Below are 55,658 nucleotides of genomic sequence, written 5' to 3' on the forward strand. Positions count from 1 at the left end.
CTCGTCGATCTGCTGCAGCGTCACGTTGCCGTACACACCCGGCTCTCGCGTGCCGAGCAGGTTCAAGTTGGGGCCGTGCAGTACCAGCAGTCGTGTCATGGTGGCTTGTCTTTCCGCGGAATTGCGCGAACTTTAGCGCTGATTAGCGAAACTTGTCCAGCAACAACGGTTGTGGTGGCGGAAACGGCAGGGCTGCCGAGTGGGCCGGGCGCCGCCGGTTTTCGCTAAATTCCGGCAACGCGCACGCCGATGGCCCGAACTTCCGTTAAGTTGCCCGCAAAGTAAGGGGCCGTATTATAGTGCATCGAGCGCGCGGCGCAGCTCGGCGGGTGTGACTTCCCCTAATTTTGTCGAACGTACGGCGCCGTTCGCGTCAATTACGACCGTAAAGGGGAGGCCGCCGGCAGTATTGCCGAAGCGGCGCGCGATGTCGGCGCCGCCGAATCCGCTGACGTAGACCGGGTAGTCCACCGGGATCTTCTGCAAGAACGTCTGGATGTTCTTCTGCGAATCCACGCCGATGCCGACGAACGTCACGCCCTTACCGGCATATTGGCGCGCGAGGCCTGACAGCGCCGGCATTTCTCGGACGCAAGGCGCGCACCATGACGCCCAGAAGTTGACCACGAGCACCTTCCCCTTGAACGGCGCCAGCTTCTCTGGTGTGCCGTCGGGCGCCGTCAGCGCGCTGGCGAAGAGTTGCGATACGGCATCGGATTGCACCTCGCCCGGCGCGGCCCCGTCTTGCGCGGCGAGCGCCTGAGGTGCCGATGCCTCGGGCTTGGTGGGCGTACCGCCGCGTAATGCGTGGGACGCCATGAGGCCGATGGCGGCAAGCGCGATCAGTGCGAGCGCTGCGCCGGCAAGTCGATTCTTCATCGTCTTCAATCTCAAATTCGGTCAATCGCCGGAGCGCCCCGGCGGTGCGGCCCGGTCCCGGTCTGCGCCATCGAGTAGGGCCCGGACGGCCTCCGCGTTGGCGCGCGGCGCCCGCCCGCGCGCGTCGGCACGGACGGCGCCGCGCAGATCGTCGGTGTCGTAAAGCGCAATGTGCATTCCGACCGGCGGTTCGTGGGCCGTAGCGCGTGCGAGAAAGCTCAGCGTCTCCACGCTGCCGCGACCTCCGAAATGGCGCGTCTCCGAAACGTCATACTGGACGTTCGCATTGAGCAGGTGAATGGCGACTTCTTTTGGATTGTCGCAAAACACCTGCAAATGGATATCCGAGTGTTCGCCCGCCGTGCCGTTCAACACCGCGCCGGTCAGATAAGGATTGAATGCCGCGAGCCGCTCCATCCAATCGAGCGCGACTTCGCGCAGATGGCGCAGCACTGCAGGCTGACTCTCGGACTGGAAGATGGACTGGTACTCGCGGATTTCCTCTTCGATCTGATCGTTGTCGGGCAACCATTCGCCCGCCACACGCGTTTGTCCGAGCACCTGCCGCGCCGCTTTGCGCTTCGCGCTGGCGTAGTCGAGCCCTTCCTCCGCGATCAGCCGCGCCGCGGCGATCGCAATCTCTTCCCGCACCCGCTGCGGGTCTGCATGAAATCGGCGAACCATCAGGCAATCATACCCGATCGGCGCGCGACGGCCGTCCGGCGCGCTGCCGCACGAGAGGCGTCGGGTACAATAACGGCCTTTTCCGAGATGCGCTCGAGCGAGCCGCGGCGCCCGAGCAGGGTCGCCGCGCCGATGCCCGGCGGCTGCTCCTCCTTTTTTTGCGACATCACCCGCGCTCGGCGGCACCTTATCGTTATGCACATCCATATTCTCGGCATCTGCGGCACGTTCATGGGCGGTCTCGCGGTACTCGCGCGCGCCGCGGGCCATACGGTCACGGGATGCGACGCCGGCGTCTATCCGCCGATGAGCACCCAGCTCCAGGCGCAGGGCATCGAACTCGTCGAAGGGTATGGCGCCGAGCAGCTCGATCTCGCCCCCGATCTTTTCGTCATCGGCAATGTCGTGACGCGCGGCAACCCGCTCATGGAAGCGATTCTCGATCGCGGCTTGCCCTATGTGTCCGGGCCGCAGTGGCTCGGCGAGCATGTATTGGCCGGCAAGTGGGTGTTGGCCGTGGCCGGCACGCACGGCAAGACCACGACGAGCTCCATGCTCGCCTGGCTGCTCGAGGATGCGGGGCTGAATCCGGGCTTTCTCATTGGCGGCGTGCCGCTCAATTTCGGCGTTTCCGCGCGACTGACCGATTCGAGTTTCTTCGTGATCGAGGCGGACGAGTACGACACGGCTTTCTTCGACAAGCGCTCGAAGTTCGTCCACTACCGCCCGCGCACGGCCGTGCTCAACAACCTCGAATACGATCACGCGGATATCTTTCCCGATCTCGCCGCTATCGAGACGCAATTCCACCACCTGGTGCGTACTGTGCCTAGCGTCGGACGTCTCATCGTCAATGGCCGGGACGCCGCGCTCGAGCGCGTGCTGGCCCGCGGCGTATGGAGCGAGGTCGAGCGCTTCGGCGTCGAGGGCGGATGGGTCGCGCGGCCGGCGGCCGAGGGCGTCGAGGTCGACGAGAGTTTCGCCGTTTATCGGCAGGGCGAGCGCGAAGGCGTCGTGCAGTGGCAGGTGCAAGGCGAACATAATCGCTTGAATGCGCTGGCGGCCATCGCGGCGGCGCGGCACGTCGGCGTGCCGGCCGCTCAGGCTGCGCGCTCGCTGTCGGCGTTTCGCAACGTCAAAAGGCGAATGGAGGTGCGCGGCAGTGTCGATGGCGTGACGGTCTACGACGACTTTGCGCACCACCCCACCGCGATCGAGACGACGATCGCGGGCTTGCGCACCCGCATCGGCGAGCAGCATGCGCGCATCCTGGCGGTGCTCGAGCCGCGCTCGAACACGATGAAGCTTGGCGTCATGAAGGCGCAGTTGCCGATCAGTCTCGCCGATGCGGATCAGGTGTTCGGCTACGGCGCACCAAGCGGGCGCGATGCGTTGGGCTGGGATCTCGCCGCCGCGCTCGCGCCGCTCGGCGCCAAGGCCCAGGCCTTCGACGATCTCGATGCGCTCGTCGCCGCGGTCAGCGCAGCGGCGCGGCCGGGCGATCATATCCTCGTCATGAGCAACGGCGGATTCGGCGGCGTGCACCAAAAGCTGCTCGACGCGCTCGGACGTCGCGCGAATGGGCGCGAGCGGAGCGCCACGTGATTCTTTATCTGCACGGCTTTCGTTCTTCGCCGAATTCGTTCAAGGCGCGTCTTTTGGCGGCCCGCCTGGCGGAGCTGGGCCGTGCCGACGAGTGGCGCTGTCCGATGTTGCCCGTATCGCCGCTCGACGCGGTCGCGCTCGTCGAAAAGACGCTCGCGGGCGCCCAGGACGTCACGCTGATCGGCAGTTCGCTGGGCGGCTACTATGCGACCTATCTTGCCGAACAGCACGGCTGGCGCGCGGTATTGCTGAACCCGGCCGTGTTGCCGCAGCGCGATCTCTCGTCGTACCTCGGCGAGCAGCCGCTTTGGCATGGCGGCGGCAGTATCGTCGTCACGCCGCGCCATCTCGAGGAGCTCGGAATGATCGGGGTGGCGTCCGTGACGCGGCCGGAACGCTATTATCTGATCGCCGCCACAGGCGACGAGGTGCTCGACTATCGAGACATGCTCGCGCACTATCCGGGCGCCCGAACGAAGCTGATCGAAGGCGGCGATCATGCGATCAGCGGTTTTGCGGATCATGCGGACGACGTGCTCGCCTTTTGCGGGGTCGAGCCGGCTCGCAGCGCTTGAGGCGAGTTCGAGAAGAGCGCCAGGCGCGCCGCGCTATCCGATGAATTGACACCGCAGCGGGCGCGCGATTTGCGTAACGCCTGCACGCTGCCGAAAACAAGTCCCAGCGAGAATATCGAGTGAACGTTTTTTTTGAGGAATCGGGCGGATTGAAGGCGGGCAGCGTGCTGTCGCGACAAGGCGATGCGCTGCAAGTCGAACTGCCGGGCGGCCGGCGCACGAAAGTGCGCGCCAAGGATGTGCTGATCGAGTTCGGCGAGCCCGCGGCCGGCGAGTTGTTGCAAAAGGCGGATACAGCGGCCCAGCAGATCGATCTCGATTTCCTGTGGGAATGCGCTCCGCCGGACGAATTTCCTTTCGCGGCGCTCGCCGACGAATATTTCGGCGCGTCGGCCGGGCCTGTCGAGCGCGCCGCGCTCGTCTTGCGCCTGCAGGGCGCGCCCGTGTATTTCCGCCGCAAGGGGCGCGGGCTTTATCAGCGCGCGCCCGAGGAACAGCTCAAGATGGCGCTCGCCGCGCTCGAGCGAAAACGTCAGCAGGCGCTCGTCCAAGCCGGCTACGAGGAAGAGCTCAAGGCGGGACGCCTGCCCGCGGCATTCAATGGCAAGGCGCTCGCGCTGCTGACGAAACCCGACAAGAATTCGATCGAATACAAGGCGCTCGAAGCGGCCGCCGCGGCGCGCGGAGTGTCCCAGGCGCGGCTCATGCTCGAGTGCGGCGGCGTCGCATCGGCGCGCGCGCTGCACGAAGCGCGGTTTCTGTCCGAATATTTTCCGCATGGAACGGGCTTTCCGAGCGTCGTGCCCGGGCCGGTGCCCGACGATCTGCCGACGGCTCAGGTCGAGGCGTTCTCGATCGACGACATCACGACGACGGAGATCGACGACGCGTTTTCCGTCGAGATGCTTGCCGATGGGCGCGTGCGCGTGGGCATCCATATCGCGGCGCCCGCACTTGGCATCGCGCGCGGCGACGCTGTCGACGCCATCGCGCGCGCGCGGCTGTCGACCGTCTACATGCCCGGCGACAAGATCACGATGCTGCCCGATGAGGTCGTCGACGTTTTCACGCTCAAGGAGGGCGGCCTGCGTCCGGCCTTGTCCCTTTACGTCATCGTCGATCGCGCGACGCAGGATGTCGTCGCGACGGAAACGCGCGCCGAACGCGTCTTCGTGAAAAGCAATCTCCGGCACAACACGCTCGATGCGCAGGTGACGGAAGATGCGCTCGCCAAAGGCGAAGGCGACTATCCGCACAAAGAGGAGATCGCGATTCTCTGGCCGCTCGCGCAGGCGCTCTTCGAAAAACGCCAGGCTGCGCGCGCGGGCTATGGGCTCCGACGCGAAGTGTTCGGCAACACCGACTACAACTTCTATGTCGACGGCGAACATGTGACGATCACGCCCCGCCGGCGCGGCTCGCCGCTCGATCTCATCGTCGCCGAGCTGGCGATCCTCGCGAACTCGAGCTGGGGCGCGTTTTTGCACGATCACGGCGTGCCCGGCATCTATCGTACGCAGCGCACGTTCGCCGCCGCGGGGCCGAAACGCACGCGCATGCAGACGAGCGCCGCGCCCCACGAGGGGCTCGGCGTCGCGCAATACGCATGGAGCACGTCGCCGTTGCGCCGCTATGTGGATCTCGTCAACCAATGGCAATTGCTGGCCTGCGTGCAGCACGGCGTGACGGCCAAACTCGTCGCACCGTTCAAGCCGAAGGACGCCGATCTTTTTGCAATCGTGCAGGGCTTCGACGATACCTATTCCGCCTATGCCGACCACCAGCGGCGCATGGAGTACTTCTGGTGTCTGCGCTGGATCACGCAGGAGGGCAAGCGTGAAGTCGTCGCCGTGGTCGTGAAGGGCGATCTGGTGCGTCTGGAGGAAGTGCCGCTGCTGTTACACGTGCCTGGTCTCGGTGTACATGCGCGCGGTACGCGGGTGGTGCTCGAAGTGATGTCGGTCGACGAGTTGACGGTCGAAGCATCGGTGCGTCCGACTCGTGTGCTCGACGCGCCTGGGTTGGCAGCGGGCGCAGGCGACGAGCTCGAGGCGGGCGAGGACGAGCAGCTCGACGACGTCGTCGATCCGGCGGATGCATCGGACGCCTCCGCCGAGAGCGAAGAAGAGGCGCGAGCCGAAGGCGGTGAGGGCGACGCAGGCGAAGCGGGCGCACAGAGCGAGCAGCGAGGCGAGCCGGACGCTGACGGTGACGGTGAGCCCGGAGCGGATGGCGCGCGCGTTTCGGGCGCGGGGCAGTCGATGGGCCCGTCGAGCCGTGCGACCCACCTGACCGAGTGAGCACGATGGAACCGATCGAACTCCCAGCGATCGCTCCGGCTACGGAGGGTCGCGAACTCTATGCCGTCGTGGGCAATCCCGTTGCGCACAGCAAGTCGCCGTTCATTCACGCGCGTTTTGCCGGGCAGACGGGGGAGCCCGTCGAATATCGCCATCTGCTAGCGCCGATTGGGGGATTTGCCGACACGGTACGTGCATTCATCGCCGCACGGGGACGGGGCCTCAATGTCACCGTGCCGTTCAAGCTCGAAGCGCATGGGCTGGCCGACCGGCTATCCGCGCGCGCCGAGGCGGCAGGCGCGGTCAATACGCTGCGCGTCGACAGCGACGGCCTGTACGGGGACAACACCGACGGCGTGGGTCTCGTGCGCGATATCGAGTCGAATCTCGGAGTCCGTCTTGCGGGTGCGCGCATTCTGCTGCTCGGCGCGGGCGGCGCGGCGCGCGGCGTCATTCTGCCGATACTGGCGCGCTCGCCGGCTGAATTGACGATCGTCAATCGCACGGCCGAGAAGGCCGACGCGCTCGTCGACCGATTCCGTACTGCCGCGAACGATGCGGGTTGCGCGCTCGGCGGCGGCGGCCCGCAGGCGGCCGCCCCGCGCGCGTACGATATCGTCGTCAATGCTACGGCGGGCAGCCTCGACGCGGCGCTGCCCGAATGCGACGAGCGCGTTTTCGGCGCCGGCACACTCGCCTACGACATGATGTACGGCATGCAACCGACTGTCTTCATGCACCATGCCGAATCGCTCGGCGCGCGCGCGGCGGACGGTCTCGGCATGCTGGTCGAGCAGGCGGCCGAGTCCTTCTTCGTCTGGCGCGCGGTGCGGCCGGCGAGCGCACCCGTGCTCGCCGAGTTGCGCGCAACGCTCGCCGCCGCGCGCGCATGAAGCGGGGTGGCGGCTCGCCGGGCCCGGCCCGCTGGGCCGTGTATGCGGTTTCGGTTGCCGTTGCCGCGTGGCTTGGAACGCAGGCCTATTACTTCGCGCAGATTGCCGTGTGGACGTTCGTCAATCCGAGATCGACTGCGTTCATGCGCGCCGATGCGTGGCGTCTTGCCGCGGACCGCCCCGACTTGTCGATCGCGCATGAATGGGTTCCCTACGACAAGATTTCGCGCAATCTGAAGCGAGCCATCATTGCGTCCGAAGACGCCAACTTCGTCAATAACAGCGGCTACGAGACGGATGCAATCCTGCAGGCTTGGGAGCGCAACAAGTCGCGCGGCAAGATCGTCGCGGGCGGCTCGACGATCACCCAGCAGCTCGCGCGCAACCTCTTTCTCTCGCGCGAAAAGAGCTACGTGCGTAAAGGGCAGGAATTCATCATTACCTGGATGCTCGAAACGCTGATGGACAAGCAGCGCATCTTCGAGATTTATCTGAACTCGGTGGAATGGGGCAATGGCGTCTACGGCGCGCAGGCCGCCGCACGCTACTACTACCGCGTTTCCGCGGATCGGCTCACCGCCTGGCAGGCGGCGCGGCTCGCCGTCATGCTTCCGCGGCCGAAATATTTCGACGAACATCGGTCGTCGGGCTATCTGGCGCAGCGCGCGGCGGTCATCGCTCGGCGCATGGGGGCCGCGGAAGTGCCGCGCTGAGGCGTTCCCGGGTCGACCGACGCCGCGCGCGCGTGCTCACTCGTTCCGCTGCTCCGCTGCGCCGCTGCTCAATTGCCTTCCCAGTAGCCGACGCCGGCTTCCTTGCGCGAGACGAAACGGAAGACGGTGGAGGGCGCGCCAGCGCGGCCCGGTAGTTCGGCGAGCAGGCCGAACTTCCCCGAGTCGGGATATTCCACCACTTCGGGCAGACTCATCGTGCTCACCGCCAGATACCGCAATTCCGACTCGCCCGTATTCACGATCTGATGGGCAGCATCTTCGCCGCCAGGCGGGCACGCGATGACATCGCCGGCGCGGATCGGATAGCGCGCCTCGCCGATCCGTATTTCTCCCGTACCTTCGAGCACGAAAAACATTTCCTCGTTGACCGAGTGGCTGTGACACGGAAACGCCCGCTTGCCGGGCGGCACAGCCGTCACGTTGTAGCCGAGCTTGCGCGCACCGATTGCGCGCCCGATCTGGCCGATCTGAACCTCCCCGTAACGGTCGTTCATCGATTCTGGCGGGGCGAAGGCGGCGGGCCGCGGTGAGAGTTCGACGTCGGCAAGATTGATGATCGGTTTCATTTCGTGGTCCTCGAAAGGGGCGGGCCGGGGAAGAGAGAAGCTGCTCAATATAGAACACGTACGCGCGGCCGGCGCTCATCTCCCCCTATCGAGCCTTCGCGGTACGCAATCGCCGGCATGACCGGATGCGCGAAGAATCCCAATATATGGACGTTGAACTCATATGTTGAACAGTCGAAGGCGCCCGCCTACAATCTCGACGAAATGACATGGGAGACAGCGATGAACCCCCCCGAACAAGCGGCGCATACGCCCGACGGGCCGGATACGCCGGATATACCGGAAACGCCGGGCGGCGCAGCCTTGGCCGCCGCGCTTTCCTCGCGCGCCGGTGCGGACGAAATCAGCCTTTCGGGTACCCCGCTCGACATCGCGAGCCAGCAGGCCGGCACGCAGACACTGCTGCGCGGTCTGGCGATTCTCGAAGCCGCGGCCGCGGGCGCGCACGACATGCGTGCATTCGCCGCGGTGCTCGGCACCTCGCGCAGCACCACGCATCGTCTGTTGAACAGCCTCGTGCAGGCGCGGTATCTGCGTCAGACACCCGCGGGCTATTTGTTGGGACCGAAGCTGATCGAGCTCGGTACCATCGCGCTCGAACAAATGCCGCTGACGGCGGTGGCGCGCCCCCACCTCGAGCGGCTCGCGCAAGCCACGCTCGATACGATCCACCTGGGTGTGCGCGATGGCGACGACGTTCTCTATATCGACAAGATTTCCGGCCAACGCGGGCTCGAAATGCGTTCGCGCGTCGGACACCGGATGCCGCTGGCGTCGACCGGGATCGGCAAGGCACTGATGCTCGATTTGAAGCCGGACGATTGGGAGCGGCTTTTCGACGTCTCGCGTCGGGCGCTCGCGGGCGTGACGTTCAAACCCGAGAATCGGCCCGACAAACCGCTCTTCCTGCACCGCATGGTGCGCTATGCAGCGGGCGGATTCACGTTCGATCTGGAAGAAAACGAGACGTCGATCCGCTGCGTGGCCGGACCGGTGCGCGATGCGTCGGGTGCGATCGTCGCGGCCGTCTCGGTTGCCAGCACGGTTCCGTACATGTCGCTCGAACGCATGGACGAGCTCGTGCCGCTCGTGCAGCGCGAGGCACGCGGAATCTCCGAAGAACTCGGCTGGCGCGCGCCCCAGGGAACACGGCGGATCAAACGATGATCGGATCGCATTCGACATTTGCCGAGCCGGCACTGATCGGGCTCGATTGGGGCACGACGTCGCTGCGCGCCTATCTTTTCGATGCGCACGGCAACGTACTGGCCACCCGCGCATCGACTGCGGGAATCATGAACTTGCCGCGGCCCGGCGGCTTCGACGTCGCGTTCGAAGCCGTCGCAGCAGAGTGGTTCGAGGCGTTCCCCGATCTGCCGGCGATCGCCGCGGGCATGGTCGGCAGCGCTCAAGGTTGGCGCGAGGCGCCCTACGTCGATACGCCCGCCACGGCGCGGGAGCTCGTTGCGGGCATCGTCGATGTCGCGACGGCACGCGGAGTCGTGCTTCACATCGTGCCGGGCGTGATCGAGCGCGGCGAGCTGCCGAACGTCATGCGCGGAGAAGAAACGCAGATCGTCGGGGCGCTCGCAAGCGATGCCGCGCTCGGTGCAAACGGCGCGGCGGCGCTCGTCGGATTGCCGGGCACGCACGCGAAGTGGGCCGTGGTGCGCGGCGAACGCATCGAAGCCTTTCATACCTTCATGACGGGCGAGCTCTTTGCCGCGTTGCGCGATCACACGATCCTCGGCCGCACCATGACGCAGCCGGCCAAGCCCGACACGGAAGCATTCCTGCGCGGCGTCACGGTGGCGAAGAACGCCGATCATGCGGGGCTGCTGGCGACGATCTTCAGCACGCGAACGCTGGGCCTCACCGCGCAGTTGAAAGCGGACCAGCAGCCCGACTATCTATCCGGGCTCCTGATCGGGCACGAACTGGCCGGCCTTCGGGCGGTGCTGGCCGCGCGAGGCGAGGGGCTCGAGAACGAGGCCCTGCGGCTGATCGGGGAGCCCGCACTGTGCGAGCGGTACCGGCTCGCGCTGGCGGAATTCGGCAGCGCGAATGCCGCGATCGTCGAGCATGCGGCCGAGCGCGGATTGTGGCGCATCGCCGTGCAAGCCGGGCTCGTCGGCGGCGCGGCAGCGCCGGCCGCGAACGCGGTCGGCACCACGGACCTGGGCCGCTGAGCGGCGCATCACGACATCGACGGAACACGACATGGTTACGACCGACCCTAACACCACCGATCTCGACCTGCCTGCGCCGTACCGGCCGCACCCACGCTTTGCCGCCGCGTTCGCCGCTTGCCCGCTGATCGCGATCTTGCGCGGCATCGAACCGGGAGAGGCTGGCGAGCACGGGCTTGCGCTCTACGACGCGGGGTTCCGGGTCATCGAAGTGCCGCTGAATTCGCCGGCGCCGTTCGAGAGCATTGCGGCGATACGCGCGGCGCTGCCGCACGATGCGATCGTCGGGGCCGGGACAGTATTGCGCCCCGAGCTCGTCGGTACGCTGGCCGGCGCAGGCGGCGAGCTCGTCGTCATGCCGCATGCGGATGCGGCGGTCATTCGTGCGGCGAAGGCCGCGGGACTGGCATGCACGCCCGGCGTGGCCACGCCGACCGAGGCATTTGCGGCGCTCGCCGCCGGTGCCGATGCACTGAAGATGTTCCCCGCCGAGCAGCTCGGCGCGCATGTGGTCAAAGCATGGCGGGCGGTCGTGCCCAAGCGCGTTCCGATCGTACCGGTGGGGGGCGTCTCGCCCGAGAACATGCAGCCGTTTCTCGCGGCGGGTGCGGACGGATTCGGGCTTGGCTCGGCGCTTTATCGCCCGGGTCAGGGTCCTGACGAAACCGCCGTGCGTGCGCGTGCATTCGCCGACGGACTGCGCGCGGCACGCGAAGGAGTCGCGCGATGAATCGGCTGGCCGGCAAAGTCGCGCTCGTGACCGGTGCCGGCCGGGGCATCGGCGCGGCCATCGCACGGGCATTCGCGGGCGAAGGCGCGGCGGTGCTGCTGGCCGAACTCGATACCGATGCCGGTGAAGCGAGCCGCGACGCGATCCAGCGCGAGCACGCCGGGGCGCGCATGAAGGCGCATCGAACCGATGTGACCGACGCGGCCTCCGTGCGCGACGCGGTCGCGGCGGCAGAAGACGCGTTCGGCCCCATCGACGTGCTCGTCAATAACGCTGGCATCAATGTGTTTTGCGATCCGCTGACGATGACCGACGACGATTGGCGCCGGTGCTTCGCGGTCGATCTCGACGGAGTCTGGAACGGTTGCCGGGCGGTGTTGCCGGGCATGGTCGAACGCGGACGCGGCAGCATCGTCAATATCGCTTCGACGCATGCGTTCAAGATCATTCCCGGTTGTTTCCCGTATCCGGTCGCCAAGCACGGCGTGATCGGGCTCACGCGTGCGCTCGGTATCGAATACGCGGCGCGACAGGTGCGGGTCAATGCGATCGCGCCGGGCTACATCGAGACGCAGTTGACACTCGATTGGTGGAATGCGCAGCCCGACCCCGAGTCCGCGCGTCGCGCGACGCTCGCGTTGCAGCCGATGAAGCGAATCGGCCAGCCGGAGGAGGTGGCGATGACGGCGGTGTTTCTCGCATCGGACGAGGCGCCTTTCATCAATGCGAGTTGCATCACGGTGGACGGGGGACGCTCGGCGCTCTACCACGATTGAGCGACGGGGCCGGCGGTGCCGAGGCAACTCGCACGCGGTATCCGCGCAGCAAGGAAAGCAGCAAGAAGGCAGCAAGAAGGCAGCACGACAACAAATCATCGACATCGGATGACGCACCGGCCGCGTGAGTTATCCGACCAAGACAACGCGGCCCACACCTTCAATAGACAGGAGACACGCACATGAAGCGCAGAATATTCCTTTCGCTCGCAGCGGTTGCGGCAGGCGCGATGTTCGCCGCAGCGCCGGCTGCCCAGGCGGCCGACCCGGTGAAAATCGGCTTTCTCGTGAAGCAGCCCGAAGAGCCGTGGTTCCAGGATGAATGGAAATTCGCCGAGAGCGCTGCGAAGGAAAAGGGCTTCACGCTCGTGAAGATCGGCGCGCCCTCCGGTGAAAAGGTCATGAGCGCGATCGACAACCTGGCGGCGCAAAAGGCGCAGGGCTTCATCATCTGCACGCCGGACGTCAAGCTCGGGCCCGGTATCGTCGCGAAGGCGAAGGCGCACAACCTCAAGATGATGACGGTGGACGACCGTCTCGTCGATGGCAGCGGCAAGCCGATCGAAGCCGTGCCGCACATGGGCATCTCCGCTTACAACATCGGCAAGCAAGTGGGTGACGGCATCGCGGCCGAAATCAAGAAGCGCGGCTGGGACATGAAGGACGTCGGCGCCATCGACGTGACCTACGAGCAGCTGCCGACGGCTCACGATCGCACGACGGGCGCGACCGACGCGCTCGTTGCCGCGGGCTTCCCGAAAGCCAACGTGATCGCCGCGCCGCAAGCGAAGACGGACACGGAAAACGCCTTCAACGCCGCGAACATCGCGCTCACGAAGAATCCCCAGTTCAAGCACTGGGTCGCCTACGGCCTGAACGACGAAGCCGTGCTCGGCGCCGTGCGCGCAGCCGAGGGGCGCGGCTTCAAGGCCGACAACATGATCGGCGTCGGCATCGGCGGTTCGGACTCGGCCTTGAATGAATTCAAGAAGCCGAACCCGACGGGCTTCTTCGGCACGGTCATCATCAGCCCGAAGCGTCATGGCGAAGAAACGTCCGATTTGATGTACACGTGGATCACGACGGGCAAGGAGCCGCCCAAGCTCACGCTGACGACGGGCATGCTCGCGACGCGCGATAACGTCGCGCAGGTGCGCGAGAAGATGGGCCTGGCCTCGAAGTAACCGTGGCGGCAGTCTCTGCGGACATGGGGCGGCGAAGCCCCATGTCGGCGGGGATCTTCAATCAGTACGAGGTGAAGCGACATGGCAGCAACGCTGCGTTTTGACAACATCGGCAAGGTCTTTCCGGGTGTGCGCGCGCTCGATGGCGTCTCGTTCGAGGTCGAGGCCGGGCAAGTGCATGGCCTCATGGGCGAAAACGGCGCGGGCAAGTCGACGCTGCTGAAAGTGCTCGGCGGCGAGTATCAGCCGGACTCGGGCCGCATCATGATCGATGGGCAGGAGGTGCACTTCTCGAGCGCGGCCGCTTCGATCGCCGCCGGCATTGCCATCATCCATCAGGAGCTCCAGTACGTGCCCGATCTGACGGTCACGGAAAACCTGCTGCTGGGCCGCCTGCCGAATGCGCTCGGGTTCGTCGACAAACGCGGCGCGCAGCGCTTCGTGCGCGAGCGGCTCGCCGCGATGGGCGTCGATCTCGATCCGAATGCGAAGCTCGGACGGCTGTCGATCGCGCAACGCCAGATGGTCGAAATCTGCAAGGCGCTCATGCGCAATGCGCGCGTCATCGCGCTCGACGAGCCGACGAGCTCGCTCTCGCACCGCGAGACCGAAGTGCTGTTCAAGCTCGTGCGCGATCTGAAGGCCGATGGCCGTGCGCTCATCTATATCTCGCATCGCATGGATGAGATCTATTCGCTTTGCGATGCCTGCACTATTTTTCGCGATGGCCGCAAGGTCGGCTCGCATCGCGATCTCCACGAAGTCAAGCGCGAGACGCTCGTCGCCGAAATGGTCGGGCGGGAAATCACGGACATCTACGATTACCGGCCGCGCGAGCTCAAGGACGTGCGTCTTGCCGTCGACGGCATCGAGGGGCACGGGCTCGCCGCACCGGCGAGCTTCGAGGTCCGCGCGGGGGAAATCCTCGGATTTTTCGGCCTCGTGGGCGCCGGGCGCAGCGAGCTCATGCGGCTCGTCTACGGTGCCGAGAAAAAACGCGGCGGGCGCATTGCCCTCGACGGTGCCGAGATCGACATCAGGAGCCCGGGACAGGCGATTCGCCACGGCATCGTGCTGTGTCCCGAGGATCGCAAGGAAGAGGGCATCCTTGCCATCGCGTCCGTGGCCGAAAACATCAACATCAGCTGCCGCCGACACGGTCTGCGCGCGGGCCTCTTTCTCAATCACGCGAAAGAGGCGGAAACGGCCGAGCGTTTCATCAAGCTGCTCAAGATCAAGACGCCGCACCGCCGGCAGCGGATCCGGCTGCTTTCGGGCGGCAATCAGCAAAAGGCGATTCTCTCGCGCTGGCTCGCCGAGCCCGGGCTGAAGGTCGTGATTCTCGACGAGCCGACGCGCGGCATCGACGTCGGCGCGAAGCACGAAATCTACAACGTGATCTACGAGCTGGCCGAGCGCGGTTGCGCGGTCGTGATGGTGTCGTCCGAGTTGCCCGAGGTGCTCGGCGTATCGGATCGCATCGTCGTCATGCGCGAGGGGCGCATCTCAGGCACGCTCGAGCGCGGCCAGGCCGACGAGTCGGCCCTCTTGAGCCTCGCGTTGCCGCAAGGCGGCGACTCGCAGGCAGCCGGCCCGGCGCAAGAGGCCGCGTAGCCGATCCGCGTCGCGCGGGCGGCGCATGGACGGCCGAAGCGGCATGTTTTGACAGGACAACACGGTAGCCCGTGGACGACGGACGAACAAACGGACCGGGAAGCGGGCGAAGAAACGGGTGAAGGAGCGACGAAATGCAAGCTAGAGAAAACCTCGCGAGTTCGGCGGCCAAGCAGGCCGCCGAGGCGCTGATTCCGAAGACGAACGATCGGCAGAAATGGTGGCAGCAGGTCACCGAATACAGCCTCATCCTGATCTTCGCCCTGATGTTCATCACGACGTCGCTGACGGTCGATCACTTTTTCTCGATCGACAACATGCTGGGCCTCGCGTTGTCGATTTCGCAGATCGGCATGGTCGCCTGCACGATGATGTTCTGTCTTGCCTCGCGCGACTTCGATCTCTCGGTCGGTTCGACCGTCGCATTCGCGGGCGTGCTGTGCGCGATGGTGCTCAACGCAACCGACAACACGTTCGTTGCGATCGTCGCGGCCGTCGCGGCCGGTGCCGTCATCGGATTCGTGAACGGTGCCGTCATTGCCTATCTGCGCATCAACGCATTGATCACGACGCTGGCGACGATGGAGATCGTGCGGGGCCTCGGTTTCATCGTGTCGCACGGACAAGCAGTCGGCGTGTCGTCCGACACGTTCATCGCGCTGGGCGGCCTGACGTTGGGTGGCGTCTCGCTGCCGATCTGGGTGACGCTGATCTGCTTCATCGTCTTCGGCGTGATGCTCAACCATACGATCTACGGCCGCAATACGCTCGCCATCGGCGGCAATCCCGAAGCGTCGCGTCTGGCCGGTATCAACGTCGAGCGCACACGCGTCCTCATTTTCCTCGTCCAGGGCGCGGTGACGGCGTTGGCGGGCGTGATCCTTGCATCGCGGATCACATCGGGCCAGCCGAATGCGGCACAGGGCTTCGAACTCAACGTGATCTCGGCTTGCGTGCTGGGCGGCGTCTCGCTGCTCGGCGGCCGCGCGACGATCTCGGGCGTCGTGATCGGCGTGCTGATCATGGGCACGGTCGAGAACGTCATGAACCTGCTCAATATCGACGCGTTCTACCAATACCTCGTGCGCGGCGCGATTCTGCTCGCCGCCGTGCTGCTCGACCAACTGAAGAACCGCGGCTCGCGCGATTGACGCGCTAGCCGACGTAATCGACGGAGATTCCTCACGATGGCGTTACCCGATCATCCGCAACCCGGTCCCTACGCGCGGTATCCCAGCCTCGTCGACCGCACCGTCTTCATCACCGGCGGCGCAACCGGCATCGGCGCCTCGTTCGTCGCGCATTTCGCGGGACAGGGCGCTCGCGTGGCCTTTTGCGATATCGACACGAGCGCGGGCGAGGCCCTGGCCGACGCACTGGGCGATTCGCGGACGAAGCCGCTGTTTCTTGCTTGCGATATCACCGACATCGAGGCGCTGCGCGGCGCGCTTGCCGATGCGCGCGGCGCATTCGGACCGATTGCGGCGCTGATCAACAATGCGGCGAACGACAAACGTCACACGATCGCCGAAGTCACGCCGGAATCGTTCGACGCGGGCATCGCGGTCAATCTGCGGCACCAGTTTTTTGCGGCCCAGGCCGTCGCCGACGATATGAAAGCATCCGGCGGCGGCTCGATCGTCAATCTCGGCTCGATCAGCTGGATGCTGAAGCAGGGCGGCATGCCGGTCTATCTGACGTCGAAGGCGGCGATCACGGGGCTCACGCATGCGCTGGCTCGCGATCTCGGTCCGTTCGGGATCCGCGTCAATACGCTCGTGCCTGGCTGGGTCATGACTGACAAGCAGCGGAGCCTGTGGCTCGACGAGGCCGGCTTGCGCGCACTGAAGGCCGGCCAATGCCTCGATGGCGAATTGCTGCCCGAGGATCTCGCGCGCATGGCCCTTTTTCTCGCTGCGGACGACAGCCGGATGATCACGGCGCAGGAGTTCATCGTTGACGGAGGTTGGGCATGACGGGGCACGACACGAACGGCAATACGCCGCGCAGCTATCGCGCAGCGCTTGTCGTCGATACGGAATGTACGCTCGGTGAAGGTGTGCTCTGGTGCGCCCGCACGGGGCAACTGTATTGGACCGACATCGAAGGCCAGCGGCTCTTTCGGTACAACCCCGGCACCGGCGAGCGCGCCGAGTGGCGCATGCCGGAACGGCTGGCCACGTTCGCGTTCACCGCGCGCGCGCACGTGCTGCTCCTTGGCCTGGCCTCGCATCTGGCGTTTTTCGATCTCGCGACGAATGAATTCACGCGCATCGTGGAGGTCGAGCCGGGCATGAGTACGCGTCTGAACGACGGCAAGTGCGATCGGCAGGGGCGCTTTGTCTTCGGCACCATGCATGAAGCGGACAAGCAGCAGCCCGTCGGCGGTTTTTATCGTCTGGATCTGGACTTGTCCATTGAAAGGCTGCCCCTACCCGCGCCGGCCATCGCGAATAGCATCGCATTCAGCCCCGACGGCGCGACGATGTATTTCTGCGATTCGTTGACGCGCGAGATTCGTGCCTGCGCCTATGGCGCCGATGGCAGCGTCGGACCGTCGCATCGGTTCGCAGCCGTCACCGATCCCGACGGCGACCCGGACGGATCGACCGTCGACGCCGAGGGCGGTTTATGGAACGCGCATTGGGGCGCCGGGCGGGTCGTGCGCTACGACGCCGCCGGCCACGAAACCGAGCGCGTCGTGGTCCCGGCCCGGCAGCCGAGCTGTGTTGCGCTGGGTGGAGCGGACCTTGGCACGCTCTACGTCACGACGGCGCGAGTCGGGCTCGATTCCGATCAGCTTGCCGCCGAGCCCGACACAGGCGGCGTGTTCGCCGCGACAGTCGTGCGCCGCGGGCTGCCCGAGGTGGTGTTCGCGGGTTTGCCCGCCTGACGTTCTGGCCAACTGCCAGGAACCGAACGATAAATAAAGAGACAAAGGCGGCAGGTATCGCCGCCTTTCAAGTAAGACCCGTCCGATCCGGACCGCATCTCGCCTCTCGAGGAGCAGACTATGGCCGCAGCGAATTCCGATGCCCGACTGGCGCGGGGCGAGACACCGTCCGCGGCGCGCCGTGCCAAGCTCGCCGCGGTGAGTCAGCCGGTGCGGCCGGGGCCCAGCACCGCGGTGCTCGCGCGTGGGCTCGGCGCGGGCGGCGAAAGCGCCACCGTGTCGCTCTCGACTTCACAATTGCGTCTCGACGTGGCGCCGGCGCTGGGCGGCGCGATTACGCGTTTCGACTGGCGCGGCAGCGGCAACGGAACGGTCCCGGTGTTTCGCCGCACGCCGTCCGTCACAGCGGGCGCGGACCCCAACGCGCTGGCCTGCTATCCGCTCGTACCGTATTCGAATCGCATTGGGGGTGCCTCATTCAGGTTCGCGGGGCGCCAGGTCGACGTGCCGCGCAACCGCCCGGCCGAGCCGCTGCCGATCCATGGCGATGGCTGGCTGCAGGCGTGGGAGCTCGTCGCGCACGATGCCACGAGTGCGACGCTCGCGCTCGATCGCAGCCGCGGCAAGCCATACGGCTACCGTGCGGCGCTGACCTATGCGCTCGACGGCGCCAGCCTTGTCGTCTCGCTGGCCGTCGAAAATGCCGGGCGCGAGCCGTTGCCGTTCGGGCTCGGCCTCCATCCGTTTTTGCCGCGAAACGGCGAGACGCATCTTGCCGCGGCGGCGAGCGGCCTGTGGTTGGCCGGCGACGATTGGCTTCCCGTGCGGCATGTGCCGGTGCCGCCGGCCTGGCAATTCGGTGTCGCCTATCCGCTGCCCGGCGCGCTCGTGAACCACTCGTTCACAGGCTGGAGCGGACATGCCACGGTGGTCTGGCCGGAAAAGCGCCTGTCATTGACGATCGCGGCGGACGCCGACTACTACGTGCTTTACACGCCGCCGGGTGAAGCGTTCTTTTGCTTCGAGCCCGTCGATCATCCGATCAACGCCGTCAATCTGCCCGGCGGCCCCGATTCACACGGCATGACCGTGCTTGCGCCCGGAGAGACGCTCTCGCGCGAGTTCCGGTTCACGGTCGAGCGTGTCGGCAGATAACGCCACGAGCCGTGCCGCGCCGCGATGGTGGTCGCGCGCGGGTCCGGCTTGCGCATGACGGCGGTTAGAATACGCACCTCACATTCGATAACCGGCCCTCGCGGGCGCTCGATCCATGTCTTCCAGCCCGTCTTTCGTCCGCACGCTCGACCGTGCGTGGCAACGCACCGATTCCCTGCTTTGCGTCGGGCTCGACCCCGAACCGTCGCGTTTTCCCGGCGCGCTGGCGAACCGCGGCGATGCCATCTTCGACTTCTGCCGTGCGATCGTTGATGCGACGGCGCCGTTTGCAAGCGCCTTCAAGCCGCAGATCGCCTACTTCGCGGCACATCGTGCCGAGGATCAGCTCGAGGCACTGATTGCCCATATTCATGAGGCGCACCCGGGCCTGCCGGTCGTTCTGGATGCGAAGCGAGGGGATATCGGCAGCACGGCCGAGCAGTACGCACGCGAAGCATTCGAGCGGTATCGCGCGGACGCGGTGACAGTCAACCCGTACATGGGTTTCGATTCGATCGAGCCTTACCTCGCGCACCCGGGCAAGGGCGTCATCGTGCTTTGCCGGACCTCGAACGCGGGCGGCTCGGATCTTCAGTTCCTCGATTGCGGTGGCCGGCCGCTCTATCAGACGGTGGCGACGCTTGCCGCGCAGAAGTGGAATGCGAGCGGCGAGCTCGCACTCGTCGTCGGCGCGACGTTTCCGAAGGAAATCGAAACGGTGCGCGCAATCGTGGGCGATATGCCGCTGCTGATTCCGGGCATCGGCGCGCAAGGTGGCGATGTGGAAGCAACCGTGCGCGCCGGGCGCACGCAGGCGGGCACGGGGATGATGATCAATTCCTCGCGCGCGATCCTTTATGCGGGCAAGGGCGACGATTTTGCGCAGGCGGCCGCGACGGCGGCACGCGAGACGCGGGATACGATCAACCGTTACCGATAGCCGTCAATGGGTGCGGCGCATGACTGGCCGCCGTGCCCATCGAGCACTCCATGTCGAACCCGCGAGGCGGGCTGCTTCGTCTGCCTGACAGGCGGAGATTCTTGAAATGATTGAAATCATTTTCAGCCATTAAAAGATTGGGGAATTCACCCAATTCGAATAGATCGGCTAATCGATCGGAAGTCCTATTCAAAAGGACATTCTAATTTTCCCATTCCTCTCCGTAGTATTCTCCGGCGCTCGGCTGGAGCGATCGGCTTGCTCCGTATCAAAATATTCAAACGGCATGTATCTCAAATGCGTTTTGAACCGAGCTTATTCGACAAGCTGTTTGAGTGTCATTCGCCCCAGGGGAGTGCGTCGACTGTACGCGCCTTGTCGCTCGATGAAATCAAGCATTCGATGGCGGGCGATCTGGAGTCGCTGCTGAACACACGCATGACGTTTTCCGAAGCGCAGATGGAGCCGTTTCCGGAATGCGCCAGTTCGATGCTGACCTACGGGTTGAACGATTTTTCGGCCTGCAGCCTTGCAAGCTCCGACGATCGCGAATTCATCTGCGAGTCCATCCGGCGCGCGATCGCGCGTCACGAGCCGCGACTGAAAGACGTCGAGGTGATGCTTGCGCTTCATGAGCGATCGGTTAGCGCGCTGAATTTCACGATCAGGGCCTTGCTGGTTCTACATCCGGCACAAGAGCTGGTTAATTTCGATGCGCAGTTGCAACCGTCGACACACCGGTACTCTGTGGCCCGCACGAGAGGTAAGGCTTAAGGGGATTCTGGATGGACGATTTGCTACCCTACTATGAGCGGGAACTTGCGTATCTGCGAAGGTACTCGCGGGAATTTGCCGAGCGCTATCCAAAAACTGCCGGCCGCCTTGGCATACGCGGCGAGCTTGCCGAAGATCCTCACGTCGAACGTCTGATCGAGTCGGTGGCGTTTCTGAATGCCCGGATCAGCAAGAAGATCGAAGACGATTACCCCGAATTGACGGACGCTCTGCTCGAGGTCCAATGTCCCCATTATTTGCGACCGTTTCCGGCCTGTTCCATCGCACAGTTCAGCGGTGGGGACGAAATCGACCAGCTCACGAAGCCGCTCATCATTGCGCGAGGTACAGAGGCGAAGTCCCTCCCTGTGCGCGGCGTTCGATGCACGTTCCGCACGGCCTACGATGTAGCCCTCGCTCCGATTCGCGTGCTGGACGTCCGCTATGTGTCGGGCGGCCCCGGCCCGAGCGTGGCTGTCGTGCCGTCCAATACGGCGGGAGTGATTTCAATCGCGTTCGAATCGAGCGCGCCTCAGTTCGACCTTGGCGGCCTGCAGCTTGACCGGGTACGCGTGCATCTGTCGGGCGATCAACCGCTCGTTGCATCGCTGAACGACGCGCTGTTTCTCCACACCGCGGAAGCTTACGTCGAACAGGGGGCCGGCGGGCGTTGGATACGTCTATCGAGCGTTCCGGTTGCCGAAGTCGGCTTCGATGAGGCCGATGCGCTGATCGACTTCCCGGGTCATGCACATCCGGCCTATCGCTTGCTGACCGAGTATTTCGCTTTCCCTGACAAATTCAACTTCATCGACTTCGACCTCGCGGCTATGGCGAGAGCAGCCGGCCCATGCGAGCGCATCACGCTGCACCTCGCCGTCAGGGAAACGGGCGATTCGCGCGCTGCGGGATTGCTGGGCTCGCTCGCAGCGCATCACCTGCGGCTTTTCTGTACGCCGGTCATCAACCTGTTCAGAAAACCTGCAACGCCCGTGCTGCTGACGCAACAGGCCGCGGCTTATCCGGTCGTGGGTGACAGTCATAAAGCCTTTGCGTACGAGGTGTACTCGATCGACTCTGTTCGCCTTGTGCGCAAGAAGGAAGACCGAGGTGAAGAGGTCGCCGAACTCCGGCCTTTCTTTTCTCTGCGTCATGCCGAGGCATCGCAGGCCGGACTTTACTGGTATGCGCGCCGCAGCGACTGGATGGCGGAGCACAGCCCCGGATATGAAACCGAGCTATCGATCGTCGATCTGGGCTTCAACCCGGCCGAGGTACAGATCGACACGCTCAGCCTCGACATCACCGCCACCAACCGGAATCTGCCGGAGCAACTTTCGATCGGGCAGCCGAGCGGCGATCTGTTCATCAGCGGGGCGCCGCTGGGGCAGCGGATCGCGCTGCTGATGCGGCCGACGCAGACCGCGCGCTTCGACCGACGAAACGCGGCTCACTGGCAGATCGTCTCGCACCTGTCGTTGAACCATCTTTCGCTCGCGAGGAACGGCGAGAAGACGCTCAGGGAAATGCTGCGGCTCTACGATCAGCGCCGCACATCCGTATCCGCCCTACATATCGACGGTATCGTCTCGCTCGAGGCAGCTTCGGCCCTCGAGCGGATGGCTCCGACTCCGGAGACAGGCAATTACCCGTTTCCGATCTATGTGCCAGGTATCGGCATCCGTCTCGAGCTGGATGAAGAGCATTTCGTCGGGGCGAGTCTCGCCACCTTCATCAGTGTTCTGGACCGGTTCTTTGGTTTATACGTCCACATCAACAATTTCACGCAACTGACAGCGGTGTCGGCGAAGACAGGGCGGGAAATCATTCGCTGCAAGGCTCGCAGTGGCGAATCGATTCTCGTGTAATCGCGTGCGGACCGCGACAGGAACACGTGCATGAACCTCTACGACCTGATTCAAAGTGTCAGCCGGGGCGTGACGCAGAACCGGCGCCTATTGAAACTTGACACGCCCCTGGGCCAGGACGTGTTGCTTCCGCTGCGCCTGGCGGGGCATTCACGCGTCGGTCGCAATTTCAGCTTCCGGGTGGATACGGTCTCGCTGGCGAGTCAGATCGAACTGAAGCATCTGATTGCGCAGCCTGTCACGCTCTGGATGCAGCAGGCCGATCGGTCTTACCTGCCGCACCATGGTTATGTGCATACGGCGAGCAGATTGGGCGCGGATGGAAGTGCGGTGTACACGCAGCTCGAATTCGCGTCCTGGCTGCACTTTCTCAAGTTCCGCAAGGACGCGCGGATCTGGCAAGACAAGACGGTCGAAGACGTTCTTTGCGATGTATTCGAGGCGCACCCGCAGGCGCGAGGACGATATCGTTTTGCGTTGTACAACGCGCTGCCGAATCGCTCGTTTTGCATGCAGTACGAGGACGACTGGAATTTCGTGCACCGGCTCATGGAATCCGAGGGGCTATGGAGTTACTTCGAGCAGGCGCCGGATGGCCAGTCCCACACGCTGGTCATCACTGACCTGACGCATTTCTGTGAACCGCTCGAGCCATCGACGATTGCCTTCTGGCGATCGGACGTCGACGCCGAGATCGACGCGCTTACGCAATGGGCTGGCACGCGGACCTTGCAGAGCGTGAAATACACGCCCCTCACCGGCGACTACAAGTCCCCAGCGGATCACCGGATCACATACGGTGAGACGATGCCTAACCAGGGAAGCCTGCCGGAGCAGTTGGAAGTCTACGAATATACGGGCGCATACAGCCACCTTGATTTCGATCGGGGCGACCATTTGAATCGGATACGGCTCGAGGAATGGGAATCGCGCGCGAAGCGGTTTTTCGGGAGCGGCGGTGTTCGTCGCGTGAACGCGGGCCGCTGGTTCGAACTAACGGATCACCCGGACCATCAGAAAGACAAGCAGCAGGATCGCAGCTTCCTGATCATCGAGACGCGCTGGTTCATCGAGAACAACCTGCCGCTGGGCAATACGCGGCGATTCCCGGGCAGTTTGGAAGCGGAGCTTGAACAAGCTCGGGCCATCCACCATGGCGAGCCGACAGCAGCGGCCGGCAGCGCAGGGTTCTTTCTGACGTGGATCGAAGCGCAACGTCGGGCCATACCGTTTAGGAGCCCATGCGAGCACCGCAAGCCGCAGATGCGTATGCAGTCGGCGACGGTCGTGGGGCCACCCGGCGAAGAGGTCTATACCGACGCGCTAAATCGCATCAAAGTGAAGTTCCGGTGGGACCGGCATGCTAGCGGCGACGAGACGTCGTCATGCTGGATACGCGTGATGCAGTCCGACACGGGAAGAGGATACGGCGGTACGCACGTGCCTCGCGTCGGCGAAGAAGTGTACATCGATTGGGATGGGGGAGATTGCGACCGACCCATTGTCATCGGACGAGCATACAACGGAGCCGTGCAGCCGGCCTGGCACACGAGCGGCATTGTCTCGGGCTTTCGCTCGAAGGAGTATTCGGGCCGCGGTTATAACCAACTGGTTCTGGATGACTCGACGGGCCAGACTCGCGCTCAACTCATGAGCAGCAGCGCCAACAGCATGCTGCATCTGGGCTACCTGATTCACCACAGCGGCAATGTACGAGGCTCCTACCTCGGTAGTGGTTTCGATCTAAAAACCGATGCGTGCGGTGCGGTGCGTGCGAACCGCGGCTTGTATGTGACGACGTACCCGACATCGGCTAATAGTCCGCCGATGGACGCTCGGCAAACGCGTGCGCAACTGAACGATGCCGGCGCTCTCGTGCAATCGCTGTCCGACGCCAGTACGAAACATAACGCTGAAACGTTGGCAGCCGGCCGCGATGCGCTGAGACAGTTGGTGGATGCGACCGATCACAGCGTGACGGGAGAGGCAAAAGGCGGTTTGACGGCTGGCGGTGGATTGGGTACCGCCGATGCGTTCAAGGCCCCGGTTCTGGTGCTTGGGAGCCCCGCTGACATTGGCGTGTCGAGCCAGCGGAATGCGCACGTTCAGGCGGGTCAGCACATGAATCTTGTGAGCGGGCAGAGCACGCACCTTGCTGCCGGGAAGTCGCTGATTGCGAGCGTCGCAGAGAAGATCAGCCTGTTCGCGCAGAAGGCCGGAATCAAGCTGTTTGCCGCGCAAGGGCCAGTCGCAATCCAGGCGCAAGGCGATCAGATGGCGTTGGCATCGTTGAAAGACCTCACGATCACCAGCTCGGACGGGAAGATCGTTCTCAATGCGGCGAAGGAGGTGTGGATTGGAGCAGGTGGGTCCTATATCCAGATCAGTGCGAACGGGATCGTCAATGGGTCGTCGGGGCCGATTGTCGAGAAAACGCCGCAGTGGAGTAAGTCGGCGACCGATGCGCAACGTCAGCCACTGCCCGCGATGCCTCAGGGCAGCTCGAAAACGACCAGCGTTTATCCTCAATCGCGCTAATCATGATCATCAGCCCTCCTTTTCTCCCACAATCCGGTCTTGTATCGAGTGACGCCGCCGACCCTGACCCGATGATGACGACGGTCGATACCTACGCATCCGGTTATTCCGGCATCTATCCCATCGCGTTCGATCGTCGCTGGCACGGGGGCGTTCATCTGGATAACGCCCCCGCGAATGAACCGGTGCGAGCTATTGCCGATGGCGAGGTGGTCGCATACCGCGTTAGCCAATCTCCCATTTCGGATGGCCATATCGATGAAGCGACAGGAAAGGAAGTACTAAATACCAACACCGGCTTTGTGTTGCTTCGGCATGTTACCGAGACGGGGGCTGGGCGGACGCTGACCTACTATTCGCTTTATATGCATTTGCTGGATCTCACGGCTCAAGCCGCATTCGTAGGCTCACGCCCATCGAATCCCCGGATGGACACATCACCCACGTCGCTCTCGGCATGGTTACTCGAACCCGGAGAAGGGGTAACGTCCGGCAATGGCAAAAGGGTCTATCGCAAGGACATCCTTGGTTACATGGGGCAATCTCAGGGTCTTAGGCATTTGCACTTCGAGATCTTCATGACTCAGGAGGACTTCACGTCGTGGTTTGACCGGGCGGGGCATATCGTCCAAGTTGGGCACAAGCGTCCGGTTCAACCGACCTGCCAAGATTGGTGGGGGCACGCCTACTACATCATTCCCGGCTCGATTGAATTTGTCGATCGCCCGGGGACACAACACGATACGACTTGGTTTCCGAAACTGAGGGCGGGGAAGCTCCCCAATGCGAGCAGCAATTTGTACGTGGAGACGTATTTCCACATCGGTCAACGATATATGCGCGCGTGGATAGATGAAAACGGTGACGGGGCTTGCCGACTGCTGACACCGCGACCAGTAAAGGATCCCTATCACGACTACGAATACAAGCTATATGAGCGTTCGATGGCGCTGTATCCCGGGTGTCCGAGCGACGGCTATGAGCTGCTGAGGTTTGGCCGCATCCTGTCGACTCCCTCAACATTGACATCTGAACGGGACAAGGCCACCTGGGTCGCTGTTCCATTCGATGAAAACGGGTCGCTGGGGTACGTCGATATCAATCGAGCATCCATCGTGAAACTGTCCGATGCGGATTTCCCGTTTTTTGCGGGTTGGCGAAAGATCGATGGTAGCGACGCGCCATTGGACGGTGACGGTCTGTTCAGCTACCAGAAGCTGAGCAAGCTATTTGGTAACGCAGCGACGAACACACGCGGCGCCTTGCAGGCCGATCAGCAATTCAGCCTTGACAGCCGGCTTGTCGACTATATTCGAAACACTGACGGTATGCGGGAAAGCTTGAGAGGCTTTATATGTGAGTCAAAGAGCGAATGGGATCCAGTTAATAACGACGCCCGGTATCGAGGGCTCAATAGCTGCGATGGTTATTTTGGGCGCTGCAAAGAAACGAATCCCGATGGTTACGATAAATTCTTGGGATTGGTAACGAAGCTCCAGTTTCTGGATCACGTTCCGACGTTGTCGGGTGGGAGGAGTTTCTGGTATTTTCATCCGTTAGCGTTTGTTCGGCATTTCAGGAAATGCGAGTGGTTATCCGCAAACGAGATTGCACAATGCATTCCCCGTTCCATGCTTTCGCTCCGAGGAACGCAATTTATACACGAGAGTAATCCTTGGCAACATGCGATACAACAAGGAGGCGCGTGGGAAATCGACCTCAATGTAGCAATGCGCAAGTATCGCATCGGCGCGGCGAAAGAAAGGGCGACTCATTTTCTCTCTCAGTTGATGGAAGAGTCTGGGTCGCTTAAGGCTGTTCGTGAATATCATGGAGAAGCCAGAATCTATAGCCCGTACTATGGACGCGGCCTAATTCAGCTTACAAAATTTCCAAATTACGATAAGTACGGGAAATTCAGGAAATTTAAGTTCGATCCAGCTGCACCTGCAAAATACTCGGATCTTGGGTGGAATCCAGATGTTCTGCTTGCAAATACAAATACTGACTTCAATCGGCATAACTGCGCTGATAGTGCGGGTTTATACTGGACGTGCAAGGCTATGACGGCGACAGGAACCAATACGCTCAAAACAACAGACGACGGTAGGTTGCAAGTCGAGGCGGCAATTCAAGCGTCTAGGTCCACCAATGGCAACGTTGCGAATCAAAACATAAACGGCCTTGAACATCGCCTGCAATCGTTCATATATATTAAGTACATTCTTCTTGATTTAATTGAGGGTGATTCGTCGGAGTCGCTTTCCTTTTTGTGGAGGCGGAGTTCGTCACTAGAGCCTGTTCTCGATGCAAGTGGTCATCCGACGCTGGATCCGCATACTCACGATCCCAAGAAAAGATATTTTCCGACCATTCACAATATTCAAGTATCGCTGAAGAAGCAACGACCATGAAAAAGGTCTTTATTTTTTCCGCACTACTTTTCGTCTCCGAGCTGGCGTGCGCTTGCGGCTCGAACCTTCAGCGCGAAAGTATGGCTAGGAGGTTATATGCGGATGCTGATATGCAGAAATTTGTCTGCGCAAGTGACTCCTGCTCAATCGGTAAATTCAAGGGGGGGCTGCAATTTCACCAGTACAACGAGCAATACCATAAGAAAACTCTGTTCGTATGCATTATCGAGCCTACATTGAGTTCGACCAACTCCTATACCGGAGTGTTTGCGAGCACGGGAGGGGATTTCGAGTTTCAATTTATTTCATATGGAACTGGTGTTAATGTTGGCGTTAATGGCGGCGGAATTCCAATAATTTCCGAGTACAGCTATATAGACCCTGATAATCCTGATAATTCGGTAAACCAATATTTGTGGAACGGCAGAGCATTTATCTTTGCTCGCAATGTTAAATTGCCTAAATAGATCACGAAACAGCTGCCGGATCCAGGGTGACTCCTAGCACGCTAACGCTGCGCATTTTTGATCTTCCGGCCGAACTGAATAACACGGACTTGATTTTATGAGCAAAGCATCTGTCTGCCACGATGACCCGACCACCACAGGTGGCAAAGTCATCGCAACGGCATCGACCATGTTCGACGGCGACCGACGCATCGCGCTCGACCGGGAGATGGCGACGTGCGGCAACTGTCCCGGCGAGTATCCCATTCAGGGAACCGCCACCGACATGGACGAAGACGGCCGGGCTAGCGTTCTCGACGGCGATGCTGTCCGGTGCCCGTGCGGCAACAACTACGTCAAGGCAAACCCCAACGCCGGATGCTCAATCGGCTGACACCAAACGGCGCCTCCATGTCCTTCTCGCTTGAAAATCCGCGCGTTCTCGAGCGTTTGCTCGACGAACCGTACCGCTTTCAATTCGTCCAGGCAGTGCGCCTGCTCGAACGCTGGTTCACGGAACACGGCGGAGCCGAGCCGCGCCACGTTGTGCCTTATCGCATTGCTTTCCGCACGACGCTCACGACGACGTTTCCACCCAGCGAGATGGAGCAAGCGTCATCGTTCGATGAGGCGGGTGAAGAACTAACCGGCAAAGCGGCCCGCGTGAGCGCCATGATGGCCGGCAAGATATCGAAGGTGGACTTGACGCCAGCGTTGTTCGGGCTGCTTGGTGGTCAAGGCGCATTGCCCCTGCGCTACACCGAGCAAATCGTCAGCGGCGACCGGTCGAGTCCCGACCGCCCCTCGCAAGCTTTTTTCGATATCTTTTCGAATCGCTCGACGGCTCTCTTTTACTCGGCTTGGAAGAAGTACCGCCTGCCGCTTCACTATGAGCTCGATCGAAACGAACGTTATCTCCCGATCTTGCAGGCCCTGGCCGGCATAGCCAACCCCAGCTCCCGCGAGGCGTTGCGTGACCAGCCCGGCGCGCTCTCAGACGACGCCGTCGCCGGACACAGTGCGGCGGTCCGCCACCGGGCGGTGTCGGTCGTGTACCTGCGACGCACGTTGTCCGAATACTTTGGCATACCGATCCAGATCGAGCAGTTTATCTGCCATAAGTACCGGGTTCCGCCAGAAAAGCAATCCAGCACCGGAATCGGCAACATGGCTCTGGGTTCGACGGCGATGCTTGGTGAACACATCTGGATGCGTCACGCTCGCATCCGTCTCGTCCTTGGACCGCTATCGGCAAGCCAATACGAGGAATTCCTGCCCAGTTCCGCAAGCATGTTCGTATTGAACCGCCTGCTGCACTTGCTGATCGGCATGACGCTCGAAGTTGAGGTACGGCCGGTACTGAAACGGGACGAAGTCCAGCCGCTCCAGCTCGGTTCGAACGGCCGCGTCGGCTACGATGCCTTCCTGGCGACACGTCCTTCGCAGACCGACCGCTCAGACATGCGTTATACGCTGAACGAATTGTCGATCGCCCGCTCGGAACAGGACGCTGGAACCGGTTGACGTGTGGAGTCCCCCCGCTACCGCTCGTTCTCGTCGATGAGCGCAAGCAAGCCACGCAACGCATGCGCTGCAGCCTGCCCCCGGATCTGCTCGCGATCGCCTTTGAAGGTCACGGTCTCGCACGACGTATGAAGGCGATTGCTCCACGCAAACGAGACCATGCCGACCGGCTTCGTTTCCGTGCCGCCACCGGGGCCGGCCACACCGGTAATCGCAAGCGATACCTGTGCGCGGCTATTTCGCAGCGCGCCTTCCGCCATCGCTCGAGCAACGGGTTCGCTCACCGCGCCATGCTTGTCGATGAGTTCGGCCGGCACGCCGATCATTTCGGTTTTCGCCTGATTCGAGTACGTCACGAACCCGCGCTCGAACCATCCGCTGCTGCCCGAGATATCGGTGATCGCCGCGGCAACCATGCCGCCCGTGCAGGACTCCGCGGTCGTCAACATGAGCCGCGTCTCGCGTAGCTTGTTGCCGACACGGACGGCGAGTTGGTGCACAACGGAATCGGTGGCCATGGTTGTCTTCCCGCTCAACGGTTCAGATCGTCATACGCCAAAGGGCGATGACGAGCAGCGTCAGAAACGCTGCGACCAGATCGTCGATCATGATGCCGAAGCCGCCCGAGAAGTGCTGATCGAAGTAACGAATCGGCGGCGGTTTCACCATGTCGAAGAAACGAAAGATGACGAATGCGCCGAGTTGCCCCATGAACGTCTCGGGCGTCACGAAGAGCAGCACGAGCCAAAAGGCGACGATCTCATCCCAAACGACGGGAGAAGGATCGTCGATGCCGAGCCTTTTAGCGGTGAAGCCGGTGATGCCGACGCCGGCGACGAAGCCGACGGCGATCAGCGCGCCCCACTCAGCGGCAGTCAGCCGGCCCGCCAGCGCCGCGAACGAGAGCCAGGCGAACAAGGTGCCGAACGTGCCGGGCATGAGCGGTGACAAGCCGCTGCCAAAGCCGAGCGAAATCACGTGAAGCGGATGCGACAACATGAACCGCACTGTCGCGCGCCGCGGGCGCGAATCGGAAGGAGGGCGGTGTGCGATGCCGTCGCCAATCATGGGATCACGCTGCATTGAAATGATCGAAACCCTGCAACTTCAGATCGAGCGGCGCATGCGACGCGTCGACCCATACAATTGCCGGTGCCTCCGAAGGAGCGAGTAAGGTCGTTATTGTACCGATGCGCGAGACTGCCACGCCTGCACGCGCGCCCGCCGCGATGACGACGTCGCGATTTTCGGGGGCAGCCGTGAAGCAGAGCTCGTAATCGTCGCCGCCCGCGATCGCGCACCGCAACTGGTCCGCGCCAGCGAGCTTGCGCAGCGCAGGGGAGCGGGGCAGCGCCTCGACGTCGACCTGCGCTTTCACGCCCGAGCGTTCGAGAATATGCAGGAGATCGCCGGCGAGCCCGTCCGATACATCGAGCGCCGCGTGCGCGACTCCTCCCAGCGCGAGCCCCAATTCGATGCGCGGTTCGGGGCGCTCGAGCGCATGGCGCAGCCGGGCCGCTTCGTCCGCATCGTATAGGCTCGCGGCCCATTCGCCACGCATGAGGCCCAACCCCGCACGCGCATCGCCGAGCGTGCCGGAGACCCAGATGTCGTCACCGGGCCGCGCGCCGTCGCGACGCAGCGCACGTTCGCGCGGCACATCGCCGAACACGGTGATGCAAAGGTTCAAGGGCCCGCGCGTCGTGTCGCCGCCGATGAGCTCGCAGCCGAAGCGCTCGGCCAGCGCGAACATGCCGTCGGCGAGGGCCGCGAGCCACGTTTCGTCAGCTGTTTCGAGTGCGAGCGCGAGCGTGAAGGCCCGCGGCTTCGCGCCCATCGCCGCAAGATCCGACAGATTCACGGCGAGCGCCTTGTGGCCCAGCGCGCGCGGATCGACATCGGGCAGGAAATGCCGGCCCTCGATGAGCATGTCGGTCGAGATGGCCAGCAGTTGATCGGCGCGCGGGGCAATCAGCGCGCAATCGTCGCCGATGCCGAGCGCCGCGGTAGCCGCGCTGCGGCGTGCGCGGCTGGCGAAAAATCGTTCGATCAGGGAAAACTCGGAAAGCGGCATGGAATCGGTACGATCGGCAGCGAAGTGGTCGATAAAATGCGGCGTCGTCACTCAAACGCGTCCGCAACGAGCGGCGTCGAGCCGGGTTCGGGCGGTCATTGCGCCCCCCGCCGGTTCGGGGAATGGCCTCGGATTGGCGCTACAATGCGTCGAATTCCGATTCCAAATCAGCACTGTAGCCTGGACTTTTCCCTCATGTCGACCAGCCCCACCAAGACGAAGTTGCGCGAAGCCGCGCTCGATTATCACGAATTCCCGTCCCCCGGCAAAATCGCCATCGCCCCCACCAAGCAGATGATCAACCAGCGCGATCTGGCGCTGGCGTATTCGCCTGGCGTGGCCTTTGCCTGCGAGGAAATCGTCGAAAACCCGCTCAACGCGGCGCGCTTCACAGCGCGCAGCAATCTCGTCGGCGTGGTCACGAACGGCACGGCGGTGCTCGGACTCGGCAACATCGGTCCGCTCGCGTCGAAGCCCGTCATGGAAGGCAAGGCGGTCCTCTTCAAGAAGTTCGCCGGCATCGACGTATTCGACATCGAAATCAACGAGACCGATCCGCACAAGCTCGTCGATGTCGTCGCGGCGCTCGAGCCGACGTTCGGCGGCATCAACCTCGAGGATATCAAGGCACCGGATTGCTTCATCGTCGAGCGCGAGTGTCGCAAGCGCATGAAAATCCCGGTCTTTCACGACGACCAGCATGGCACGGCGATCGTCGTGGCGGCGGCCGTGACCAACGGTCTGAAGGTCGTCGGCAAGGAGATCGGCAAGGTGAAGCTCGTCGCCTCCGGTGCCGGCGCAGCTTCGCTCGCCTGCCTCGATCTGCTCGTCGATCTCGGCATGTCGCTCGAGAACATCTTCGTGACCGATCTGGCCGGCGTGGTCTACAAGGGCCGCACCGAACTCATGGATCCGGACAAGGAGCGCTTTGCGCGTGAAACGAGTGCGCGCACGCTCGCGGAAGTCATCGAAGGTGCCGATATCTTCCTGGGACTGTCGGCCGGCGGTGTGCTCAAGCCCGAGATGGCCAAGACCATGGCCGCAAAGCCGCTGATCCTCGCGCTCGCGAACCCGACGCCCGAAATCCTGCCCGAAGTCGCGCTCGAAGTGCGGCCCGACGCGGTGCTCGCCACCGGCCGCACCGACTATCCGAACCAGGTCAACAACGTCCTCTGCTTTCCGTTCATTTTCCGGGGAGCGCTCGATGCAGGGGCGACGACGGTCACGCGCGAGATGGAGATTGCCGCCGTCAACGCGATTGCCGAGCTGGCCCGCCAGGAGCAAAGCGACATCGTCGCGACGGCCTACGGCATTCAGGATCTTTCGTTCGGCCCCGAGTATCTGATTCCGAAGCCGTTCGACCCGCGCCTCATCGTCAAGATCGCGCCCGCGGTGGCCCAGGCCGCGATGGATTCCGGCGTGGCGACGCGCCCGATCGAGGATATGGAGGCGTACAAGCAGCATCTGCAGCAGTTCGTCTACCACAGCGGTACGACGATGAAGCCGATCTTCCAACAGGCGCGTAGCGTGGCGGACGGGAAAAAGCGTGTCGTGTTCGCCGAAGGGGAAGAGGAGCGCGTACTGCGCGCGGTGCAGATCGCCGTCGACGAAAAGCTGGCCAAGCCGATATTGATCGGCCGGCCGTCCGTCATCGAAAGCCGTATCGAACGCTACGGCCTGCGTTTGACCGCGGGCGTGGACTACACGGTGGTCAATACGGAGCACGACGAACGTTACCGCGAGTTCTGGCAGACCTACGCGCAAGTGATGGCGCGCAAGGGCATCAGCCACCAGATGGCGAAGCTCGAGATGCGCCGCCGCACCACGCTGATCGGCTCGATGCTGCTCGCCAAGGGCGAAGCGGACGGCATGATCTGCGGGACGATCAGCACGACGCACCGGCACCTGCACTTCATCGACCAGGTGATCGGCAAGCGCGCCGGCTGCAGTGTCTATGCGGCAATGAATGCACTCGTGCTGCCGGGTCGGCAGATCTTCCTCGTCGACACGCATGTGAACGTGGACCCGACACCCGAACAGCTCGCCGAAATCACCATCATGGCGGCCGAGGAAGTACGGCGCTTCGGTATCGAGCCGAAGGTGGCGCTCGTCTCGCATTCGAACTTCGGCACGAGCCACGCGCCGTCGGCGCAAAAGATGCGCGACACGCTTGCGCTGCTCAAGGAGCGCGCGCCGGAGCTGCAAGTGGACGGCGAGATGCACGGCGATGTGGCGCTCGATGCGAATCTGCGCAAGGAAGTGCTGCCCGAATCGACGCTCGAAGGCGATGCGAACCTGCTCGTGCTGCCGAACATCGACGCGGCCAACATTTCCTACAACCTGCTCAAGACGGCGGCGGGCAATAACATCGCGATCGGTCCTATCCTGCTCGGTGCGGCCAAGCCCGTCCATGTGTTGACCGCGTCCGCGACGGTGCGCCGCATCGTCAACATGACGGCATTGCTCGTGGCGGACGCAAACGCGGTGCGATAAGCAGGACGAGCAGGCTGCTACAACGAAGCAGGCAAAAAAAACGGCGTGCCCGCAATGGGCACGCCGAGGGCGAAAGAGAGAGAGAAACTGCCCTTAAAGCGTGAAACGACGGCTCCGTACCGCTCGACCCGCGGGGAGGCAAAGACCCGGGGCCGCCGGAACCGTCATTTGTTAGCTTATCGTAAACAGGATAAAAAATCGCCTGTTCAGGATAAAATTTCGCGCGAAAGATCGAAAATGCCGCCGGAACTCATCTGACCCTTTCACGTAAATCCTTCATTTTCCTAACAAAGATTGCTTCCGCGGGCTGTTAGGGATAACCTTGCGTTTTTCGTGGTTTATCCGTCCTGTCGAAAACGGGGTCAGCCGGCCGATGAGCGCACAACCGGGCGCCGCCAGTGGGAAGCACTCGCGCGCGCGTAGCAGTCACGCGGGTTTCGTCGCGGCTATTGCGCTCGCGCTCAGTCTGGGATCGGTCCTGCCGCCCGGCGGCGCGGCACTCGCGCGCGAATCGGTCGCCGCGGCGCCCGCTGCAGTCGATTGGACAGGCCCGACGGTCGCGTCGCCGGAGTTGCCGCGCCAGGCGCGCGACACATTGAAGTCGATTTCAGCGGGTGGGCCTTATCGGTTCTCCAAGGATGGCATTGTCTTCGGCAACTTCGAACGGTTGCTGCCGCGGCGGCCGCGCGGCTATTACCACGAGTACACGGTTCGGACACCGGGGGCAAGGAATCGAGGCGCTCGCCGCATAGTCTGCGGGGGTCCGCCGAGGCAGATCGACAACTGCTTTTATTCGGACGACCACTACACCAGTTTTAAACGCATCATTGAATGATATCGGGATGAACGGCATGAGCGACAACATCTACGCGTACGACGGCACGGTCGCGACGGATCTTTTCGCGGCCCGCGACGGCAACCTTTTTCAGCGCGTCATGCAGATGCGCACGGGCGAAAACGGTCCGTGCAACAACGATCCGCAGCCCGGGCCTTCATCGAGCGAGGAGCCTATGAGCCTGTTCTCGACGGTGCGGCCGAATATCGTCCAATCGATCCGCGCGTTTCGCGTGCAGGATCTCGCCGACGAAGCGAACCGGCTCGGCGAGCATTTCCTCTATGCCTATTGCGGCAACGCGAACTCGAAGCAAGAAGTGCTCGAGACGATTTCCACGTCCTTTTTCTTTCCGAAGCATTTCGGCAAGAACTACGACGCGCTTTACGACTGTCTCACCGATCTCGTTCACAAGGCCGGTCCCCAGCCAGGCTTCGTGATCGTGCTCGAGGCACTGCCCATTGCACAAAAGTTCGACAAGGAAGGTCGCGAGACGCTGCTCGACGTGTTCCGCGAAGCGGCCGAATTCTGGGCCGAGCGCAAGGTCGCGTTCCGCGTGTTCTACTCGTTCGCGTAAGAACTTAAGCGCCGCCTCGAGCGCTTGCCGCTTCGGGCGGCGCTCGCCTTACTCGTGCACCGCGATCACGGCTTCGATCTCGACCGTGATGTTGCCGGGCAGCGACCCCACGCCGATGGCCGAGCGCGCATGCCGTCCGGCTTCCCCGAACACCTCGATGAAAAGATCGGAACACCCGTTGACGACGCGCGAGTGCTCCGCGAATTCCGGGGTGGCGTTCACCATCCCCAAGAGCTTGACGATGCGCTTCACGCGCCCGAGGTCCCCGAGCTCGCTCTCCATGACCGACAGCAGGTTCAGCCCGACGCGCCGGGCGTGATCGTAGGCCTCTTCGGCCGTCACCGTGGCGCCGACCTTGCCTGTCAGCAGCCGGCCGTCGTCGCCGAGCGGTCCCTGCCCCGAGAGGAACACGAGATTGCCTTCGCGCGCACTGTGCTGGAAGTTGCCGATCGCTTTCGGCACCGGTTGCAGCACCAGGCCTAGTTTGCGCAGTTGCGCATAGCAGTCGTGTGGACTTGACATCGACGTTTCTCAGGAAGAAATCGGGATGAGCGGCTGGCCGGCGACGTGTTGCCAGCCGAGTCGTTCTTCGATGCGTCGGGCGGCCGACTGAACGCTCGCGCGATAACGTTCGACGCCTTCGGCGACTTTGCTTTGCGTCATGACGATCGAGATCGTGAGCACACACTCTCCGCTCGTATTGCAAACCGGCGCGGCGAGGCACGCTACCGTTGCGTCCGATTCGCCGATTTGTAGCGCGAACCGGGACTCGAAGGCCTCGCGCGAGCGCCGCGCGAGCGTGCTCGGATCGATCTGCGCGAGACCCGTCGGCGAAGGCTTGCTATGACGCGCGAAAAACGCCTCACGTTCGCCGTCGGGCAGATGGCCCACGAGCAGCCGCCCCGAGGCGGTCCAGTTGATCGGCATGCGCGAGCCCACACGCGATGTCACGCGAAAATGCCCCGGGCCTTCGACCATCTGCAGCACAACCATCATGCCTTCTTCGCGGCCGCACACCTGCACCGTTTCGCCCACGGTCTGCGACAAGCGCTCCATTTCCTCGGCCGCGACCGCGAGGTAGTCGAGCGAGCCCGCATACGTGAGCCCATAGCCGTAAAGGCGCGGGCCGAGCCAGATCGCTCCCCCCGTCGCGCGCGTCAGCAGGTTTTTGTCGACGAGATCGTTGATGACCGCATAGATGGTAGACGGGGGCGCGCCGACCGTCTGCGCGATCTCGTATGCGGTCATCGGTCGGCCCATCTGCTGCAGGCCATCGAGGATCTGCAGCACGCGCTCGATCGCACCGGTGCGCGAACGAGCGGCTTGCACTTGACCTTCTCGACGTGCCGGTTGCCCGGCTGGCAAGCGCTCATTGTCCTCGGCACCGAGTGCTTCCGGGTTCCGACTGCTTGCCATGGCTCACATCCTGTTCAAGAGACAACGCGGGGGAGGGTTTGTGACTGATTGACGGTATCCGACGATACGCCTAGACTGATCCACAGTCAAAGATGCTATTCCGTAATTATGGAATTGGCAAGGAGGCCACAGATGGATTTCCGTCGCCGTCACGGGCTGCGCCCCGTCATCAACGTATCGGGCACGATGACCGGCCTTGGCGCTTCGATCGTGGTTGTCCCCGTCATCGAAGCCATCGCCGAGGTGCTGCCGGAGTTCGTCGAAATCGACGATCTGCAGCGCCGCGCATCCGCCGTCATCGCGGCGGCTTGCGGCAGCGAAGCCGGCTACGTCACGGCCTCCTGTTCGGCTGCCATCACGCTGACGATCGCCGCGACGATGACGGGCGATAACCTCGCCTTGATCGAGCGGCTGCCGGACACCACGGGCTTGCGAAACGAAGTCGTCGTGCAGACGGGGCATCTCGTCAACTACGGGGCGCCGATCGATCAGGCGATCCGGCTCGCCGGCGCGAAACTGGTCTCTGTCGGTGCCGCCACCGAAGCGCACGACTATCAGCTCGACGGCGCCATCGGCGAGCGCACGACCGCCGCGCTTTTCGTCGTTTCGCATCACACGCAGCAATACGGGATGATCCCCTTCGAGGAATTCGTCGCGGTGGCTCGCGCGAAGGGCGTACCCGTCATCGTCGATGCGGCCTCCGAATACGATCTGACGAGTTTTCTCGCGCGCGGCGCCGATGTCGTGCTTTATTCGGCGCACAAGTTCCTGGGCGGCGCGACAGCAGGCATCGTGGCCGGCAAAAAGGCACTCGTGCGCGCGGCCTACTTTCAAAACGGCGGCATCGGTCGAGGCTTCAAGGTGGGCAAGGAGGGGATCGTCGGCGCCATGGCGGCATTGCAAGCTTGGGCGCGGCGCGACCACGATGCCGTGCGGGCGCGAGAACGTGCCTACCTCACGCTATGGCGCGATGCGCTCGCCGGCTTTGCCGGTATCCGCGCCGAAATCGACCCGGACCCGACCGGCAATCCACTCGACCGGCTCAAGATTCACGTCGATCCGAGAACCGCGCGGATCACGGCCTGGGACCTCGTCGACGCGCTCGCGAAACCGCAGGGCGACGAGCCGCCCGTCATCGCACGCGATCACGAAGCCGAGCAGCACTTCTTCTTTCTCGATCCCTGCAATCTGCATCCTGGCGAAGAGGAGATCGTCAAGGCACGTCTCGTTGCCGAGCTCGAGCGTGCCCGCGACGCGAGCGTACCGCGTATCACGCCATTCACGCAGCGCGATGCGCGTCGCACGGCGAGTAGGCTCAACTGGCCAGATTAGGCGGTCCGAGCGGGCCGCGGCGCAACCTCGCGGCCGCCGCGTGCGCCGCTTAGAGCGGCCGGCCTCGATCGCCCCGCGCGGCCCGTATAATCGGTCGCTTCGACTTTAACGGAGCGGCGCGGCGGTGTTCAGGCAGATTTTCCGGTTCGCCATAGCGGGCGTCCTCGGCTTCATCGTTGACGCGGGCGTCCTATGGATCGCGCTTCGCCTCGGTCTCGGGTATTTCGCGGGGCGCACGGTCTCGTTTTTGGCGGCTGTCTGGACGACATGGCAGGTCAACCGGCGTTTCACGTTTTCGGAGCGAAGCGGCGGCTCGGTATGGCATGAGTGGTGGCGGTACCTTTCGGCGATGTCCGTGGGCGGCTGCGTCAACTATGCCGCGTACAGCGTGGTGGTGCTCACGCAGCCGCGAACCGCGTTTCTTCCGTTTATCGGGGTCGCCGCCGGTTCCATTGCCGGCTTGTTCGTCAACTTCGTGTCGGCCCGCTGGTGGGTGTTTCGACATCGACGGGAACAGCAGCAACCGCACCCCTGACTTCGCGGTCTACCAACCGCCCCACCGCGCGGCGAGCGCGGCCAGGACTGCAATGCCGGCCGTTTCCGTGCGCAGCACGCGCGGCCCCAGCGCAATCGGCGTGAATCCACGTGTCGCCGCGGCGACTTCCTCCTCCGGCGCGAGGCCTCCCTCCGGGCCGATCAGCACGGTCACGGCCGCGCAGGGTGCCCTCGTGGGCAACGTGTCGAAAGGCTGTGCCCCGCGCGGCGAGAGCATCAACCGCAGCTCACCGTCGCCGGGTGCGGCCGGCAGCGCCTCGAGCCAAGCCAACAGTTCGCGCGGCGGCTCGACTTGCGGCACGCGATTGCGGCCGCATTGCTCGCACGCGGCCGCAATGAGCGCCTGCCAATGCGCCTGGCGACGGGCGGCGCGCTCGCCCGCGAGGCGCACGACGGCGCGCGCCGTTCCGATCGGCACGATATGCGATGCGCCGAGCTCGATTGCCTTTTCGATGAGCCAGTCCATTTTGTCGCCGCCGGCGATGCCTTGCGCAAGCGTGATCCGGTAGGGCGGTTCCGCTTCGACGGCGACAAATGCGCCGAGCTCCACGGTGGCCGAGCGCTTGCCCAGCTCGGCGAGCCGCGCATCGTACTGGCCGCCTTGGCCGTTGAATAACGTGAGCGCATCGCCGGGCTGCAAGCGCAGCACCTGGATATGACGGGCGACCTCCTCGGGCAGCGCAAGTAGCGCGCCGGTCTGCAACGGCATGTCGACAAAGAAACGGGGCATGGCGGGTGGCATCGTTCAAGAAAGACTGCGCAGCGGATGCCCGGGCGCCGCGGTGCGTCGCCTGAGGCGGCCTCAACCCGGCAACTCGGGACGCGCTTTGCGCGAAGCAGCGAGTTTAGCCTCAAGCGCGGCAGGCAATGCGAAGAGCGGGCGATGCAAGGCCGCGCCATAGTATTGGAGACCCTCGATGCGGCGCGCGGCGAGCCGGGCCTCGATCTCGTGCTTGAACAGCGCTGCGGCGTCGAGCGTGTCGCTGGCCACAGCCATCAGCCACTGCGAGCCGTAGAGCGGCACGAATGCCGACATGGTGTCGACGATGGCGAAGTGTTCGCGCAAACCCGCGATGAGCGCGGCGACGCGCCCGGCGTGAAAGTGAGGCGAGCCGAGATGCATCGAAAGCGCCGAGCGGGGCGCCAGCGCCTTTTTCAGGCGCGCGTAGAACTCGCTGGTGTAAAGCGCGGCGGCCGGCGAATCGGGTGGCGTCAAGTCGAATACGACCACATCGAATTGCTCTCTCGTGCGCGCGACGAACTGCGCCGCATCACCGATCACGAGTTCGACACGGGAATCGTCGAGGGCGCCGCGATGCACATCGCTGAGGTGGCGCCGCGCCATTTCGACGACGGCTGCGTCGAGCTCGGCCACGACGATGCGTTCGATGCTCGGGTGCATCAGCAACTGCCGCGCGGCTCCGCCGTCGCCGCCTCCGAGCACGAGCGCTTTTCTGGGTTCCGGATGCGCGAGCGCCGCCGGGTGCACCATGCACTCGTGATAGACGAACTCGTCGCCGGCGGAGGTCATCGGCCGGCCGTCCAGCGTGAACAGCACGCCCAGTTGCGGCGTGTCCCAGACCTCGATGCGCTGGTGCGGCGAAGTGACGCTTGCGAGCCGCCGCGCATGTGGGAAACCATAGACGGCATGCGCGGTCGGTCGAAACATGAGCGGGACAGGGGTGCGGGCGGTCACGGGAAGGCGCGGCGGGCGGCGCGTGCAATGAGTCGTCGACCGCTCGATTATAGGTGCCCGAACGCCGACGCGGTACCTGTGCGCGGCCAGCGGGCGGGACGCCGATCGCCCGCGAGGCAGGCCGGCAAAAGGGGGCATCTGTTAGAATGGCATGCTTTGCAGCCCCGTCCGTTTGCTCTTTCGATCTGTCCCCGCCGTGCTCGATTCATTCGTGCCCGGGCGGCGCCTTGGGCAGCGAGCAACGGCCTTCAGCACGGCCCCGCTTTCTCGACTCGTTCTCCGGACTCGACATGACGACCTCGTCTCCCGCCCCCACCGCCCTGATGGCGAACGCAATCCGCGCGCTCGCGATGGACGCCGTGCAACAAGCGAACTCGGGCCATCCCGGCATGCCGATGGGCATGGCGGACATTGCCGTGGCGCTCTGGTCGCGCCACCTGAAGCACAATCCGGTCAATCCGCACTGGGCCAATCGCGACCGCTTCGTGCTCTCCAACGGGCACGGCTCGATGCTGCTTTACGCGCTCTTGCATTTGACCGGCTACGACCTGCCGCTCGCCGAACTGAAGAATTTCCGCCAGCTTCATTCGAAGACGCCCGGTCACCCCGAATACGGCATCACGCCCGGTGTCGAAACGACGACCGGGCCGCTCGGCCAGGGGCTTGCGAACGCCGTCGGCATGGCGCTTGCGGAGGCGCTGTTGGCTGCCGAGTTCAACAAGGCCGATGCCAAGATCGTCGACCACCACACCTACGTTTTCCTCGGCGACGGCTGTCTGATGGAGGGCATCTCGCACGAAGCCTGTTCGCTCGCGGGCACGCTCAAGCTCAACAAGCTGATTGCGCTGTACGACGACAACGGCATCTCGATCGACGGCCACGTCGAACACTGGTTCCACGACGACACGCCGAAGCGCTTCGAAGCGTACGGCTGGAACGTGATTCCCCACGTCGACGGTCATGACGTCGATGCAGTGGACGCGGCCATCGCGGCGGCAAAGCGCGCGGACAAGCCCACGCTGATCTGCTGCAAGACCGTGATCGGCAAGGGTTCGCCGAACAAGGCCGGCGGCCACGACGTCCACGGTGCGGCGCTCGGCGCGCAGGAAGTCGCCGCCACGCGCGCGGCGCTCGGCTGGACATGGGAGCCGTTCGTCATTCCGCAAGAGGTCTATGCGGCGTGGGATGCGAAGGAGCTGGGCGCGCGCAACGAATCGGACTGGAACGGCGCGCTCGCGCAGTATCGGGCCAAGTACCCGGCCGAGGCGGCCGAATTCGAGCGCCGCGCGGCAGGCAAGCTGCCCGCCGACTGGGCCGCGAAGGCGCAGGCGATCATCGCGGGCGCGAACGAGCGGGCCGAGACGGTCGCCACGCGCAAGGCGTCGCAGCTTGCGCTGGACGGACTCGCGGCGGCGTTGCCGGAACTGCTCGGCGGCTCGGCCGACCTGACCGGCTCGAACCTCACGAACTGGAAGGCCAGCAAGCCCGTGCGCGCGGCCGGCGAGGGCGAAAGCGGCATCGTGTGGGGCAACCATATCAATTACGGTGTGCGCGAATTCGGCATGAGCGCCATCATCAACGGCATCGCGCTGCACGGCGGCTACAAGGCGTTCGGCGGCACGTTCCTGACGTTCTCGGACTACAGCCGCAATGCGCTGCGCGTCGCCGCACTGATGAAGGCGCCGTCGATCTTCGTCTTCACGCACGATTCGATCGGCCTCGGCGAAGACGGTCCGACGCATCAGTCGATCGAACACCTGGCGAGCTTGCGCCTGATTCCGAATCTGGACGTCTGGCGCCCGGCCGACACGGTCGAGACGGCCGTGGCCTGGACGCGGGCCATCGAGCGTCAGAGTCCGTCGTGCCTGGTGTTCAGCCGGCAGAATCTGCCGTTCTCGGAGCGTACCGAGGCCCAGATCGCGAACATCGCATCGGGCGGCTACGTGCTGCGCGACTGGGACGATGAAATCGTCGCGCGCAAGATCATTCTCATCGCGACGGGTTCCGAAGTGGAACTCGCCCTGAAGGCAGTGGAGCCGCTTGCGCGCGAAGGCATCGCCGCGCGCGTGGTCTCCATGCCCGCGCCGACGGTGTACGACCGTCAGGACGCCGAATATCGCGAGCGCGTGCTGCCGAAGGGCGTGCGCCGCGTGGCAATCGAGGCAGGCGTGACCGACTACTGGCGAAAGTACGTCGGGCTCGAGGGAAGCGTGGTCGGTATCGACACGTATGGTGAATCGGCCCCCGCCGGCGTGCTGTTCAAGCACTTCGGCTTCACGGTGGAGCACGTCGTCGCGGCTGCGAAGACGGCGCTCGACCAATAAGAGGACGAGAGGGGTCCGACCGCGGGGTCTCGCCCAGCCGCGCCGCCGGACTGTTGGAAAACACAGGACTTTTTTCAGCCCAAGTTCAGGAGAAACAGCATGACGATTCGCGTTGCAATCAACGGCTATGGCCGGATCGGCCGCAATACGCTGCGCGCGTTCTACGAGAATGGCAAGAAGCACGATCTCGAAATCGTCGCCATCAACGACCTCGGTGATGCAAAGACGAACGCGCATCTCACGAAGTACGACACGGCGCATGGGCGGTTCAATTCAGAAGTGGCAGTGGACGGCGATTACCTCATCGTCGACGGCGACAAGATTCGCGTACTGGCGAACCGCAACCCGGCCGAGTTGCCTTGGGGCGAACTCGGTGTCGACGTGGTGATGGAGTGCACGGGCTTTTTCACGTCGAAGGCGAAGGCCAGTGCGCATCTGCAAGGCGGCGCCAAGAAGGTGCTGATTTCGGCGCCGGGCGGCAAGGACGTGGACGCGACGATCGTCTATGGCGTGAACCACAACACGTTGAAGGCCGAACACACGGTCGTGTCGAACGCATCGTGCACGACGAACTGTCTCGCGCCGCTCGTCAAGCCGCTCAACGACAAGATCGGCCTCGAAACGGGTCTGATGACGACGATCCACGCCTATACGAACGACCAGGTGCTGACCGACGTCTATCACGAAGACCTGCGCCGCGCGCGCTCGGCCACGCACAGCCAGATTCCGACGAAGACCGGTGCCGCGGCGGCCATCGGCCTCGTGTTGCCTGAGCTGGCCGGCAAGCTCGACGGCTATGCCATTCGCGTGCCGACGATCAACGTTTCGATCGTCGACCTGTCGTTCATCGCCAAGCGCGACACGACGGTCGAAGAGATCAACGCGATCATGAAGGATGCGGCCGCGGGTGAGCTGAAGGGTATTCTCGGCTACAACGATGCGCCGCTGGTCTCGGTCGACTTCAACCACAACCCGGCTTCGTCGACGTTCGACTCGACGCTGACGAAGGTGGCGGGGCGCCTCGTGAAGGTGTCGAGCTGGTACGACAACGAGTGGGGCTTCTCGAACCGCATGTTGGATACGGCTATCGCGCTCGCCACGGCGAAGTGACGACGGTATCGGGTGCACGCCGCGAGGCGATGCGCCCGTTCGCCGATCGCCCAGAAGCAAAGAGCCGCCTCATCGACGGGCGGCTCTTTGCGTTTGTGGCGTGCGAGCACCGATGCTCGATGCTGGCCTCAGTGTTTGCGATGAGGGCAGTTTTCCTTCGTACAAGTGCCGTAGAGCGCGAGCGCATGCTCTTGCAGCTTGAAGCCCCGCTCTTCGGCAATCGCTTGCTGGCGCTTTTCGATTTCGGGATCGAAGAACTCTTCGACGCGGCCGCAGTCGACACAGACCAGATGGTCGTGGTGCGTGCCCTCGTTCAGTTCGAACACCGCCTTGCCCGATTCGAAGTTGCTGCGCGAGAGCAGGCCGGCCTGTTCGAACTGCGTCAGTACGCGATATACGGTGGCAAGCCCGATGTCGAGTTGTTCGTTGAGCAAATTGCGGTAGACGTCTTCGGCCGTCAAATGGCGGACCGGACTGCGCTGGAAGATCTCGAGAATCTTCAGGCGTGGAAGGGTCGCCTTGAGCCCGATATTTTTGAGATCGGTCGGATTGGTCATGGCAAGGCATCCCTAGAGTACAATGCAGGGCTCCAATAGTAATGGGTTTTTGCGGTTCCGGTCATCTTCGGTGAAACTCGCGCGGTCTCGGCGCATGCAAAAAGAGGCCCGCTCGGTGGGTGAAATGAGTCCAAATTTTCTTTTGAAGTGTCGGGGGAGCGGCGCGCGCGGCGCGTTCGTTATCGCCGCGGCAGTTGCGCTCCTCGCTGGATGTTCGACCTACGACAGCCTCACGCAGCGCATCGCCCAAAGCATCACGCCGTATCGGATCACCGTCGTGCAAGGCAACTTCGTCTCGAAGGAGGCGGCTGCCAAGATGCACGTCGGCATGACGCGTGCCGAAGTGAAGGCCGCGCTTGGAACGCCGTTGTTGACCGACATGTTCCATGCGGATCGCTGGGACTATCTGTTCTACTTCAAGCGCGGTTCGACGGCCGTCGTGCAGCAGCGCGATTTCGTCGTCAATTTCAAGGACGATGCGGTCACGAGCTGGCAAGGTGGGGACGATCTGCCATCGGAACTCGAGTTGCTTGCCGATATCGACGGCGACAGGCGCGGCAAGAAAGCCAAGGCGGCCCAGGCCGCCGCCGCGAGTTCCGCCGCAGCGGCCTCCGAGTCGGCGGCTTCGGCTGCGGCGGCTGCTTCGGCGCCGGCTGCGGCTCAGTCAGCTTCGGAAACCGCACCCGATGCCAACGCGCAGGCGGCGCAGGCGGCCAATCGCGCCGTCAATCAGACGAGTTCGGCTCCCGCGGTGCGCTCGGGCGTACCCGGCACCGGCGCTCCGTCCGGCGCCTCGCCGCAATTCCAATTCCACCGCGAGCCGCCGCCGGCCAAGCAAAACGAGAGCGAGCCGGTTGGCCCCACCAACTCGCAGTGAGTCCTATCGTCATAAGAGTGAGAGCTGAGTGCCGATGAAAATCGCCATTGCAGGCGCATCGGGCCGGATGGGCCGGATGCTGATCGAAGCGGTGTTCAACGATCCGGATGCGGTGCTCGCCGGGGCGCTCGGCCGTCCGGGCGCGGCGGCGCTTGGTGAGGACGCCGGTGCTTTTCTCGGCAAGAAGACGGGCGTCACGCTGTCCGATGATGTCGATGGCGTGCTGGCCGGTGCCGATTGTTTGATCGATTTCACGCGCCCCGAAGTCACGATGGCGCATCTGAACGCGGCGCTGCGGCACGGCACCAACCTCGTGATCGGTACGACCGGCTTCGACGAAGCGCAAAAAGAGGCGCTCGCGCGCGCGGGCGAAAAGATCGGCATCGTGTTCGCGGCCAACATGAGCGTCGGCGTCAATGTGACGCTGAAGCTGCTCGAATTCGCGGCGCGCCATTTCGCCGAGGGCTATGACATCGAAATCATCGAGGCGCACCATCGGCACAAGGTCGACGCACCGTCGGGCACCGCGCTGATGATGGGCGAGGCGGTGGCGGGCGCACTCGGCCGCAAGCTCGAGGATTGCGCCGTCTATGGCCGTCACGGCATAACGGGCGAGCGCGATCCGTCGACGATCGGGTTTTCTGCGATTCGCGGCGGCGACATCGTGGGCGACCATACGGTATTGTTCGCCGGTACCGGCGAGCGTATCGAGATCACGCACAAATCGGCAAGCCGCGTCTCGTACGCACAAGGCGCGCTGCGCGCCGCACGGTTTCTCGCCGAGCGCGGCACCGGCTTTTACGACATGCGCGACGTACTCGGCTTGCGGTAATCGGCTGCGTACGCGGAGGCGGCCGGCCCGGCAACCCCGCACTCCCGGAGCGAGGCGCGGTCGATGGCAAACGCGACAGGAAACACGATGGCAACTACCGGCGTAATGCACTATCTGCAAACGGGCGATGCCGTGACACACGGCGTTGCCTATCTGCTGCTCGCGATGTCGGTCGCAAGCTGGTGCTTCCTGCTCGTCAAGGCCTGGATGCTCGTGCGCGCCAAGCGCCAGGGGCCGCGGTCGGTGGCGCTCTTCTGGCAATCCGCGACACTCTCCGATGCGGTGCTCGCCCTGCGGGCCGTCGACAAAGAGCGCGTGTTCACGCCGCTCGCCGTAGCGGCACTCGAAGTCTCGCAGGCGCATGGCGCGATGGGCACGACGGTATTGCTCGCGCGGGTCGACTTCGGCGAGCGCGTGACGCGCGCGCTGCGTCAGGCGCTGCTCGTATCGCAGCGCCGGCTGGAATTCGGCCATGTGCTGCTGGCGTCCATCGGCAGCACTGCGCCCTTCGTCGGTCTGCTCGGCACCGTGTGGGGGATCTATCACGCGCTCGGCAGCATCGCGGCCAGTGGGCAGGCGATGATCGAAAACGTCGCGGGGCCTGTCGGCGAGGCGCTCATCATGACGGCATTCGGGCTAGTGGTCGCCATCCCGGCCGTGCTCGGCTATAACATCCTGGGCCGTTTGCAGCGGCAGGTGTCGGAGGATCTCGACGGTTTCGCCCGCGATTTGCAAGCCTATGTCTGCGCGCCTGAAAAGGAAGCGCGCCGGCTGCGCGACGCGCAGCTGCAGTCCTAGCTCGAGCAGGCGCTAGCCCGGGAGAAGCGCATGGCATTCGGCGGATTCGATTCGAAGCAGGACAGCGCGCCGATGGCGGATATCAACATGACGCCGCTCATCGATGTGATGCTCGTTCTGCTCGTCATTTTCATCATTACGGCGCCGTTGTTCACGCACGCGATCCGGCTCGATTTGCCGAAGGTCTCCTCGGCGCCGGCACGGCAGACCCCGCAGACGATCACGCTCTCGATCGACGACGCTGGGCACTTTTACTGGGATGGCAAGCTTCTCCCGCTCGCAGCCTTGCGCACCCGGCTGATGGCGGCCGGCAAGTCGCCGCAGCCGCCCGATATCCATCTGCGCGCCGCACGCGCCACGCGCTACGACGTCATTGCCGAGGTCATGGCGGCGGCACAGGCGGCCGGGCTCGAGCGCATCGGCTTCGTGACCGAGCCGCCCGCTGCTGCAAATCCCTGAAGCGATACCGGCGGCCGTAGCATCGAACGGTATAATCGACCCTTTCTCCGCGCGCACGGTAATGGCATCCGCCACCCGAGCGCGCGTTTCGCCTGCGCGGGCGCGACAGCACCGGCCAGCGCGACGACCGCCAAGCCCTGACCACGCCATGCAAGAAAAGTATTTACCCGCCGATATCGAAGCCGCCGCCCAGGCAGACTGGCGCGCATCCAATACGTATCTCAGCGCGGAAGATCCGGCCAAGCCGAAGTTCTATTGCGTTTCGATGTTGCCGTATCCGTCGGGCAAGCTGCACATGGGGCATGTGCGCAACTACACGATCAACGACGTGATGTACCGCTATCTGCGGATGAACGGTTACAACGTGCTGATGCCGATGGGGTGGGACGCGTTCGGCATGCCTGCCGAAAACGCGGCCATGGCCAACGGTGTGCCGCCGGCCAAGTGGACCTACGACAACATCGACTACATGAAAAGGCAGATGCAGTCGATGGGGCTGGCGATCGATTGGTCGCGCGAAGTCGCCACGTGCAAACCCGAGTACTACAAGTGGAACCAGTGGCTGTTCCTGAAGATGCTCGAAAAGGGCATCGTCTACAAGAAGACGGGCACGGTGAACTGGGATCCCATCGATCAGACGGTGCTCGCCAACGAGCAGGTGATCGACGGCCGTGGCTGGCGTTCGGGTGCGCTCGTGGAAAAGCGCGAGATTCCGATGTACTACATGCGCATCACGCAATACGCCGACGAACTGCTCGGCGATCTCGACGGCCTGGGCTGGCCCGAGCGCGTGAAGATCATGCAGCAGAACTGGATTGGCAAGAGCTTCGGCGTGAACTTCGCTTTCCCGTACGAACTCGACGGCGAGAAGAAGCAATTGCGCGTATTCACGACGCGGGCCGATACGATCATGGGTGTGACGTTCGCCGCCATCGCGGCCGAGCATCCGCTTGCCACGCGGCTGGCCCAGGACAAGCCCGAGTTGCAGACCTTCATCGACGAATGCAGACACGGCGGCATCGCCGAGGCCGATGTCGCGACGATGGAAAAGAAGGGCGTGCCCACGGGCTTTTTCGTCACTCATCCGCTCACCCATGAGCGCGTCGAAGTCTGGATCGGCAACTATGTGCTGATGGGCTACGGCGAAGGTGCGGTGATGGGCGTGCCGGCGCACGACGAGCGCGATTTCGCGTTCGCGAAGAAGTACGCCTTGCCGATCAAGCAGGTCATCGCCAAGCCCGGTTGCGACTATTCGACCGAGGCATGGCAGGATTGGTACGGCGACAAGGATGGCGTGAGCTGCATCGACAGCGGCAAGTACGACGGCCTTTCGCATGAAGCGGCTGTCGATGCGATCGCGGCGGATTTGAAGGCGCTCGGCCTCGGCGACAAGCAGGTGACCTGGCGCCTGCGCGATTGGGGTATTTCGCGCCAGCGCTACTGGGGCACACCGATTCCGATCATTCATTGCCCGGCTTGCGGCGATGTGCCGGTGCCGGAAAGCGATCTGCCCGTCGTGCTGCCCGAGGACCTCGTGCCGGATGGCACGGGCAATCCGCTCGCCAAGTCGGCGGCGTTCCTGGCGTGCCAGTGTCCGAAGTGCGGCGCCGATGCGCGGCGCGAGACGGACACGATGGATACGTTCGTCGATTCCGCCTGGTACTTCTCGCGCTACCCGTGCCCCGATGCGCCCACGATGGTCGACGCGCGCACCGATTACTGGATGCCGATGGACCAGTACATCGGCGGGATCGAGCATGCGATCCTGCATCTGCTTTACTCGCGATTCTGGACGAAGGTCATGCGCGACATGGGCCTGGTCAAGTTCGGCGAGCCCGCGAAGAATCTGCTCACCCAGGGCATGGTGCTCAACGAGACCTTCTACCGCGAGGATGCCGCAGGCAAGAAGACCTGGTACAACCCGGCCGACGTCACCGTGTCGCACGACGACAAGGGCCGTCCGATCGGTGCGACGCTCAACACCGACGGCCAGCCGGTCAGTCTCGGCGGCGTCGAGAAGATGTCGAAATCGAAGAACAACGGCGTCGATCCGCAATTGCTCATCGATCAGCATGGCGCCGATACCGCGCGGCTGTTCACGATGTTCGCGGCGCCGCCCGAGCAGCAGCTCGAGTGGTCGGGCTCCGGCGTCGAAGGCGCGAGCCGCTTTTTGCGTCGAGCCTGGTCGTTCGGCCACGCGAACCGCGAAAGCCTTGCCACGCGCGAGACGTTCGATGCGGCGACGCTCGGCGAGCCCGAGAAAGCGCTGCGGCGCGAGATCCATGGCGTACTGAAGCAGGCCGATTTCGACTACCAGCGGCTGCAGTACAACACCGTCGTTTCCGCCGCGATGAAGATGCTCAACGCGCTCGAAGCGGCCAAGGGCGCGCGTGCCCCGGTGCTGCGCGAATGCTACGGTGTGATGCTGCGCGCGCTCTATCCGGTCGTGCCGCACATCACGCACGTGCTTTGGGGCGAACTCGGCTATACCGCGGAATTCGGCCCGCTGCTCGATGCGCCGTGGCCGAAGGTCGACGAGCAAGCGCTCGAGCAGGCGAACATCGAACTGGTGTTGCAGATCAACGGCAAGGTCCGCGGTGCGCTGACGATCGCCAAAGACGCGCCGCGCGAAGCCATCGAGGCTGCCGCGCTCGCTCACGAGATGTTTGCACGCTTCAGCGAAGGCAAGCCGGCGAAGAAGGTCGTCGTGGTGCCGGGTCGGCTCGTGAATGTCGTCGTTTGACGATCTGACGGTTCAACTCGTGCTTCGGGCGCACCGGAACGCCGTCGGTGCCCCTGCGAACAGACCCTTTTTGGAGCCAATGTGATTCGCCGATCATTTCTCGCCTTTCTGGCGGCAACGACGATGCTGAGCGCGTGCGGCTTTCAGCTGCGCGGGCAGCAGAACTACGCGTTCAAACGGCTCGCCGTCTCGGGCGGGACGCCTGTCGTCGCCGCGCGCCTCACGCGCATGGTGCAAGGTGGCAGCGACACCGTCATCGTCCACTCGCCGGCGAATGCGGATGCCATCCTGACGATCTCGGAAAGCCGCGGGCAATCGACGTTGACGCTCAATACGCAGGGCGTGGCCGAGGAGTATCTGCTGACCTACTCGATGACCTACTCGCTCGTCGGCGCGGATGGTGCGCTATTGATCCCACCGAGCATCATCGCGCTGAACCGCGCGATGACGTACAGCCCTAGGTACACGACGGCGAAACAGCAGGAGTCGGAGTTGCTTTTCGCGGATATGCAAAACGATGCCGTCGATCAGCTCACGCGCCGTCTCGGTGCCGTGCGCTCGCTGCATCCGGCGCCGAGCGAGCAGGCGCCGGCCGTCGCGCCGCGCGCGCCGCTGCCGCCGCCGCCGCTTTGATGGCTGCGCTGCCAAGTCCGGAGCACACCGCATGCAGCTACGACTCGACGCGCTTGAACCGCATCTGACCAAGGGGCTCGCGCCGCTCTACGTCGTCTTTGGCGACGAGCACCTGCTCGTGCAGGAGGCGAGCGATCGCATCCGTGCCGCGGCGCGCGCGGCGGGTTTCACCGAGCGGTCCGTGTTCACCGTCGAGCGCAGCTTCGATTGGAGCTCGCTTATTGGGGCGAGCCAGTCGATGTCGCTCTTCGGCGATCGCCAACTCGTCGAGTTGCGCATTCCCTCGGGCAAGCCCGGCAAGGAGGGTGCCGACGCGTTGAAGACGCTCGCCGCGGCCGGCAATCCCGACGTTCTGATGCTCGTCACGTTGCCGCGTCTCGATGCCGCGACGCAAAAGTCCGCGTGGTTTTCGGCCCTGGAGCAGGCCGGCGTCGCGCTGCGTATCGACCCGGTCGATCGCGCGCAATTGCCGAACTGGGTGGCCCAGCGTCTCGCGCAGCAAGGCCAGCGCGTGCCGCCCGGAGAGCAAGGGCGGCGTGCACTGCAGTTCATCGCCGAGCGCGTGGAGGGCAATCTGCTTGCCGCGCATCAAGAGATTCAGAAGCTCGGGTTGCTTTATCCGGCCGGCACGCTGACATTCGAACAGGTGCACGACGCGGTGCTCAACGTCGCGCGTTACGACGTCTTCAAGCTCAACGAGGCGATGCTCGCGGGCGATGTCGGCAGGCTCGCGCGAATGCTGGACGGCCTGAAGGGCGAAGGCGAAGCGGCCGTCCTCGTGCTTTGGGCGCTCACCGAAGAGGTGCGCACGCTGCTGCGTATCAAGCGCGGCGCGACGGCGGGCAAGCCGCTCGCGACGCTGTTGCGCGAAAACCGCGTCTGGGGGCCGCGCGAGCGTCTGGTCGGCCCCGCGCTCGGAAGGTTGACCGAAAGCGTCCTGGAGCAAGGGCTGGTGCTGGCCGCGCAACTCGACAGGCAGGTGAAGGGCCTGACGGGCGCCATGCCGGGCGGGCGCTGGCGCGACGCGTTGCCGCCCGATCCGTGGGACGGCCTTTTCGAGCTTGCCGCGCTCGTTGCCGCGCCGGGCAAGCGCACCGCACCCGCGCCGGGCAAGGCTGCGTGAGCGGCCGGCGACGGTGCTGGTCCCGCGCTCGCGGCGCCTGCGGCCGGTTGCGCTTACAATCGGTGCATCGCGGCTTGTCATGCCGCTATCGCCATCCCTATCCCTAATCAGCCTGAAGCATCCGCATGGCGCGCACTGCGCGCACGATCGACGAGAAGCAAGATGAATATCGACGAATACATGACCGGCGTCGGCCGGCGCGCCCGCCAAGCATCGCGGGCGATGGCGCGTGCCTCGAGCGCGGCGAAAAACGATGCACTCGAGGCGATTGCCTGTGCCATCGAGCGCGAGGTGCCGGCACTGAAAGCCGCCAATGCGGGCGACGTCGCGCGCGCGCGGGACAAGGGCCTCGATGCGGCGTTCGTCGATCGGCTGACGCTTTCCGACAAGGCGATCGCGACGATGATCGAAGGGCTGCGCCAGGTGGCCGCGCTGCCCGATCCCATCGGCGAAATCGATGGTCTCAAGTACCGGCCGAGCGGCATCCAGGTTGGCCGGATGCGTGTGCCGCTGGGCGTCGTCGGCATCATCTACGAATCGCGGCCGAATGTGACGATCGACGCGGCGGCGCTGTGCCTGAAGTCGGGTAACGCGACGATTCTGCGCGGCGGCTCCGAGGCGCTCGCGTCGAACTCGGCGCTTGCCGTGTTGATCGGCGAAGGCCTCGCCGCGGCGGGTTTGCCGCGCGATGCGGTCCAGGTCGTCGAGACGGCCGATCGCGCAGCCGTCGGCAAGCTCGTCACGATGACGGAGTTCGTCGATGTGATCGTGCCGCGCGGGGGCAAGAGCCTCATCGCGCGCCTGATCGAGGAAGCGCGCGTGCCGATGATCAAGCACCTGGACGGCATTTGCCATGTCTATGTCGACGATCGCGCCGATATCGCCAAGGCGCTCGCCGTGTGCGACAACGCGAAGACGCACCGCTACGGTACCTGCAACACCATGGAGACGCTGCTGGTGGCACGCGGCGTCGCGCAGGTCCTGCTGCCGCCGCTCGCACAGCTTTATCGTGATAAAGGCGTCGAGCTACGCGTCGATGCGGCCGCGCGCGCGGCGCTCGAAGTCGCCTGCGGGAGCGATGCCGCGGCGTTCGCGCTCGTCGATGCGACCGAGGCTGACTGGCGCACCGAATATCTTGCACCCGTGTTAGCGATCAAGGTCGTCGATGGAATCGATGCGGCCATCGAGCACATCAACACCTACGGCTCTGCCCACACCGACGCCATCGTGACCGAGGACCACGACCGCGCCATGCGCTTTTTGCGCGAGGTCGATTCGGCGAGCGTGATGGTCAACGCCTCGACGCGGTTTGCCGACGGTTTCGAGTACGGGCTCGGCGCGGAGATCGGCATCTCCAACGACAAACTCCATGCACGCGGGCCGGTCGGTCTCGAGGGGCTCACATCGTTGAAGTACGTCGTGCTCGGTCATGGAGAAATAAGGCAGTAAGAACGAACCCTAGAACGATAACCATGCTCTGGATCAAGACGTTTCATATCGTCCTCGTTGCATCCTGGTTTGCCGGCCTTTTCTATCTGCCGCGGATTTTCGTCAATCTGGCCATGGAAACCGAGCCGGCCGCTCAGCGCCGGTTGCTGACTATGGCGCGCAAGCTCTATCGGTTCATGACTTTCATTGCCGTACCCGCACTCGCGTGCGGTCTGTGGCTTTGGCTCGTCGTGGGTATCGGGCAGGGGCAAGGATGGATTCACGCGAAGCTCGGCGTGGTCGTGCTGCTCGTTCTTTACCACGCCTATTGCGGCCGCTTGCTGCACGTGTTCGAGCGCGGCGAGAATCGCCGCTCGCATCGCTGGTATCGCTTCTTCAACGAACTGCCCGTGCTGGGATTGTTGGCGGCCGTGGCGCTCGTCGTCGTCAAACCGTTCTGACGGCTGTCCATCAGGCGTCGATTTCGATGCGGCGGCGCGTCAGCGTCGCTTTCGCTTGCGCCAGCTTGTCGACGAGTTCCGCGCCGCGCGTGAGCGCCACACCGACGGCAAGAATGTCGCCGATCGCAAGATGCGACATGCGCGAAGTCATCGGAGAAAAAATATCCGTTTCCTCGGCGACGTTCGCCGATAAGCTCACCGTCGCGAGCCGCGCCAGCGGCGAGTGACTATGCGTGATGGCAACGACGCTCGCGCCGCAGCCGAGCGCCGATTGCGCTGCATCGACGATATCGCGTGTGCGCCCGGTGTTCGATATCGCCACCACCACATCCCCTTTATTCAGCAACGCGGCCGACATCGAATACGTGTGCGGATCCGCATAGGCCACGCTCGGAATGCCGAGCCGGAAGAACTTGTGCTGGATGTCCTGGGCGGCGATGCCCGAGCCGCCCGCCCCATAGAACTCGATGCGCGAGGCCTGGCCGAGCAGCTCGACCGCCTTCGCGACGCTCGCGGCCGACAGGCTGTTGCGCACTTCGATCAGTGCGCCGATCGTTCTATCGAATATCTTCGCGATGATGCCGGGCGCCGGCTCGTCGTGGCGGACGTCGCGGTAGACCGAAGGCACGCTTTGCGCGATGCTTTGAGCGAGGCGGATCTTGAACTCGCGAAAGCCGCCGCAGCCGAGCGCATGGCAAAAGCGCGCGATCGTCGGCTGGCTCACGCCGGCTCGCTTGGCGAGCTCGGTCATCGCGAGATCGAGCACCTCGCGCGGTGTATCGAGCACGTAGTCGGCCAACTTGCGTTCGGAGGGGCGCAGTTGCATGCGCATTGCTTCAATTCGGGCGAGCATGGCAGTCGGACCGCGCAGGGGCGGCGGGCAAGCGGTTGTCGGCGAATAGTATCGCGGTTTGTGTGTAGAAAATCTACACGAAGATCGAGCTGACGATGTCTGCGGGCGCTTAATTCATGGCTGTATAGCGGTTGTTCCTCGGCGATAGGCATTGAAGTCATGTAGTTTTTCTACTAAACTGGCTGCGCTCAAAACGATTCAGTCCATCAGGCGGCCCCGCGCGGCCGCATCGCCTCACATGTAAGGCGCCGCGAGCGCCGCTTTCCGGTAAGGAGCGTTTCTCCATGGTTTCGCCGCATTCCACGCTGATTCAAGTAACCAGGCGCATCGTCGAACGGAGCCGGGCGACGCGCGAGGCCTATCTCGCGCGTATCGACGCCGCGCAAGGCCGGTTTCCCGCGCGCGGTGTCTTGTCCTGTGCCAATCTGGCGCATGGTTTCGCCGGCCTCGAAGGCAACGACAAACTCGCCATCAAGGCGCAACGCGCGCCGAACATCGGGATCGTCTCGTCTTACAACGAGATGCTGTCGGCACATGCGCCGTACAAGGATTTTCCGGACCTCATCAAGCGCGCCGCGCGCGAGAACGGCGGCGTCGCGCAATTCGCGGGTGGGGTGCCGGCCATGTGCGACGGCATCACGCAGGGCAATCCCGGCATGGAGCTGTCGCTTTTTTCGCGCGAAGTCATCGCGATGTCGACGGCGGTCGCGCTGACGCACAACATGTTCGATGCGGCCCTGTGTCTCGGCATCTGCGACAAGATCGTGCCGGGCCTGTTGATCGGCGCGTTGCAGTTCGGCCATCTGCCGACGATCTTCGTGCCGGCCGGGCCGATGACGAGTGGCTTGTCGAATGACGATAAAGCGAAGATCCGTCAGCAGTTCGCAACGGGCCAGGTCGGGCGCGACGCGCTGCTCGAAGCCGAGTCGGCCGCTTATCACGGGCACGGGACCTGCACGTTCTTCGGTACAGCGAACAGTAACCAATTGCTGATGGAAGTGATGGGATTGCATTTGCCCGGCGCGGCGTTCGTGCATCCGCACACACCGTTGCGCGACGCGTTGACGGCTGCCGCCGCACGCCGCGTGCTCGATCTCACCGTGGAGCGCGGCAATTACACGCCGATCGGCCACGTGATCGACGAGAAGGCGATCGTCAACGGCATCGTGGCACTGCTCGCCACGGGCGGCTCGACGAACCATAC

53 protein-coding genes are annotated in these 55,658 nt (G+C 63.8%); 40 read left to right on the top strand and 13 right to left on the bottom strand.

What is annotated here, in order from left to right; translation table 11 throughout:
• From ACO1XS_RS23225 to ACO1XS_RS23235, 3 genes are all read right to left on the bottom strand, one after another.
• The coding region (locus ACO1XS_RS23225; protein ID WP_486391822.1) for a type II 3-dehydroquinate dehydratase at positions 1-99 on the bottom strand (99 nt) is incomplete at its 3' end.
• Positions 100-294: 195 nt separating this feature from the next.
• Complete coding sequence (locus ACO1XS_RS23230) at positions 295-879, bottom strand: TlpA family protein disulfide reductase (RefSeq protein WP_331571384.1); 585 nt, start codon at positions 877-879, stop codon at positions 295-297.
• Positions 880-900: 21 nt separating this feature from the next.
• On the bottom strand, positions 901-1,563 hold the full coding sequence (locus ACO1XS_RS23235; RefSeq protein WP_331571382.1) for a UDP-N-acetylmuramate--alanine ligase: 663 nt from the start codon (positions 1,561-1,563) through the stop codon (positions 901-903).
• Between the two features lie 132 nt (positions 1,564-1,695).
• Here ACO1XS_RS23235 and mpl point away from each other — a divergent pair, with 132 nt between their 5' ends.
• From mpl to mtgA, 5 genes are all read left to right on the top strand, one after another.
• On the top strand, positions 1,696-3,168 hold the full coding sequence (mpl, locus tag ACO1XS_RS23240) for a UDP-N-acetylmuramate:L-alanyl-gamma-D-glutamyl-meso-diaminopimelate ligase (RefSeq protein ID WP_486391823.1): 1,473 nt from the start codon (positions 1,696-1,698) through the stop codon (positions 3,166-3,168).
• The gene (locus ACO1XS_RS23245; RefSeq protein ID WP_331571378.1) at positions 3,165-3,743 is read left to right on the top strand and encodes a YqiA/YcfP family alpha/beta fold hydrolase; all 579 of its coding nucleotides are present in this window, start codon (positions 3,165-3,167) and stop codon (positions 3,741-3,743) included. The genes mpl and ACO1XS_RS23245 overlap by 4 nt, the downstream gene beginning before the upstream one ends.
• 119 nt (positions 3,744-3,862) lie before the next feature.
• Entirely contained in the window at positions 3,863-6,043 is a 2,181-nt protein-coding gene (locus ACO1XS_RS23250; protein ID WP_486391803.1) for a ribonuclease catalytic domain-containing protein, read from the top strand.
• A gap of 5 nt (positions 6,044-6,048) precedes the next feature.
• A complete protein-coding gene (gene aroE, locus ACO1XS_RS23255) occupies positions 6,049-6,936 on the top strand; it encodes a shikimate dehydrogenase (RefSeq protein ID WP_331571374.1) in 888 nt (295 codons plus the stop codon).
• Positions 6,933-7,649, top strand: coding sequence for a monofunctional biosynthetic peptidoglycan transglycosylase (gene mtgA / locus ACO1XS_RS23260; RefSeq protein WP_331571372.1), 717 nt, complete (start codon positions 6,933-6,935; stop codon positions 7,647-7,649). The genes aroE and mtgA overlap by 4 nt, the downstream gene beginning before the upstream one ends.
• A gap of 68 nt (positions 7,650-7,717) precedes the next feature.
• Here mtgA and ACO1XS_RS23265 read toward each other — a convergent pair whose 3' ends face one another.
• A complete protein-coding gene (locus tag ACO1XS_RS23265; RefSeq protein ID WP_331571369.1) occupies positions 7,718-8,236 on the bottom strand; it encodes a cupin domain-containing protein in 519 nt (172 codons plus the stop codon).
• 222 nt (positions 8,237-8,458) lie between these two features.
• Here ACO1XS_RS23265 and ACO1XS_RS23270 point away from each other — a divergent pair, with 222 nt between their 5' ends.
• From ACO1XS_RS23270 to tssG, 18 genes are all read left to right on the top strand, one after another.
• Positions 8,459-9,403 (top strand): IclR family transcriptional regulator, encoded by a 945-nt coding sequence (locus ACO1XS_RS23270; RefSeq protein WP_331571367.1) that lies wholly within the window; start codon positions 8,459-8,461, stop codon positions 9,401-9,403.
• Positions 9,400-10,425, top strand: coding sequence for a 2-dehydro-3-deoxygalactonokinase (locus tag ACO1XS_RS23275; RefSeq protein ID WP_331571365.1), 1,026 nt, complete (start codon positions 9,400-9,402; stop codon positions 10,423-10,425). Before ACO1XS_RS23270 ends, ACO1XS_RS23275 begins: the two co-directional genes overlap by 4 nt.
• A 31-nt stretch (positions 10,426-10,456) precedes the next feature.
• Positions 10,457-11,155 (top strand): 2-dehydro-3-deoxy-6-phosphogalactonate aldolase, encoded by a 699-nt coding sequence (locus ACO1XS_RS23280; RefSeq protein WP_331571363.1) that lies wholly within the window; start codon positions 10,457-10,459, stop codon positions 11,153-11,155.
• Positions 11,152-11,931 (top strand): SDR family oxidoreductase, encoded by a 780-nt coding sequence (locus ACO1XS_RS23285; protein WP_331571361.1) that lies wholly within the window; start codon positions 11,152-11,154, stop codon positions 11,929-11,931. The genes ACO1XS_RS23280 and ACO1XS_RS23285 overlap by 4 nt, the downstream gene beginning before the upstream one ends.
• A gap of 182 nt (positions 11,932-12,113) precedes the next feature.
• Positions 12,114-13,115, top strand: coding sequence for an arabinose ABC transporter substrate-binding protein (locus ACO1XS_RS23290; protein WP_331571359.1), 1,002 nt, complete (start codon positions 12,114-12,116; stop codon positions 13,113-13,115).
• 81 nt (positions 13,116-13,196) lie between these two features.
• The gene (araG, locus tag ACO1XS_RS23295; RefSeq protein ID WP_331571357.1) at positions 13,197-14,729 is read left to right on the top strand and encodes an L-arabinose ABC transporter ATP-binding protein AraG; all 1,533 of its coding nucleotides are present in this window, start codon (positions 13,197-13,199) and stop codon (positions 14,727-14,729) included.
• Between the two features lie 134 nt (positions 14,730-14,863).
• Complete coding sequence (gene araH / locus ACO1XS_RS23300) at positions 14,864-15,880, top strand: L-arabinose ABC transporter permease AraH (RefSeq protein ID WP_331571355.1); 1,017 nt, start codon at positions 14,864-14,866, stop codon at positions 15,878-15,880.
• Between the two features lie 36 nt (positions 15,881-15,916).
• Positions 15,917-16,705, top strand: coding sequence for an SDR family NAD(P)-dependent oxidoreductase (locus ACO1XS_RS23305; protein ID WP_486391804.1), 789 nt, complete (start codon positions 15,917-15,919; stop codon positions 16,703-16,705).
• Positions 16,702-17,622: an SMP-30/gluconolactonase/LRE family protein gene (locus ACO1XS_RS23310; protein WP_331571351.1), complete on the top strand. Its 921-nt coding sequence runs from the start codon at positions 16,702-16,704 to the stop codon at positions 17,620-17,622. Before ACO1XS_RS23305 ends, ACO1XS_RS23310 begins: the two co-directional genes overlap by 4 nt.
• A 120-nt stretch (positions 17,623-17,742) precedes the next feature.
• Complete coding sequence (locus ACO1XS_RS23315) at positions 17,743-18,777, top strand: aldose 1-epimerase (RefSeq protein WP_486391805.1); 1,035 nt, start codon at positions 17,743-17,745, stop codon at positions 18,775-18,777.
• Positions 18,778-18,892: 115 nt separating this feature from the next.
• Positions 18,893-19,717 (top strand): orotidine-5'-phosphate decarboxylase, encoded by an 825-nt coding sequence (gene pyrF / locus ACO1XS_RS23320; protein WP_486391806.1) that lies wholly within the window; start codon positions 18,893-18,895, stop codon positions 19,715-19,717.
• A 297-nt stretch (positions 19,718-20,014) separates the two neighbouring features.
• Positions 20,015-20,491: a type VI secretion system baseplate subunit TssE gene (gene tssE / locus ACO1XS_RS23325; protein WP_486391807.1), complete on the top strand. Its 477-nt coding sequence runs from the start codon at positions 20,015-20,017 to the stop codon at positions 20,489-20,491.
• An 11-nt stretch (positions 20,492-20,502) separates the two neighbouring features.
• Positions 20,503-22,359 (top strand): type VI secretion system baseplate subunit TssF, encoded by a 1,857-nt coding sequence (gene tssF / locus ACO1XS_RS23330; protein WP_486391808.1) that lies wholly within the window; start codon positions 20,503-20,505, stop codon positions 22,357-22,359.
• Between the two features lie 30 nt (positions 22,360-22,389).
• Entirely contained in the window at positions 22,390-24,897 is a 2,508-nt protein-coding gene (locus ACO1XS_RS23335) for a type VI secretion system Vgr family protein (RefSeq protein WP_486391809.1), read from the top strand.
• A 2-nt stretch (positions 24,898-24,899) separates the two neighbouring features.
• Complete coding sequence (locus ACO1XS_RS23340; protein ID WP_486391810.1) at positions 24,900-27,311, top strand: hypothetical protein; 2,412 nt, start codon at positions 24,900-24,902, stop codon at positions 27,309-27,311.
• A complete protein-coding gene (locus ACO1XS_RS23345) occupies positions 27,308-27,778 on the top strand; it encodes a hypothetical protein (RefSeq protein WP_486391811.1) in 471 nt (156 codons plus the stop codon). Before ACO1XS_RS23340 ends, ACO1XS_RS23345 begins: the two co-directional genes overlap by 4 nt.
• 97 nt (positions 27,779-27,875) lie before the next feature.
• Positions 27,876-28,151: a PAAR domain-containing protein gene (locus ACO1XS_RS23350; protein WP_486391812.1), complete on the top strand. Its 276-nt coding sequence runs from the start codon at positions 27,876-27,878 to the stop codon at positions 28,149-28,151.
• Positions 28,136-29,281, top strand: a complete 1,146-nt coding sequence (gene tssG / locus ACO1XS_RS23355; protein WP_486391813.1) for a type VI secretion system baseplate subunit TssG — start codon at positions 28,136-28,138, stop codon at positions 29,279-29,281. The genes ACO1XS_RS23350 and tssG overlap by 16 nt, the downstream gene beginning before the upstream one ends.
• Before the next feature lie 17 nt (positions 29,282-29,298).
• On the opposite strand, the gene ACO1XS_RS23360 is transcribed toward tssG, so the two are convergent.
• From ACO1XS_RS23360 to thiL, 3 genes are read right to left on the bottom strand one after another with little or no spacing between them, the layout of a single operon-like run.
• A complete protein-coding gene (locus ACO1XS_RS23360) occupies positions 29,299-29,799 on the bottom strand; it encodes a CinA family protein (RefSeq protein WP_440558983.1) in 501 nt (166 codons plus the stop codon).
• Between the two features lie 22 nt (positions 29,800-29,821).
• Positions 29,822-30,364 carry a phosphatidylglycerophosphatase A family protein gene (locus tag ACO1XS_RS23365; protein ID WP_331568762.1) on the bottom strand — a complete coding sequence of 181 codons (543 nt, stop codon included), beginning with the start codon at positions 30,362-30,364 and terminating at the stop codon, positions 29,822-29,824.
• Positions 30,354-31,355 (bottom strand): thiamine-phosphate kinase, encoded by a 1,002-nt coding sequence (gene thiL / locus ACO1XS_RS23370; RefSeq protein ID WP_486391824.1) that lies wholly within the window; start codon positions 31,353-31,355, stop codon positions 30,354-30,356. The genes ACO1XS_RS23365 and thiL overlap by 11 nt, the downstream gene beginning before the upstream one ends.
• Positions 31,356-31,550: 195 nt before the next feature.
• On the opposite strand from thiL, the gene ACO1XS_RS23375 reads away from it, so the two are divergent.
• The 3 genes from ACO1XS_RS23375 (at position 31,551) to ACO1XS_RS23385 (ending at position 35,257) form a co-directional block, all read left to right on the top strand.
• The gene (locus ACO1XS_RS23375; RefSeq protein WP_331568760.1) at positions 31,551-33,848 is read left to right on the top strand and encodes an NADP-dependent malic enzyme; all 2,298 of its coding nucleotides are present in this window, start codon (positions 31,551-31,553) and stop codon (positions 33,846-33,848) included.
• Between the two features lie 373 nt (positions 33,849-34,221).
• Positions 34,222-34,683, top strand: a complete 462-nt coding sequence (locus tag ACO1XS_RS23380) for a guanyl-specific ribonuclease (protein ID WP_331568758.1) — start codon at positions 34,222-34,224, stop codon at positions 34,681-34,683.
• 16 nt (positions 34,684-34,699) lie between these two features.
• A complete protein-coding gene (locus ACO1XS_RS23385) occupies positions 34,700-35,257 on the top strand; it encodes a barstar family protein (protein WP_331568756.1) in 558 nt (185 codons plus the stop codon).
• Positions 35,258-35,305: 48 nt separating this feature from the next.
• Here the strand turns inward: ACO1XS_RS23385 and ACO1XS_RS23390 are convergent, their stop codons facing one another.
• Both ACO1XS_RS23390 and ACO1XS_RS23395 read right to left on the bottom strand, forming a co-directional pair.
• Positions 35,306-35,779 carry a RidA family protein gene (locus ACO1XS_RS23390; protein WP_486391814.1) on the bottom strand — a complete coding sequence of 158 codons (474 nt, stop codon included), beginning with the start codon at positions 35,777-35,779 and terminating at the stop codon, positions 35,306-35,308.
• 9 nt (positions 35,780-35,788) lie between these two features.
• Positions 35,789-36,673 carry an IclR family transcriptional regulator gene (locus ACO1XS_RS23395; protein ID WP_331568754.1) on the bottom strand — a complete coding sequence of 295 codons (885 nt, stop codon included), beginning with the start codon at positions 36,671-36,673 and terminating at the stop codon, positions 35,789-35,791.
• A 132-nt stretch (positions 36,674-36,805) separates the two neighbouring features.
• Between ACO1XS_RS23395 and ACO1XS_RS23400 the strand changes: the two genes are divergently transcribed.
• Complete coding sequence (locus tag ACO1XS_RS23400; RefSeq protein ID WP_486391815.1) at positions 36,806-38,005, top strand: aminotransferase class V-fold PLP-dependent enzyme; 1,200 nt, start codon at positions 36,806-36,808, stop codon at positions 38,003-38,005.
• Positions 38,006-38,129: 124 nt separating this feature from the next.
• A complete protein-coding gene (locus tag ACO1XS_RS23405; RefSeq protein WP_331568750.1) occupies positions 38,130-38,540 on the top strand; it encodes a GtrA family protein in 411 nt (136 codons plus the stop codon).
• Between the two features lie 9 nt (positions 38,541-38,549).
• On the opposite strand, the gene ACO1XS_RS23410 is transcribed toward ACO1XS_RS23405, so the two are convergent.
• Both ACO1XS_RS23410 and speE read right to left on the bottom strand, forming a co-directional pair.
• Positions 38,550-39,290, bottom strand: a complete 741-nt coding sequence (locus tag ACO1XS_RS23410) for a 16S rRNA (uracil(1498)-N(3))-methyltransferase (RefSeq protein WP_331568748.1) — start codon at positions 39,288-39,290, stop codon at positions 38,550-38,552.
• 72 nt (positions 39,291-39,362) lie between these two features.
• On the bottom strand, positions 39,363-40,229 hold the full coding sequence (speE, locus tag ACO1XS_RS23415) for a polyamine aminopropyltransferase (protein ID WP_331568746.1): 867 nt from the start codon (positions 40,227-40,229) through the stop codon (positions 39,363-39,365).
• Positions 40,230-40,546: 317 nt separating this feature from the next.
• Here speE and tkt point away from each other — a divergent pair, with 317 nt between their 5' ends.
• Together tkt and gap are read left to right on the top strand one after the other, a co-directional pair.
• Complete coding sequence (gene tkt / locus ACO1XS_RS23420) at positions 40,547-42,580, top strand: transketolase (RefSeq protein WP_486391816.1); 2,034 nt, start codon at positions 40,547-40,549, stop codon at positions 42,578-42,580.
• Positions 42,581-42,679: 99 nt separating this feature from the next.
• Positions 42,680-43,690, top strand: coding sequence for a type I glyceraldehyde-3-phosphate dehydrogenase (gene gap, locus ACO1XS_RS23425; protein ID WP_481580133.1), 1,011 nt, complete (start codon positions 42,680-42,682; stop codon positions 43,688-43,690).
• Positions 43,691-43,818: 128 nt separating this feature from the next.
• On the opposite strand, the gene fur is transcribed toward gap, so the two are convergent.
• Positions 43,819-44,247: a ferric iron uptake transcriptional regulator gene (fur, locus tag ACO1XS_RS23430; RefSeq protein WP_173255305.1), complete on the bottom strand. Its 429-nt coding sequence runs from the start codon at positions 44,245-44,247 to the stop codon at positions 43,819-43,821.
• A gap of 124 nt (positions 44,248-44,371) precedes the next feature.
• Between fur and ACO1XS_RS23435 the strand changes: the two genes are divergently transcribed.
• From ACO1XS_RS23435 to ACO1XS_RS23475, 9 genes are all read left to right on the top strand, one after another.
• Positions 44,372-45,124 carry an outer membrane protein assembly factor BamE gene (locus ACO1XS_RS23435; RefSeq protein WP_331568740.1) on the top strand — a complete coding sequence of 251 codons (753 nt, stop codon included), beginning with the start codon at positions 44,372-44,374 and terminating at the stop codon, positions 45,122-45,124.
• 34 nt (positions 45,125-45,158) lie between these two features.
• On the top strand, positions 45,159-45,956 hold the full coding sequence (gene dapB, locus ACO1XS_RS23440) for a 4-hydroxy-tetrahydrodipicolinate reductase (RefSeq protein WP_486391817.1): 798 nt from the start codon (positions 45,159-45,161) through the stop codon (positions 45,954-45,956).
• 87 nt (positions 45,957-46,043) lie between these two features.
• Positions 46,044-46,754 (top strand): MotA/TolQ/ExbB proton channel family protein, encoded by a 711-nt coding sequence (locus ACO1XS_RS23445; RefSeq protein ID WP_331568736.1) that lies wholly within the window; start codon positions 46,044-46,046, stop codon positions 46,752-46,754.
• Positions 46,755-46,784: 30 nt separating this feature from the next.
• Positions 46,785-47,213 (top strand): ExbD/TolR family protein, encoded by a 429-nt coding sequence (locus tag ACO1XS_RS23450; RefSeq protein WP_331568734.1) that lies wholly within the window; start codon positions 46,785-46,787, stop codon positions 47,211-47,213.
• 148 nt (positions 47,214-47,361) lie between these two features.
• A complete protein-coding gene (gene leuS / locus ACO1XS_RS23455) occupies positions 47,362-49,956 on the top strand; it encodes a leucine--tRNA ligase (protein WP_486391818.1) in 2,595 nt (864 codons plus the stop codon).
• An 81-nt stretch (positions 49,957-50,037) separates the two neighbouring features.
• The gene (locus ACO1XS_RS23460) at positions 50,038-50,589 is read left to right on the top strand and encodes an LPS-assembly lipoprotein LptE (RefSeq protein WP_331568730.1); all 552 of its coding nucleotides are present in this window, start codon (positions 50,038-50,040) and stop codon (positions 50,587-50,589) included.
• A gap of 31 nt (positions 50,590-50,620) precedes the next feature.
• The gene (holA, locus tag ACO1XS_RS23465; protein WP_486391819.1) at positions 50,621-51,712 is read left to right on the top strand and encodes a DNA polymerase III subunit delta; all 1,092 of its coding nucleotides are present in this window, start codon (positions 50,621-50,623) and stop codon (positions 51,710-51,712) included.
• A 162-nt stretch (positions 51,713-51,874) separates the two neighbouring features.
• Positions 51,875-53,161, top strand: a complete 1,287-nt coding sequence (locus ACO1XS_RS23470; RefSeq protein WP_486391820.1) for a glutamate-5-semialdehyde dehydrogenase — start codon at positions 51,875-51,877, stop codon at positions 53,159-53,161.
• A gap of 23 nt (positions 53,162-53,184) precedes the next feature.
• A complete protein-coding gene (locus ACO1XS_RS23475) occupies positions 53,185-53,601 on the top strand; it encodes a CopD family protein (RefSeq protein ID WP_331568725.1) in 417 nt (138 codons plus the stop codon).
• A 10-nt stretch (positions 53,602-53,611) separates the two neighbouring features.
• On the opposite strand, the gene ACO1XS_RS23480 is transcribed toward ACO1XS_RS23475, so the two are convergent.
• On the bottom strand, positions 53,612-54,454 hold the full coding sequence (locus tag ACO1XS_RS23480) for a MurR/RpiR family transcriptional regulator (RefSeq protein ID WP_331568724.1): 843 nt from the start codon (positions 54,452-54,454) through the stop codon (positions 53,612-53,614).
• A 284-nt stretch (positions 54,455-54,738) separates the two neighbouring features.
• Here ACO1XS_RS23480 and ACO1XS_RS23485 point away from each other — a divergent pair.
• Positions 54,739-55,658, top strand: a 920-nt coding sequence (locus ACO1XS_RS23485) for a dihydroxy-acid dehydratase domain-containing protein (protein ID WP_486391821.1), incomplete at its 3' end; no start/stop codon positions are given.

Source organism: Trinickia sp. (assembly GCF_057351765.1).

Bases quoted from the DNA above. Each gene is read 5' to 3' on its own strand.
- ACO1XS_RS23345 (WP_486391811.1), top strand. From the start codon at position 27,308: ATGAAAAAGGTCTTTATTTTTTCCGCACTACTTTTCGTCTCCGAGCTG.
- tssF (WP_486391808.1), top strand. From the start codon at position 20,503: ATGGACGATTTGCTACCCTACTATGAGCGGGAACTTGCGTATCTGCGA.
- ACO1XS_RS23480 (WP_331568724.1), bottom strand. From the start codon at position 54,454: ATGCTCGCCCGAATTGAAGCAATGCGCATGCAACTGCGCCCCTCCGAA.
- ACO1XS_RS23235 (WP_331571382.1), bottom strand. From the start codon at position 1,563: ATGGTTCGCCGATTTCATGCAGACCCGCAGCGGGTGCGGGAAGAGATT.
- tssE (WP_486391807.1), top strand. From the start codon at position 20,015: ATGCGTTTTGAACCGAGCTTATTCGACAAGCTGTTTGAGTGTCATTCG.
- ACO1XS_RS23475 (WP_331568725.1), top strand. From the start codon at position 53,185: ATGCTCTGGATCAAGACGTTTCATATCGTCCTCGTTGCATCCTGGTTT.
- ACO1XS_RS23445 (WP_331568736.1), top strand. From the start codon at position 46,044: ATGGCAACTACCGGCGTAATGCACTATCTGCAAACGGGCGATGCCGTG.
- pyrF (WP_486391806.1), top strand. From the start codon at position 18,893: ATGTCTTCCAGCCCGTCTTTCGTCCGCACGCTCGACCGTGCGTGGCAA.
- ACO1XS_RS23395 (WP_331568754.1), bottom strand. From the start codon at position 36,673: ATGGCAAGCAGTCGGAACCCGGAAGCACTCGGTGCCGAGGACAATGAG.
- gap (WP_481580133.1), top strand. From the start codon at position 42,680: ATGACGATTCGCGTTGCAATCAACGGCTATGGCCGGATCGGCCGCAAT.
- ACO1XS_RS23335 (WP_486391809.1), top strand. From the start codon at position 22,390: ATGAACCTCTACGACCTGATTCAAAGTGTCAGCCGGGGCGTGACGCAG.
- mtgA (WP_331571372.1), top strand. From the start codon at position 6,933: ATGAAGCGGGGTGGCGGCTCGCCGGGCCCGGCCCGCTGGGCCGTGTAT.
- ACO1XS_RS23390 (WP_486391814.1), bottom strand. From the start codon at position 35,779: ATGTCAAGTCCACACGACTGCTATGCGCAACTGCGCAAACTAGGCCTG.
- ACO1XS_RS23265 (WP_331571369.1), bottom strand. From the start codon at position 8,236: ATGAAACCGATCATCAATCTTGCCGACGTCGAACTCTCACCGCGGCCC.
- dapB (WP_486391817.1), top strand. From the start codon at position 45,159: ATGAAAATCGCCATTGCAGGCGCATCGGGCCGGATGGGCCGGATGCTG.
- ACO1XS_RS23400 (WP_486391815.1), top strand. From the start codon at position 36,806: ATGGATTTCCGTCGCCGTCACGGGCTGCGCCCCGTCATCAACGTATCG.
- leuS (WP_486391818.1), top strand. From the start codon at position 47,362: ATGCAAGAAAAGTATTTACCCGCCGATATCGAAGCCGCCGCCCAGGCA.
- ACO1XS_RS23375 (WP_331568760.1), top strand. From the start codon at position 31,551: ATGTCGACCAGCCCCACCAAGACGAAGTTGCGCGAAGCCGCGCTCGAT.
- ACO1XS_RS23450 (WP_331568734.1), top strand. From the start codon at position 46,785: ATGGCATTCGGCGGATTCGATTCGAAGCAGGACAGCGCGCCGATGGCG.
- ACO1XS_RS23270 (WP_331571367.1), top strand. From the start codon at position 8,459: ATGAACCCCCCCGAACAAGCGGCGCATACGCCCGACGGGCCGGATACG.
- tssG (WP_486391813.1), top strand. From the start codon at position 28,136: ATGCTCAATCGGCTGACACCAAACGGCGCCTCCATGTCCTTCTCGCTT.
- ACO1XS_RS23275 (WP_331571365.1), top strand. From the start codon at position 9,400: ATGATCGGATCGCATTCGACATTTGCCGAGCCGGCACTGATCGGGCTC.
- ACO1XS_RS23410 (WP_331568748.1), bottom strand. From the start codon at position 39,290: ATGCCCCGTTTCTTTGTCGACATGCCGTTGCAGACCGGCGCGCTACTT.
- ACO1XS_RS23435 (WP_331568740.1), top strand. From the start codon at position 44,372: ATGAGTCCAAATTTTCTTTTGAAGTGTCGGGGGAGCGGCGCGCGCGGC.
- ACO1XS_RS23340 (WP_486391810.1), top strand. From the start codon at position 24,900: ATGATCATCAGCCCTCCTTTTCTCCCACAATCCGGTCTTGTATCGAGT.
- ACO1XS_RS23385 (WP_331568756.1), top strand. From the start codon at position 34,700: ATGAGCGACAACATCTACGCGTACGACGGCACGGTCGCGACGGATCTT.
- ACO1XS_RS23380 (WP_331568758.1), top strand. From the start codon at position 34,222: ATGAGCGCACAACCGGGCGCCGCCAGTGGGAAGCACTCGCGCGCGCGT.
- aroE (WP_331571374.1), top strand. From the start codon at position 6,049: ATGGAACCGATCGAACTCCCAGCGATCGCTCCGGCTACGGAGGGTCGC.
- ACO1XS_RS23285 (WP_331571361.1), top strand. From the start codon at position 11,152: ATGAATCGGCTGGCCGGCAAAGTCGCGCTCGTGACCGGTGCCGGCCGG.
- ACO1XS_RS23310 (WP_331571351.1), top strand. From the start codon at position 16,702: ATGACGGGGCACGACACGAACGGCAATACGCCGCGCAGCTATCGCGCA.
- ACO1XS_RS23360 (WP_440558983.1), bottom strand. From the start codon at position 29,799: ATGGCCACCGATTCCGTTGTGCACCAACTCGCCGTCCGTGTCGGCAAC.
- ACO1XS_RS23280 (WP_331571363.1), top strand. From the start codon at position 10,457: ATGGTTACGACCGACCCTAACACCACCGATCTCGACCTGCCTGCGCCG.
- ACO1XS_RS23350 (WP_486391812.1), top strand. From the start codon at position 27,876: ATGAGCAAAGCATCTGTCTGCCACGATGACCCGACCACCACAGGTGGC.
- araG (WP_331571357.1), top strand. From the start codon at position 13,197: ATGGCAGCAACGCTGCGTTTTGACAACATCGGCAAGGTCTTTCCGGGT.
- ACO1XS_RS23290 (WP_331571359.1), top strand. From the start codon at position 12,114: ATGAAGCGCAGAATATTCCTTTCGCTCGCAGCGGTTGCGGCAGGCGCG.
- speE (WP_331568746.1), bottom strand. From the start codon at position 40,229: ATGTTTCGACCGACCGCGCATGCCGTCTATGGTTTCCCACATGCGCGG.
- ACO1XS_RS23470 (WP_486391820.1), top strand. From the start codon at position 51,875: ATGAATATCGACGAATACATGACCGGCGTCGGCCGGCGCGCCCGCCAA.
- mpl (WP_486391823.1), top strand. From the start codon at position 1,696: ATGCCCGGCGGCTGCTCCTCCTTTTTTTGCGACATCACCCGCGCTCGG.
- ACO1XS_RS23315 (WP_486391805.1), top strand. From the start codon at position 17,743: ATGGCCGCAGCGAATTCCGATGCCCGACTGGCGCGGGGCGAGACACCG.
- araH (WP_331571355.1), top strand. From the start codon at position 14,864: ATGCAAGCTAGAGAAAACCTCGCGAGTTCGGCGGCCAAGCAGGCCGCC.
- fur (WP_173255305.1), bottom strand. From the start codon at position 44,247: ATGACCAATCCGACCGATCTCAAAAATATCGGGCTCAAGGCGACCCTT.
- tkt (WP_486391816.1), top strand. From the start codon at position 40,547: ATGACGACCTCGTCTCCCGCCCCCACCGCCCTGATGGCGAACGCAATC.
- holA (WP_486391819.1), top strand. From the start codon at position 50,621: ATGCAGCTACGACTCGACGCGCTTGAACCGCATCTGACCAAGGGGCTC.
- ACO1XS_RS23305 (WP_486391804.1), top strand. From the start codon at position 15,917: ATGGCGTTACCCGATCATCCGCAACCCGGTCCCTACGCGCGGTATCCC.
- thiL (WP_486391824.1), bottom strand. From the start codon at position 31,355: ATGCCGCTTTCCGAGTTTTCCCTGATCGAACGATTTTTCGCCAGCCGC.
- ACO1XS_RS23230 (WP_331571384.1), bottom strand. From the start codon at position 879: ATGAAGAATCGACTTGCCGGCGCAGCGCTCGCACTGATCGCGCTTGCC.
- ACO1XS_RS23365 (WP_331568762.1), bottom strand. From the start codon at position 30,364: ATGCAGCGTGATCCCATGATTGGCGACGGCATCGCACACCGCCCTCCT.